This is a genomic window from Rhizobium sp. NPDC090279 (assembly GCF_044769665.1).
Classification (GTDB): domain Bacteria; phylum Pseudomonadota; class Alphaproteobacteria; order Rhizobiales; family Rhizobiaceae; genus Rhizobium.
On the sequence record NZ_JBIVYI010000014.1, the window covers coordinates 115122 to 170863 of the forward strand.

Genomic DNA, 55742 nt, shown 5'->3' on the forward strand with positions numbered 1-55742 from the left:
GCGATCTCAAACGGCATGGCGACGTCGGCGTTTCCGACGCCGAGCTTCATGCCATACCCGACCAGCAACCGTCTCCCGAAATGACCACGGTCTACCGCTGCGAGCTGCGCCGGGTTCTCCAGGTGGTCGCCTCGCTTCCACCGAAAAGGCGGGAGGCCTTTATCCTCAATAAATTCGAAGGCATGAGCTATGACGAGATCGCGGCGCGCCTTGGCATTTCGCGCAACACCGTCATTTCGCACATCGTTATTGCGCTGGCCGATCTCGATCGGAAGATCGGCAGCAATTAATCTGGCCTTTGGTTCATTAGATCGCGCTGTAAAAGTGTCATGACGATTAGGAGCAATGGCACGTCGAGCGGAGAACCTCTCGACTTTGGAGCGACATGAGCGAAGACGCGACTGATCCGATCGTCATGGAGGCCCTGGAATGGTTCGTGCGCATGCGCGACGACAAGGTCACGGCCGCCGATCGGCAAGCCTTCGAAGCCTGGCTCGCGGCCGATGACGCTCATGCCGCCGCCTGGAAGCACGCAGCCGCCCTCTGGGACCGCTTCGATATCATGCAGCCGGAATTCGACCGGCTGCGTCGTGGCCGGTCACTGCTGTCGCGGCGCAACGTCATGCTGGGCGCGCTCGCACTCATCGGCGGATCGGGCAGCTTCTACGCCCTCAGCCAACCGGGTCTTTTTGCGGAATATACGACCGATATCGGTGAACGCCGAACGATCCGCCTGCAGGACGGCAGTTCCGTCGAGCTTGGCAGCTATTCGGCGCTTTCCACCTTCTTCACCGAGAGCGAACGACGCATCGAGCTTTATCGCGGCGAAGGATTCTTCGATGTTTCACCCGATCCCGCGCGCGCGTTTTTCGTACACGCAGGCGGTGGGACGACGCGGGCGCTGGGAACGAAATTCGATCTGAAATTCGTCGACGACATCGTCACCGTCGCAGTTAATGAGCATGCCGTGCAGGTACAGACGGGGGACCTTTCCACTCTGCGGCTGGAGGCGGGATGGCAGGTCAGCTACGGCGGCGGCAGGCTCGGCCAGCCGACAAAGGCGAGCCTCGATACCGTGGAAGCATGGCGCAGCGACCGCATCATCTTCCAGGACGTCCCCTTGCGGCGCGTATTGGCCGAACTGGAGCGCTATCGGCGTGGCCGCATCATCCTGATGAGCGAGAGTATCGGCGATATACCCGTCACGGCGATCTTCGAAACGAAGCACACCGAAAGCGCCTTGCAGACGATCGCCGACACGCTTGGCGTTCGCCTTCTCAATGCCGCCAACTATGTCACCCTCGTCTATCGCCCCGCCTGAAATCGCAAAACATGAATTTTTTTCTCAACTCATTCATTAGCTCCTGACCTTCTGGTGTCTAAGGCTTCGAGGGTATCGATCAGCGGCCCTTTCCAACGGAAATCCCGCGATGGGCGGGGAACAGGATGCAGGTGGGGCGATGCGGTACGGCGTTAACGGAAATCAGGGATCACGGCGGAACGATACCAGCGGCAGCTTGCGGCAAGGCCGTTCCCTGGCAATGGCACTCCTGGTCACGACCGCGCTCGGCACCGTCGCTTTCGCACCTGCGCCGGCATTTGCCCAGGCTGCCGAAAAGACCGGCCGTATTTCCTACGACATCGCACCGCAGCCGCTGTCACAGGCCCTGGTCCAATTCTCGAAGGTGACGGGCGTCCAGCTGTTCTTCAACGCCGATCTGGCGCGGGGAATAAGCTCGAAGGGCGCCAGGGGATCGCTCACCAGAACGGAAGCATTGGCAAAGATCCTCGCCGGATCGGGTCTCTCATACCGCTTCACCAATGCCACGACGGTGACGATCTCCGGCTCGACAGGCGCCTCCACCGGTTCGGGGGCTGCCGACGGCGCGACCGCGCTTGCCCCCATCGTCGTACAGGCGGGCAAGCAGAACGGCTTCGTCTCGACCGACGGCAGCGTCGCCTCGAAGTCGGACATCCCGCTTCTGGAGACGCCGCAATCCGTGCAGGTCGTGACAAAGGCGCAGCTCGAGGTTCAAAAGCCGCAGACGGTGCGCCAGGCCATCGCCTACTCCGCCGGCGTCACCACACCTGACAGCCCGGATAACCGGTTGGACAACTTCCTGGTTCGCGGCTTCCAGGTCGATCAATACTACAACGGCCTCAAGCTGCAGCAGGGAACCTGGAGCGCGCCGAAGGTCGATCCGTTCTTCCTCGACAGCATCGAAGTCCTGCAAGGGCCAGCCTCGGTCCTCTACGGCCAGGGATCGCCAGGCGGTATCCTCAACCTGGTCGGAAAGAAGCCGACGGACGAACCGCTTCACGAAATCCAGCTGCAAAGCGGCAGCTACAACCGCGCCCAGGCCGCCTTCGACTTCAGCGGGCCGGTGAACGACGACGGCACGCTGCTGTACCGCCTGACCGGGCTCGGGCGCACGACGGGCACGCAGGTCGAAAACCAGCGCGAAGAGCGCGTCGAGATCGCGCCCGCCGTCACGATCAAGCCGGACGAAGACACCAAGCTTACGATCCTCGGTGACTACCTCAACGACCCGAAGGGCGGCTTCTGGAGCCGCCTCCCGACGACGGGAACACTCGTTCCGACGAGCCGCGGCACCTATTTCCCGACCGACCTGTTCACGGGAGACAAGGATTTCGACCATATGCGCCGCCAGCAGCAGAGCATCGGCTACGAGTTCGAACATCGTTTCGATGATGTCTGGACCATCAGGCAGAATCTGCGTTTCCAGCACATGAGCGTCGACTATGCGGAGCTGCAGCCTGCCTCGCTGGCTGCCAATGGTCACACGCTGAACCGGACGGCCTACACGGCGCAGGAGCAGCTGAATACGCTTGCGATCGACAACCAGGCCGAGGCGGATTTCGACACAGGCGCCGTTGCCCACAAGGCTCTGTTCGGTCTGGATTATCAGTATAAGAACTGGAACAACTTCACCCGCTATGGCGCCGGACCGTCGCTCGATCTCGACAATCCCGACTATACCCAGCCGGTCACGACGCCGCCCGTCTTCCAGAGCGCGAAACAGAGGCAGAGCCAGGTCGGTCTCTATGCACAGGATCAGCTGAAGTTCGATCAATGGGCGCTCTTGCTTTCGGCCCGCCAGGACTGGGCTTCGACCAATAGCGACAATTATCTGACCGGCGCCAGTACCAACCAGGATGACCATGCCTTTACCTGGCGTGCCGGCCTCACCTATCTCTTCGACAATGGCTTTGCGCCCTATGTGAGCTACGCCACCTCCTTCAGCCCGACGATCGGCGTCGGCCCGACTGGCGACCCCTTCAAGCCGACGACGGGCAAGCAATACGAAGTCGGCTTCAAATATCAGCCGACGGGTTTCGACAGCTTCATAACCGCGTCACTCTATGATTTGACCCAGCAGAACTATGTGACCTACACATTGACTGCGCCGGTCGTTCAGACGCAGGTGGGCGAGATCAGAAGCAGGGGTGCGCAGGTTTCCGCCGTCGCAAGCCTCACCGACGAGCTCAACGTCACGGCCTCCTACGCCTATCTCGACAACGAAATCCTGAAGGCGAGCGACGGAACGGCGGGCAACCGGGTTGCGAATTTGCCGGCCAACACCGCATCGCTGTGGGCCGATTATAAATTCCAGGATGGTGCCGCGGACGGCCTCGGCCTTGGGCTTGGCGCCCGCTACATCGGCAGCCGCTACACGACCAATGCCGATACCGCGAAGATACCGGACCATATAGTATTCGATGCCGCCTTGAACTACGATCTCGGAAAGCTCTCGAACGAGATGCGCGGAGCGACATTTGCCTTGAACGTATCCAACCTGTTCGACAAGCACTTCATCAGCGATTGCACCGCTGCGGGCTGCGTGTATGGCATGCGCCGCACCGTCTTTGCGACGCTCGGGTATAAGTGGTGACGGAACTCGCAGGCGTGCCCATGGCCGGTATCAGCCGCCGCGCGCTGCTGGCAGGCATTGCAACCTCTTGCATCGGCGGCTTTCCCCTGAAAGCCGCCGTCCTATCCGAGACACCAACCGGCACCGTCTCCCGGATCGCGGCATTGGATTGGGGGATTGCCGCAACGCTCGTCAGTCTCGGCGTCGCGCCGGTGGGCATACCGGCGCCTGCATGGTATGCCCGCTACGTCGTTGATCCCTCCCTGCCAAGCTCTGTCGTCGATGTCGGCCTCCTTTTTACGCCGAATTTCGAGCTGCTGCAGGCGCTCGCCCCGCAGCTCATCGTCGCGACACCCGTGCTGCAGCAGGCTGCGCCGATGCTTCAGCGCATCGCGCCCGTTTATGCCGACCTGCTGTTCCAGCCGACACCGGATGTTCTGGAAATCGCCGAACAAGGCACATTGGGGCTTGCCGACCGGATCGGTGCCCGAGAAGCCGGTGAGCGTCTGGTGGACGCGACGCGTCACGAATTGACGGTGAGGGCCGAGCGGCTATCCGGTCACGCGGGCAAGCCGCTGCTCGTCGCGAGCCCGCTGGACAATAGGCACGTCAGCCTCTTCGGCCCCGACAGCCTCTACGGCGGCGTGCTGCGGCGATGCGGCCTGACCAATGCCGAAATGACGATCCGGGGGGAATTCAACATCGTCGGGCTGGAGAAGCTCGGAGCCTATGGCGATGCCACCATGATCCTGCTCGATAGTCCCGTCGCACCGGGAATGGCGGCCCGCCTGACGGAAAATCGCTTGTGGCAGACCTTTTCCTTCGTTCGCGAAGGACGACTGCATGTCCTGCCCGCCGTGCTCGGCTCCGGCGGTCTTCCATCCGCATCCCGCTTCGCGCGTCTGCTGACCGCTGCCTTGGGCGGCAAAGGCGGAGATACGCCATGATCCAGACGCACAACAGGCTTCGCCTAGGTCCGACTTCCATTGTCATCCTCCTCTTCGCAGCCACCCTCGTTTCGGCGGCAGCACGGCTTTCCGACCTGCTGCCCGTCCGCGATTGGTGGCAGGTGCTCACCAGTCCCGATCTCGCCTCCTACACACAGGTACTCGTTCACGACAGCGTCCTGCCGCGGTTCGTCATCGCTCTCGTTGCAGGCGGCGTGCTCGGCTTGTCGGGCACGATCTTCCAGCAGGTGCTGCGCACGCCGCTCGCCGATCCTTCGACGCTCGGCGTCTCGGCCGGCGCATATCTTGCCCTGGCTGTGGCCGGCCTCTGGGTGCCAGCGCTCGCATCGTCAGCGCGCGAACTGATTGCCCTCGGCGGCGGCCTGACGGCTTTCGCACTCGTCTTCCTGATCGCCTGGCCGCATCGCCTCTCGCCGATAGCGCTGATCCTGGCCGGCCTCATCATCACCTTCGTCTGCGGCGCCATTTCAGCTGCGATCAGCCTCTCCTACAGCATGGGAATGAACGGGCTGTTCGTCTGGGCCAGCGGCTCATTGACCCAGAACGACTGGTCCGCTGTCTCGCGCCTCGCGCCTTACGCTGCGTTGGGTTGCCTCGGGGCGGCGCTTCTGACGCGGCCGCTTGGCGTGCTGTCGTTAAGTGACGAAGGAGCAAGGTCGCTCGGCCTGTCGCTTTCCTCCGTGCGGCTGCTGTCGATCCTGCTGGCCGTCATGCTTGCCGCCTTCACCGTCAGCGCTGTCGGCGTCATCGGCTTCGTTGGGTTTGCCGCTCCCTTTATCGCCCGCGCCAGCGGCGCCCGCAGGCTGCCGCAGCGCATGATCGCAGGCACCGTCATCGGCGCGGTCCTGTTGCTCGCCGCCGATGAGGGCCTGCAGCAGGCCGCGCGCTTCATGCGGGAAATCCCCGCCGGCGCTGCGACCGGGCTTCTCGGCGCACCCCTCATCGCCATCTTCCTGGGGCGGCTGCCCGTCGTGGAAACGCCCGCGCTTGCGGCGGCAGAGCACCGCAACCACCGCCCCCTCCTCTACCTTGCAGCGACCGCGGTCGTGCTGCTGGCATTGATCTGGATTTCGCTGTCGCTCGGCCCCTCGCTTGATGGATGGACCTTCGCTTCGCCTTCCCATTTGCAATCGCTGTTGATCTGGCGGCTGCCTCGCCTGGCTGCTGCGGCCGCCGCCGGCGTCCTCTTCGCCGTCTCGGGAACCATCATTCAGCGCATGACCGGCAATCCGATGGCAAGTCCCGAAATCATCGGCGTCAGCACCGGTGCCGCCCTCGGCATTCTCCTGCTTGTCTTGCTGGCACCGGCCTTCACCCCCCTGACACAGCTGGGGGCAGCCGCTGCCGGCGCCATCGTCAGCCTTGCCGCCGTGCTTTTGATGGGGCGGCGCAGCCGCTACAATCCGGACCATGTGCTTCTCTTCGGTATTGCGATCAACACGGCCTTCGCCGCGTTGATCGCGGTCCTGCTCGGCACGGGCCTGCCGAAAATCTTCGGCGTCTTGCAGTGGATGGCGGGCTCGACATACAGCACGACACCGATGCAGGCGATAATCGCCGTTGCGGTGGCAATCGTCGTGCTGATGGTCGCACCCTTCTTCAGCCGCTGGCTCGATCTGCTGCCGCTGGGTACATCATCTTCAAAAGCCCTCGGCCTCAACATATCGGTCAGCCGGGCCGCGCTTCTCCTTCTCTCAGCCATTGCCGCCGCCGCGGCAACCCTGCTGATCGGCCCTTTGAGCTTCGTCGGCCTCATGGCGCCGCATATCGCCAGAACACTCGGCTTCCAAAGGGCGCTCCCCCATATGCTCGCGGCTGCCATGGCGGGCGCCGCCCTTACGACGCTCGCCGACTTCATCGGGCGCGTTGCACTGTTTCCAAACCAATTGCCGGTCGGCATCGTCGCGACACTGATCGGCGGACCCTATTTTCTTTGGTTGATGCGAAAACAAGTGCATTGAACTCAAGAATTCATATAGCGATGAAGGCCCGTATATTGGTAGGACGGGAACGCAACCCCGACCAGCCGCCTGCCGACCGAACGGGATGAGAAGACGAAGGAATGCGAATGATGAAGATGACTGCCTCCGACGCACGCCCTGTACCCCCAGCCGGCGTTTCAGCAATGAGTGACGAGGCGCTCTTCCAGCTCGAAGCCGTCTCCTTTGCCATATCCGGGCGCACGCTGCTGCAGCCCCTGACGCTGACGCTCGCCCCGCGGCGCACCGTCGGGCTCATCGGGCACAATGGTTCCGGGAAGTCGACGCTGCTGAAACTGCTTGCCCGTCAGCAACCGCCGGCCGGCGGCACCATTCGCTTCGAAGGCAAGCCGCTGACGGAATGGGGCGACCGCGCCTTTGCCCGCAAGGTCGCCTATCTGCCGCAGTCGACACCGGCCGCCGCCGGCATGCTGGTGCGCGAGCTCGTGGCGCTCGGCCGCTATCCCTGGCATGGGGCGCTCGGCCGCTTCGGTCAAACAGATCGCGACAAGGTCGAAGAGGCCATGCAGCTTACCGACGTCAAGGGCATGGCCGATCGCCTCGTCGACACGCTTTCCGGCGGCGAGCGCCAGCGCGTCTGGCTTGCCATGCTGGTCGCGCAGGATGCCGAATGCCTATTGCTCGACGAGCCGATATCCGCCCTTGACGTCGCGCATCAGATCGAGGTGCTGTCGCTCGTCCAAAGCCTCAGCCATGCCAAGGGTCTTGGGGTCGTCGTCGTGTTGCACGACGTCAATATGGCCGCCCGCTTCTGCGATCACATCATCGCCCTGCATTCGGGCAGGATCATCGCCAACGGCCCGCCGGAGGATATCCTCACCTCCGAGGCACTGCGTGCTATCTATGGCCTCGACATGCACATCGTGCATCACCCCGCATCCGGGCACCCCGTCGCTATACCGCTTTGACGTGCCATGGGCCGCCGGGAGCCGACACGTTCATCTCCGTGGCAATTTCGCCCGCTCGCATGGCTGATGCTTCCTAGAAAATTTTGAAGGCGCGACCGCATTTCCAAGCCCGCGCGGTCATGGCTTTTCACCGGCGCGTCATCCTTAGATTGCCGCAGCTGCCCGTCTTCTTCATTACATCCTCATTAAGCTTTTCCTAAAAGTCTTTCTTGACAGCAATGCAACCCTTGCTTCTAATCGCGGCGCACGAGCGAAGACTTGGAAGACGGGGGAACAGATGGCGTTTCTAGGGTCTATTTTTCACCAAGCTCCTGAGATCGCACTGTTTCTTTCGCTGGCTATCGGGTACTGGATCGGCAAGTTCCAGTTCGGAAAATTCCAACTGGGCGGAGTGGCCGGCTCACTCCTGGTTGCCGTCGTGCTCAGCCAAATCGGTATCACCATCGACAACGGCATCAAGACGGTGCTGTTTGCGCTGTTCATCTATGCCGTCGGCTTCGAAAGCGGGCCGCAATTCTTCCGCTCGCTCGGCCGCCAGTCGATCCGCGAAATACTGATGGCGGCCGTGCTGGCGATCAGCGGCCTTCTGACCGTCATCGTGCTCTCCAAGACGTTCGGGCTCGACAAGGGGCTGGCTGCAGGCGTTGCCGCCGGCGGACTGACGCAATCGGCAATCATCGGCACGGCGAGTTCAGCCATCGGCAAGCTCGGCCTTGCTGCCGATGAGGCCCAGCGCTTGCAGGCAAATGTCGCCATCGGTTATGCCGTCACCTATATTTTCGGCTCCTTCGGCGCGATCATCGTCTGCGTCAACATCCTCCCCTGGTTCATGGGTCGCAGCATCCGCGACGACGCGATCAAGGCCGAAGCGGCGCTCCTGGCCGGCGCCAAGCTTTATGGGCCTGGTGAGGCCGCCGCGCTGCCCGATCTCGTCGGCCGCCTGTTTCAGGTTCGCCAGGCGGCGGGCCAGTCGATCGGGGAGGTCGAAGCTGGCGCGGGCGGTGCGACGATTGCCGTCGAAAGGGTAAAACGCGCCGGCACGATCATCGGCGTCGAACCGAACCTCAAGCTGCAAGCCGATGATATCGTGCTCATCGTCGGCCGGCGCGCCGGCGTGGTCGAAATGGCGGAATCCATAGGACCGGAGCTACAGTCTTCGGAGGGGATGGATATGGTTGTCACGACGCAGGACGTCGTGATCGCCAACAAGGATTTTGCCGGTCATACGGTCGCCGAAATCATCGAAGCCACCAAGGATCTGCGCCACGGCATCTTCGTGCTTCAGGTCAAGCGGGGTGGAAATCCGCTCAACCTGCTTGCAGATACCCGTATCGCCGCCGGCGACGTGGTGACGATCCACGGGCTTCGCGAGGATCTGCAGCGCATCGCAAAGCAGGTCGGCACCGTCATCGTTGCAAGCGACAAGACGGATTTCGTGTTCCACGGACTCGGGATCGTCGTCGGCCTGCTCGTCGGACTTCTGGTGCTGCGCATCGGCTCGATCCCGCTGACGCTCGGCAGCGGCGGCGGCGCGCTTTTGGCCGGCCTCGTCTTCGGTTGGTATCGCAGCCGCAACATGGCAATCGGCAACATGCCGACCGGCGCTTCCACGCTTCTGCGCGATCTTGGCCTTGCCGGCTTTGTCGCCGTCGTCGGGCTGCAATCCGGGCAGCAGGCGGTGCAGACGATCGCGCAAAGTGGAATTTCGCTATTCCTGATCGGCGTTGTCGTTACCATCCTGCCGCTCGTCATCACCATGCTCTTCGGCCGCTATGTGCTGCGGTATGACAACACGGCCGTCTTTGCCGGCGCGCTTTCCGGCTCGCGCAGCGCCAATCCGGCCTTTGGCGAAATCCTCGACAAGGCCGGCAACAGCGTTCCCACCACCCCCTTCGCCATAACCTACGCGCTGGCCAACGTCTTCCTGACGCTGCTTGGCCCCCTCGTCGTCGCCTTCGTCTGACATGCTCTACCGAGCAAGGAGAGAACCATGACCGACTACAGCAAGTTTGCGAAACTGAGCCCTTTCGAACTCAAGGACGAGCTCATCAAACTGGCCTCAGCCAGGGAAAACCGCACCATGCTGAATGCCGGCCGCGGCAATCCGAACTTCATGGCGACGCTGCCGCGCCGCGCCTTCTTCCGCCTCGGGCTCTTCGCCGCCGCCGAAGCCGAGCTTTCCTATTCCTACATGCAGAAATGGATCGGCGGCCTGCCCAATATCGACGGTATCGAGGCACGTTTCGAGCGCTTCACCAGCGAAAACCGCGATCAGGCGGGCGTCGCCTTCCTGCAACGAGCCTTGAGCTATGTCCGCGACCAGCTGGGCCTTTCCGGCTCGCAATTTCTGCATGAGATGGTCGAAGGCATCCTCGGCTGCAATTATCCGGTGCCACCGCGCATGCTGAAAATCAGCGAGCAGATCGTCCGGGAATATATCGTCAAGGAGATGATCGGCGGCTCGCTGACGGGCGACAGTATCGACCTCTTCGCGGTCGAGGGCGGCACAGCGGCCATGACCTATATCTTCAACACACTGAAGCAAAACGGCATCGTCAGTAAGGGCGACAAGGTGGCGATCGGCTTGCCGGTCTTCACTCCCTATATCGAAATCCCTGAACTCGACGAATACGGCCTTACGGAGGTCGCGATCAACGCTGATCCGAAGAACGGCTGGCAATATAGCGACGAGGAACTCGACAAGCTGAAGGACCCGGCGATCAAGATCTTCTTCTGCATCAATCCGAGCAACCCGCCGTCGGTGAAGCTAGACGATCGCAGCCTCAACAGGATCGCCGATATCGTGAGGAATCATCGGCCGGATCTGATTATCCTGACCGACGATGTCTACGGCACTTTTGCCGACGATTTCCGCTCGCTGTTTGCGACCTGCCCCAACAACACGATCCTCGTCTATTCCTTCTCGAAATATTTCGGCGCCACCGGCTGGCGTCTCGGCGTCATTGCCACGCATCAGAAGAACATTCTGGACGACAGGCTGCGCTCCTTGCCTAAGGCGACGAAGGCTGCGCTCGACCGACGCTATGGTTCGCTGCTCCCTGATGTCAGCAAGCTGAAGTTCATCGATCGTCTGGTCGCCGACAGCCGCACCGTCGCGCTCAATCACACCGCTGGCCTGTCGACGCCACAACAGGTTCAGCTGGTATTCTTCTCGCTGTTTGCGCTCATGGATGAAAACGACGTCTACAAATCGACCCTTAAAAAGGTCATTCGCAAGCGCGAGTCCACTCTTTATCGGGAACTCGGCATTCCCGTCACCGACAATCCGAACTCGGTCGACTATTACACGCTGCTCGATCTGGAGGACATCGCCCTCAAGCTCTACGGCGCCGACTTCGCCAAATGGGTGAAGAAGAAGTTTTCCGCCAACGAACTCCTGTTTCGTATCGCCGATGAGACCGGTATCGTGCTCTTGCCCGGCCGCGGCTTCGGCACCCAGCAGCCTTCCGGACGTGCTTCGCTCGCCAATCTCAACGAATACGAGTATGCCGCGATCGGCCGGTCGCTTCGCAAGATGGCGGACGAATATTACGAGGAATTCAAGAAGAAGCCGGCAAAGTGAGGCTTTGGAACGGACGGCCCCGCGCTCCGGACAGGATGCCGGATCGCTCGGGCACGCGCTTTTCACACGCGGCTTGATCGCGACAACGCGCTCAGGCTTCGCCGCCGAGAAATTGCTGCAGGCGCGGCACGACGAAATCGAGGAAGACGCGCACGCGTTGCGGCATGCGGGCGCCGCCCAGGAAGACCGCGTGAATCTGTTCCTCATCGGGTTCGACGACATCGGCAAGCACCTCGATGAGACGACCGGCCGCCAGATCGGCGCGCACGTGATAGTCGCCCATGCGCGCAAGCCCCACGCCTGCAAGGGTCATCCGCCGGACGGTTTCGCCGTTGTTGGCGAGCAGTGAACTCCTCATGGCCCGATCGACGATGCGGCCGCTCTCCCTGATCGGCCAGACTGGCGCAACGCGACGGAAATTGAACCCCAGGCAATTGTGCCGGGAGAGATCATCGACGGCCAGCGGTATTCCGTGGCGATCGAGATAGCCGGGCGAGGCCACGATCTTGCGGCGGGCAATGCCGATGCGCCGCGCTATCATGCCCGAATCGGGCAACGGCCCCACCCGGAAAGCAATGTCGGTGCGGTCGAGATAGAGGTCGACAATCTCATCCGATAGCGAAAGGTCGACCACGACATTGGGATAGATCCGCCAGAATTCCGGCAATAGCGGCTCAAGGCCAAGCACGCCAAGCGCAACGGAGATGTTGACGCGCACCGTGCCGCCCGTTGTCGTCGCGCCCTGCGTCAGTTCCTGCTCGACCTCGTCGAGATCATGCAACAGGGCCTGGCTGCGCTCATAATAGATCCGGCCCTCCAAGGTCAGCGACAGCCGCCGGGTGGAGCGCTCGACAAGCCGCACGCCGAGCCGGGCCTCGATCCTCGAGACCAGCTTGCTGACGGTCGATGGCGTCATGCGCAGCAGCCGCGCGGCTTCCGAGAAGCTGCCGGCTTCCACGACGCGAAGAAACACCTGCATCTCGCCCGCACGATTGTCCATGGCATATCCATCTTTGATTTTGTTTCACAAATAATGTGAAAACTCACCCAATTATCAAGTGTGAACGCGCCCTCTATTTCATAGACCGAAGATATTGCGCCCTCAAGCCCGGCGCTCGATCCGTTCAAGGCGGCTAAAGCCGCCAACACTTTTAGAAGGAGTTTTCGATGCTAACTGTTACCGCCCATGGCGCAACAATTCCCGCGCTCGGCTTCGGCGTCTTCCGCATGTCGGACGCAGAAGTGGAGCGCGTCATCCCCGCCGCATTGGAGGCCGGGTTCCGCCATTTCGACACCGCACAGATCTATCAGAACGAAGCAGCGCTCGGCCAGGCATTGCAGGCGGCCGGCGCGCGACGCGATGACCTGTTCCTGACCACCAAGGTCTGGGTCGACAACTACAGCCACGGCAAGTTCGCCGCTTCGGTCGATGAGAGCCTCGACAAGCTCAAGATCGACCGCGTCGATCTGCTTCTGCTGCACTGGCCGGCCGACAAGGTGTCTGTCGCAGACCAGATCGAGATGCTGAACGCGGTCAAAGCCGCCGGCAAGACCCGGTTCGTCGGCGTGAGCAACCAGAATATCGCACAGATGCGGGAGACGGTGAGGCTGTCCAGCACGCCGATCGTGACCAATCAGGTCGAGATCCATCCCTATCTGCCGCAGCCCGCGCTCATTGCCGCCGCCAAAGCAAACGGTCTTGCGATCACCGCCTATTACGGCATGGCCGATGGCGCGGTGCCGAAGGATCAAGTGCTCCAGCAGATCGGCGCCAAATACGGCAAGAGCGCCGCACAGGTCGGCTTACGCTGGCTGATCCAGCAAGGCCACATCGCCCTGTCCAAGACCGCCAACCCGGAGCGCGTCAAAGAGAACATTGCGATCTTCGACTTTGTCCTCGACGACGCAGACATGGCCGCCATTGCCAATCTCGCACGCCCGGATGGCCGGATCGTCAGCCCGCCCGGCCTTGCCCCGGCATGGGACGCCTAGAGCGGCTCAGCTTTTCACAGCATCTCTGAACCGCTCTATCTCTTTGTTTTCTCACAATTCCGGACGGAAAACGCTCCGCACTTTTCCTGGAATTGCTCTAAGGAGATTTCAACATGAACACCCAGATTTCGACGGCCGAAAAGGCCCAAACATCCTCCCACGCCCAATGGGCACTTCTCGCCCTTGCGATCGGCGCCTTCGGCATCGGCACGACGGAATTTTCACCGATGGGGCTGCTGCCTGTTATCGCCAAGGGGGTCGACGTCTCGATCCCGACGGCCGGCCTTCTCATCAGTGCCTACGCGATCGGCGTCATGGTCGGCGCCCCCTTCATGACGCTCGCTTTCAGCCGCTTCGGCAAGCGCACGGCACTGATGCTGCTGATGAGCATCTTCACGATCGGCAATCTCCTGTCGGCCATGGCGCCGGGCTACTTCACGCTGCTGCTGGCCCGGCTCGTCACCAGCCTCAATCACGGCGCCTTCTTCGGTCTCGGCGCGGTGGTGGCTGCAAGTGTTGTGCCGAAGGAAAAGCAGGCAAGTGCGGTTGCCGCCATGTTCATGGGGCTGACGATCGCCAATATCGGCGGCGTGCCGGCCGCGACATGGGTCGGCCAAGCAATCGGCTGGCGCATGGCTTTCGCGGGAACGGCACTGATCGGCATTGTCGCCATTGCGGCGCTATGGGTCGCCCTGCCGAAAGGCGAACGCGGGACGACGCCCAACGTCAGGCGTGAACTTGCCGTGCTTACCCATCCGACGGTGCTGCTTGCGATGGCGACCACCGTCATGGGGGCAGGCGCGATGTTTGCCCTCTATACCTATGTCGCTCCGGCACTCACCGAACTGACCGGCGCCTCCAACGGCTTCGTAACCCTCGGGCTGGTTTTGATCGGCGTCGGCTTCACGATCGGCAATTGGCTCGGCGGTCGACTGGCCGACTGGTCGCTTGACGGTGCCACCAAGATCTTCCTGGGCTTGCTTGCGGCTATCATGTTCGTGCTGCCGCTCGCCATGACCAGCCATGCGGGAGCCGCTATCGGGCTGCTTCTGTGGGGCGGCGCAGCCTTTGCCATCGTCCCGCCCGTGCAGATGCGCGTCATGGAAGCTGCGGCAGAGGCTCCGGGGCTTGCCTCCTCCATCAATGTCGGCGCCTTCAATCTCGGCAATGCCCTGGGTGCCGCGACCGGTGCGGCCGTGATCAGCCTCGGCTTCGGCTATGCGGCGGTCTCGATTGCCGGGGGCTTGCTGGCAGCCGCCGGCCTGGTGCTAGTGCTGATTGGCACGCGCAAATCGTCGTCGGTGACGGCAGATTGCAGCGCCTGATCACCACGGACGCCAATACAGGCATCAAAGTTTCCTGATGCTCTATCCACAAAGGTCGAGCCGCCTACGGTCTATTGCCGCAGGCGGCTCGATCTAGTTGAAACGGCAATGCTCAAGGCAACTTGATTTCGAGCGTGATCATATAGTTGCTGTAGTTGGGAGCTGCCGGCGGCGGGTTATGGTTGGTGGCCGAGAAGATTGAATAGTCGGTTATGCGCGGAGGCGTGGACGGTGGCTTCACGTCCGGCCTCCAGGACGCCTTGATAGTTATCTTGTCCGTGGCTCGGTAGGAAAGATTGAGCTCGCGGTTCCTGCTTGCACCATCCCGGAAATGCTTGCCCGCCAACGACCATTTTTCCCATGACGCTTCCACGCTCTCGGTTGTCTCCGTGCCCTTGCGCTCGTAGCTGCCGCTCAGCGAAGAATTTTTATCCTTGGCTGACAATTTATAGAGCTGATCCTGAACCTTGCCGTTGAAATCAGTGGTTATCGTGGTGCTGCCGTCGATATTGCCATCTGACGACCGCGCGTTGACGTCGAAAATGATCGTCTTGTTGCCGACATAGACGCCGACATTCGGATTGAGCCCATTTGTCTTGAAGACGATGTCGCTCTTGGCCCTTGAATCGAGCACGATGGGCCGTTCGGGCGACTGAAAATACTTTCCGAGCAAATCCTGCTGGGGTTTCGTCGGCGCGATGGGCTTGCCCGCCGGGTCGAACGCACCCATGACCGTGCAGCGGCGGCCGCTCACCCAGCTGTTAACGGCAAAGATCAGATGCCCGTCATCTCCGACCGCCGCAATGCCCTGATGCAGGCTGTTCCTCAGATTGTAGCGGCCGCAGCAGGACAGGGAATTATCGCTTGCCGCCTCGAACGATCGCCCGGAGAAAAGTACGCCGGATGGCAGCCCCGATGTCGTATCGCCCCCCAGAATGGGGCAGCTGGAAAGCGGTAAGCCGGTAGCGATCCAAATCCGTTTGCGACGTCTGGCCCGTTGGTCTGGTGAGCGGTGCTAATCCCATATCTGATCTGCCGTTTCTGATCCGTTGACGAAGGATGAAATTGGAATCTCGCAAATCGTCCTGTCGATGTAGGCGACAAGCGATGCCATTTCTGCGTGTCTGAACCGTGGAGTTAGGTCGGTAGGCTCATCTGTCCAGCCGGCAGGTTTTTGTTTCCGGCCGATTGTTCCGAGCTCATCCAATTGGCAGGCGCCCCAATTTGTCTGATGATTTAAGAGACCTCGTCTTGCCAGCGCTGGTTGCTTTCGGATAGACCCTTTTCATCTCACCAGTGGTCAGATTCTCCGGAGCATCAAAATGCGTCTTGAACCGCAGCAGCGAATTTATGTCTGCTTCTTTCTCTTTGCGGTATCGATCGGCGCATTACTGTCGCGCCTCCCGGACCTTCAAGATGCCTTGCAGATCGACAAGTCGGAACTCGGGCTGACGCTGATCGGCGCGGCTGTCGGCGCTCTGATATCGCTCACCTTCGCTTCCCCGCTCGTCGCACGCCTTGGCGCGCGCAAGACCGCGTTCATCACCGTGCTCGGAACGTCCGCATCCCTGGCGCTCGTGCCCTGGATGGGGGCCGCGCCTCTGGTCTTCGCCGTCCTGTTCTTCGAGGGACTGCTGGCCGGAGCGCTAGAAATCAATCTCAACGTCGAGATCGATCGCATCGAGGCGCAGCTCGGCCGCGGCGTGATGAGCCGCGCGCACGGTTTCTGGAGCCTCGGCTTCTTCGTGACAGCCCTCGTATCGTCCGTGATCCGGCAGGCGGGCGTGCCAATGCACCTGCATCTCGGCCTGACATTCGCCTTCGTCCTCATCGTCGGCTCGATAACCATTGCCGGCATGCGCAACGCGCCGGCGCGTCCGGCGCAGGATCACGCCGAGGCCCATCACATCGCATTGCCGACGCTTGGCCTGCTGCCGCTTTGCATCATCGGCATCGCGGCCTTCCTGGTCGAGGGCGCGGGCATCGACTGGTCAGCGATCTACATGCGCGACGTCTTCCACGTCGAGCCGTTCGTCGGCGGCCTCGGCCTGACGCTTTTTACCTTCTTCATGGCGCTGGCGAGACTGTTTGCCGACCGGTTCGTCGATCGCTACGGTTCCCGCTCCGTCGCACTTTCCCTGCTGTTACTGGCCACTGCCGGGCTTTGTGCCGTCTGGCTGGCACCGCATCCGAATGTAGCGCTCATCGGCTTCGCCTTCATGGGCGCCGGGTGCAGCGCCGTCTATCCACTCGTGGTCTCTGCGGCCGCGCAACGCACTGACCGCCCTGCGCATGTCAACGTCGCGGCCCTCGGGCAGATGTCCTTCGTTGTCTTCTTCCTGGCGCCGCCATTGCTTGGATTCATTGCCGAGCATGCCGGCATTCGCACCGCCTACCTCGTGTGCATCCCGGTCATCCTGGCTGGGCTCATGGGCATTGGATCGCTTTCGACGCGCCGCAGCGCTTTTGCGTAAGGATTTTCGCCGTCCGCCCCTCTCGTTCAGATCGTCTTTGACCACAATTGATGAGCCGGCTTCCAAAGGTCGATCCCGGAAGCACGAGCGTATAGGATGGAGCACGGACGCCGCAAAGCCCGTCGTCTCGCGCTTGGGGCGGACAATCCGCGCGGCTGTTGATGCAAGAATGGCGAACTCTCAAGCCAGATTTACGCAATATTAACCATGAATGCCGTTTCTGCAGATGATGCAACATCATGTTGTAGGACGCTTTTTCAATGCTGGCTGCTGCGCGCGCCACCTTGCGCATATCGACCTTCCTCGTCCCGGTTTCGGCCTGCCTCAGCCCGGTAGTTGCCGTCGCGGCGTCATTGTCGTGGACGGGTGCAGCAGATAGCAACTGGAACAATGCGAGCAACTGGTCGACGGCAGCCGTTCCGAGCTCCGTCAGCTCGGTAGTGATCGACGGCGGCAATTTTCCCGCCGAAATCCTGGCCGGCGGCTCCGCCGCAACCGGCGACCTCACCGTCGGGCTTGCCAGTAGTGGGACGTTGGCAGCTTTTGGATCGCTTCAGACCTCCTCCGCCTCCATCGGATCTCAAACAGGCGCGACCGGCTCGTTCGATCTGACGGGTGCTGCTGCAATCTGGCAGAACAGCGGAGCGCTTCTGGTCGGCGACCAGGGAACCGCGGCGTTTATAATAAACGCCGGCGCTCAATATGTGGGCAGCGGCGCCGTCTATATTGGTTCTGCCACCGGGAGCAACGGCGGCTTAGCCGTCAGCGGGCAATCGTCATTCACACTGTCCGGCAGTCAGCCTCTCTTCGTCGGCTATGAGGGGCAAGGCTCGTTCGAACTGACGGATGGCGCCGCGGCCAGCACCGGCGATGCGGTGCTTGGCTACGGTGCGGGAAGTTCGGGCTATGTATCAGTTTCCGGCGCGGGAACGAGCTGGCTGATCGACGGAGATCTGGTCATCGGCCGCGACGGCACCGGGACGATGGTCATGGCAACCGGCGCCACCGTTTCGAACGACAATGCGACGATCGGGCTTGGAAGCGGCGGCACCAGCTCAGCGACGGTTTCCGGGCTGGGCTCGCAATGGACCACCAGCGGAGTTTTAACGGTCGGCTCCAGCGGTTCTGGCGCGCTCTCCATCTATTCCGGCGCGACCGTGTCGAGCGGCTCGGCCATCATCGGCCGCTTCGCCGGCGGCTCCGTCACCGTCGGCGGGACCGGTTCGCTTTGGGACACCGGCGCGTTGCTGGTCGGTGGCGATCAAAATGATGCGGACAGTTCAGGCGCCGATGGCAAGCTCGACATCAGCACCGGCGGTGAAGTCACGAGCAGCTCGGCCACGATTGCCGATGGCAGGAATTCGATTGGCGCCGTGACCGTCGACGGCGCCGGCTCGTATTGGGATATCAATGCCGACCTGACCGTCGGCAATAAGGGCTCCGGCTCGCTCACAGTATCGGGATCGGCAAGCGCCAGCGCGGCAACGGCGACGCTCGGCAAGGAAATCTCGTCGAGCGGCGCGCTTGTCGTCGTCGGCAATGGCAGCCATTTCGACATGAGCGGCGAGTTGCAGGATGGTGCCGCCGGGAGCGGATCGGTACAGGTTTTAGCGGGAGCCGGCCTCTCGACGGGCAATGCTTCGCTTGGCACCAGCGCCGGCGGTTCCGGTCAGGCGCTTGTCAGCGGCGCCGGCAGCCACTGGAAGATCGACGGTGATCTCGATGTCGGCAGCGCAAGTGGAGGCTCGGGAAGCCTAGCGGTGTCATCGCAAGGCGCGCTGACGAGCCAGAACGCCAGCATCGGCACGGCCTCCGGCGCCACCGGTTCTGCGACCGTGACGGGCTCCGGCTCGACCTGGGACAATCAGGGCAACCTGACGGTCGGCGATGCCGGAACCGGCACATTGGACGTCATCCAGGGCGGCATGGTCAAGACGGCAAACGCCACCATTGGCAATGCAGCGGGCGGCAACGGCGCCGTGACGGTGACGGGAGACGGATCGAGCCTTTCGGTCGACCATGCTCTGACCGTCGGAAATGCGGGCGATGCCAGTCTCACCTTGAGCGGAGGCTCAACCCTTTCCGCATCGAGCCTGACGATTGCGGCTCAGGCCGGTTCAACGGCTTCGGTCAATATCGGCGCTGCCCTTGGGCAGACCGCGACGGGCGCCGCGACGCTCGATGTCGACACCATTCATTTCGGCAGCGGCAACGGCTCGCTCGTCTTCAATTTTGGCGGCACACCGCAGACGCTGGGCGCAACGATCGACGGCAGCGGCTCGATTTACGTCGCATCGGGCAACGTGACCTTGACCGGCAATTCCGGCGCCTTCAGCGGCGTGACTTCGATCTCGGGCGGTAGCCTCGTCGTTGACGGGACACTTGGCGGGTCGATCAATCTCAGCGGCTACGGCCTGCTGGGCGGAACAGGCACTATCGGCTCGACGGTGGTGGGTGCCGGCGCGACGCTATCTCCCGGCGATAACGGCATCGGCACGCTGACGGTCGACGGCAATCTGACCACGCAAAGCGGCTCCACCGTGCTCGTGGAAAGCAACGGCACATCGACCGATCGCATCGATGTAACCGGGACGGCCAGCCTGAATGGCGGAACGCTCTCGCTGGTTGGCAGCGGCCTGAAAGCCTTTGCGAACTACACAATTCTCTCCGCAACCGGCGGAGTCTCCGGCGGTTTCGACACTATTCAGTCGAACTACGCTTTCGTCACGCCTGTTCTCGACTACTCCGGCGGCACGCTCGATCTCACCCTGGAGCGCAACGGCACATCCTTCGCCGCTGCAGGCACGAATGCAAACCAGCGCGCAGCTGCGCGCGGCATCGAAAGCTTAGGCGCCTCGAACAGCCTTTACGATGCCGTCGTCGTCTTGAGCATGAATGAAGCATCCGGAGCGCTGCAGCAGCTTGCCGGCGGAGTTCACACCTCCGTTCTAGGGATATCCTTCGACAATAGCCGCTTCGTCCGCGACGCCGCCATCGATCGGCTCCGCAGACTGCAGAGTGGCGTAGCGGCCAGTGGCAAGCAGGCACGTGTGTCGGGCGATGTGGGCCTTGCCTATGCGGATGGCGATCAGCACCAAGCAACCGCGCCAGAAAAAGCCATCGACGGCATTCTCGCCGATCCAGCCAATGGCCTGCCGTCCTTCTGGAGCGCGCCTTATGGCGGATGGACATCGTCGGACAATGGCAGCAGCAGCACCGGCGGCGTCTTGTTCGGCTTCGATACCGCACTTAGCGACTCGGATTGGCGCATCGGTGCGCTTGCCGGTTACGGCCGCAGCCAGTTCTCGCAGTCCGACGTCTCCGCCCATGCCGATGCGGACAACTACGATGTCGGGCTTTATGCCGGCAAGAAATGGGGCGCACTGGCGCTGCGGCTCGGCGGCACCTACGGCCTGCAATCGATTTCCACTCTTCGCACCATCGATTTCTCCGGCTATGCCGATGCGCTGCGTGCCGACTACCATGCCTATACGGCACAGGTGTTCGGCGAATTGGCCTATGATATCTCGCTGGGCGATACCCAGCTTGAACCCTATGCGAATGTGACCTTTACAGATGTCCGAGCCAGTGCCTTTTCGGAGCGCGGGGGTGCGGCGGCTCTGAGCGGGAGCGCCGATCAATCGGCGGTGACCTTCGCAACATTTGGCGTTCGGGCCGAGCGGGACATCGGCCTGTCGGACATGCCCGCAAAACTCTATGGCGCGCTGGGCTGGCAACACGCATTCGGCGATCTGGATATCAGCTCGCGAATGGCCTTTGCCGGCGGGGACGTTTTCACCGAAGGCGGAACCGTCGTCGATCGGGACTCGCTGGTGGTCGACGCCGGGTTCGACATCGCGCTCAGCCAGCAGATTTCGCTTGCGCTGGATTATAACGGCAGCTTCGGCGCCGAAAACCGCGCGCATCTCTTTCGATTGCTCCTGCAGGCGCGGTACTGATTGCCGACCGCCGCCGCGGCGTGAAGCTCTCAGCATCCCGCCATGTCAGTGTACCGTCCCGAAAGCAGGAGCTTCATCCTTGTGTCCGCGGCACATCGCAAATCGGGTGGCCGGCATCCCGATTTGGAAGTTAGGGTTCAAGTTCTCACGGCATCCGCAGCGCGCAACGAATGGCAGCTGCGATCCGTACAACCGAGGACATGACATGAACACCCAGCCATCTACCTTTGCTCCTGCTCCCCTGGAAAGCGCCGTCGAAGCTCGAGTCGATGCCTATGATTGGAAATCGCTGGCCGGAGAGCTGGACGGCTTCGGCTGCGCCATTCTCCCGCGGCTTCTCGCACCCGAGGAGTGTGGTGCGATCTCTGGCCTTTACCCGCAGGAACGGCATTTCCGCAGTCATGTTGTCATGGCGCGTCACGGCTTCGGGAAGGGCGAATACCGCTATTTCAACTATCCGCTGCCAGCCCTTCTCGGTGGATTGCGCACCGCGCTCTATCCTCGTCTCGCCGGCATCGCGAACGGATGGAATGAGCGCATGGGCCTTGAGGAGCGCTATCCCGATGAGCACGTAGCCTTCCTGAAGCAATGCCACGACGCCGGTCAGAGGCGTCCGACGCCGCTGCTGCTGCAATATGTGCCGGGAGACTTCAATTGCCTGCATCAGGACCTCTATGGCGAGCTTGCCTTTCCGATCCAGGTGGCAATTCTACTTTCCGAGCCAGGTCGGGATTTCACCGGCGGCGAGTTTGTTTTGACGGAACAACGGCCGCGCATGCAAAGCCGTGCCGAGGTCGTACCGCTTCGACAGGGCGACGCCGTCGCCTTCGCGGTCCACAATCGGCCGGTGCGGGGGACGAAGGGGAATTACCGCGTCAATCTCCGGCACGGCGTCAGCCGGGTTCGCTCGGGCATGCGTCACACCGTCGGCATCATCTTTCACGATGCCCGATGATGGTTTCAGCATGGCCGGCACCGGCGCGACCCTCATAGGCGCATGACCCGATCCTCGGGTCCGTTTGCCGTTTAGAGCGCGCAAGCGCAAAGACAACTGCAAAACTTCAATGGTGACAGTCGATATTGAAGGGCCATGCGTTCCTGGTCATCCGCCAGCAGATCGAACTGACGATGCTGCCAGACATCCTTCGATTTGTCGGCGGCTGAGGAACCGGCGGCCACAGGGCGGCCTGTTGGCGTCGATCGGACTATCCGACGAAGCCGGCGTAATTTTCCCCGGTAATTCTGTGCATGATCGCCGAATAGGCTTCGTGATTATGATCGCCCGCCAGGACGCGCCCCAGCGACGGCTGTGCGAAAGCCGACATCGGCAGGAGCGCGAGTGGCGTCGAGACGGGTGTGAGGTGCGATCCCTGTCCGGCGCGCAATGTCGTCAGCAGACCGAACATCTCGCCGGTGATGCTGGGCCTCGACAAGATCGCCATGCGATACTGCCCGGAGGAGTTCGTCACCAGATAGATATGCCCCGACAGATGCGGCACCGACACCGAACCCTGTTGCGAAAACGAGGCGTCGCTGCGCTCGCGTTCCCGGAAACTCAGACAGGTGCGGTCCCCATCCCAGCCGATCTCGGTGCAATAGGCGAAGATCGCCTTCGGATCGCCAAAGGACGGACGAAGCGTCAGGTAGGTGCCCTCGAGCCAGGAAACCGAGGCGCGGGAATAGGCGCCAAGTTCCTCAGGAGCATGACCGGGCTTTTCGTTGATCGAAGGTGATTGCGTTCCGCCCGCTTCGCGCAGGACGACTCCCATTGCCTGTTCCAGCCGAATGAGGGTCGCAAGCGTGAAAGGGCGGTGGCCGGAAAGAGCCTTCTCCAATGTCGAAAGGCTGATGCGCGCATCATTGGCGAGACGCTGCCTGGAAATGCGCCGCCGGGCGATCTCTTCGCGAACCCGCGCCGCCACGGCGCTATTCTGACTGTCGGACAAATACGGGTCGCCCTGGACCATTCATTCGCTTCCTGATTGCGTAATTTCCTTCACAATTCCACACATGCCCGCCAGCGACAAGACCGTTTGCGGCAAGATGCGGACGAAACAGGGCAAAGCTTACGCTGGCGAGAAAATAGCCTTTGTTGACAATGGCTTCAGTCATTCAGCAGTCAACAAGGAGCCTGTCATGTTAGCCTCGCCAAGCATCTCGCGCCGCCAAAACCGGCAAAACGTCCTCATGAGAATCGGCCTGTTACTATGGTTCAGCAACGCCATCCTGCTGCCGGTGCTTGCCGTCATCTTCGCATTGCTTCACCCATTGGAATCGCATGCGCAGCCGGCCGCCTTCGTCACGCCGAACGAAATGGGTGCAGGCAGCCTTCTTCTTCAGACAAAGGAAGACGGCAAATATATCGAGGCGCCCCGCCTCGCGACCGATGTCGCTCTCGACGTCAATGGCCCGACGGCACGAGCGGTTCTGACCCAGGCCTTCGAGAACTCAACCGACAAATGGGTCGAAGCCCTCTACGTCTTCCCTCTTCCGGAGGACAGCGCCGTCTATTCCCTGAAGATGATCGTCGGCAACCGGGTCATCGTCGCCGACATCAAGGAAAAACAGGCTGCCCGCGCCCTCTACGAGCAGGCCCGCAGACAAGGGAAGAAGGCCACTCTCGTCGAGCAGCAGCGACCGAACGTCTTCACCAATGCGGTCGCAAACATAGGTCCGCATGAAAAGATCGTCGTCCAGATCGAATATCAGCAGGCGGTCCGCCTGACGGATGGCCGTTTTTCCCTGCGGGTTCCGCTGGTCGTCGCGCCTCGCTACACCCCTCAGGACGCATCGCCGATCACGCAGCACGCCGACCTGAAGGCGGGGTGGGGACAGACCCAAAACAGCCCATCGCGCAATGCCGGCGACAAGCCCGTCTCCGCGCCGCTGTTGGCGCCGGACAACGACCGCACCAATCCTGTCACGCTGACGGTCAATCTGAATGCCGGCTTTCCGCTCGACGACGTCAAAAGCCTCTATCACACGGTCAAGATCGACAAAATGAGCGATAGCGCGCGGCGGATCGTTCTGGACAGCGATGCGACGGCTGACCGTGACTTCGTGCTCGAATGGAATGCTGTTGCCAGCAATGTCCCGAGCGTCGGTCTCTTCCGCGAGCATGTCGGCAAGGACGACTACGTGCTTGCCTATGTCACGCCGCCCGCTGTGGCGACGCCGCAGAAGGCAGGCCGCGAAGTAGTCTTCGTCATCGACAATTCCGGCTCCATGGGCGGCACGTCGATCGAGCAGGCACGGGCAAGCCTCGATTATGCCCTGTCCCGGCTCGAACCGAATGACCGCTTCAACGTCATCCGCTTCGACGATACGATGACCAAGTTCTTCCCCGACTCGGTCATGGCAACGGCTGACAATATCGCTTCGGCCCGCCGTTTCGTCACCAGCCTGGAGGCTGCCGGCGGAACCGAAATGCTGCCGCCGCTTCATGCCGCCCTTGATGACAGCCATCAGGCGGATGGATTGCGTCAGGTCGTATTCCTGACCGACGGTGAGGTCAACAACGAGCGGCAGCTTCTCGATGCGATCGCTCAATCGCGCGGACGCTCGCGCATTTTCATGGTCGGCATCGGCTCCGCGCCGAACACCTACCTGATGAGCCGTGCCGCCGAGCTCGGTCGCGGCAGCTTCACCCATATCGGTTCGGTTGCCGAGGTGAACGACCGCATGCGCGCCCTCTTCGACAAGCTGGAGAACCCGGCCGTCACCGATGTCGCGGCGGTGTTTTCGGAAAAGAACGTCAACATCACGCCCAACCTCCTGCCCGATATCTATCACGGCGAGCCGCTGGTTCTGGCTGCCCGGATGGGGAAAGCAACAGGCACTCTGACTGTCAGCGGCAAAGTCGGCGATCGGCCCTGGACGATCTCGCTACCGCTCGATCAGGCCAGCAATGCCAAGGGCATATCGAAGATCTGGGCGCGTCGCCAGATCGACGACGCCGAAGTCAATCTCACGCTCGGCAAGATCTCGCAGACGGACGCAGACAAACGCGTCCTGCAACTGGCGCTGGATCATCATCTGGTCACGCGCCTGAGCAGCCTTGTCGCAGTCGATACCAAGCGGCTGCGCCCGGTAAATACGCCGCCGACCCAAGCCGACATTCCATTGCAGCTGCCCGCCGGCTGGGACTACGACAAGCTCTTCGGCATCGGCGCAACCCGGGATGCCAAGGCAGACATCAGGCATCAGCAGGCACTCGACAAGTCGCAGGGTGCGGACAGCGATGCGGAACTTGCGCCAATCTCCGCACCGGCTCCGGCAAGCGTCCCGCTGCCGCAGACGGCAACGCCCGGAACGCTTCTCATCCTTCAGGGGCTGTTTGCCCTGCTGCTTGGAGTGACCATGCTGATCTTCGCATCGCGAAGGAGCAGGGCATGATCGTCGCCACTCGCATCAAAACCATCGGGAGCGCGCCAGCGCGCTCCCTTCTGACTTTTGCGGCCGGCACCCTCATCGCAGCCGGGCTCTTCTTCGCGGCACAGGGCGGATGGATCTATGCCAAGGCGGCTTTGGCACAACTCCTCCTCGAGCGTGCCTTTGCCGAGAGCATGACATCGGGTGCGCCCGTCAAGCCCTGGAGCTGGGCCGATACCTGGCCGGTGGCGCGTATCGAGGTTCCGCGCCTTGGCGTTTCCGCCATAGCGCTGAATGGCGCGAGCGGTCAGGCGCTTGCTTTCGGCCCCGGCCATCTCGACAACACGCCGCAGGCGGGCGAAAAGGGCACGGCAGTCTATGCGGCGCACCGCGATACCCACTTTACCTTCCTGAGAAATATCAAGCAGAGCGACCGCATCCGCATCACGCGCCGCGATGGCCGGACCTTTACGTTCCGCGTGACCCATGTGGCCGTTGCCCGCTGGGACGAGGCGGAGATCGACCCGAATGCGCCCGGCGTCCATCTCGTGCTGGCAACATGCTTTCCTTTCGACGCCGTGACCTCGGGCCCGCTTCGCTATCTGGTCTATGGTGATCTCGACGAGACCGCCACGCATGACCGCTTCGGTAAAACGGCCCGGATCTCACGGAGCAACCGTATTGAAGACACACCACCGAGACAATCGGGTGGCGGCTAAAGTAGACCGCCGCGTCAGAGGCCCCAGACCGGATCGGCCTCCCCGCTATTTCGTGCGGGTTGGCGCTTCCGAGTAGCGTGCGTCCATGGGCGAGAGGCCATTGGCGTTGGGTTGCGTCAGGACGCCGTAAAGCTCCGGGCGGCGGCCTCTTATCCAGCGCTGGCCCGTGCATTTATCGAGCAGAGACAGATCGATTTCGGTGCTCACCCGCGCATCGGCGGCGGCCCAGGTCTCGACCAGAATGCGTCCATAGGGATCAAGGATCATGGCGTTGCCGGTGCGCACCTCGTCTTCATCCTGGCCGACACCATTGCTGAAGACCAGGAACATTCCATTGTCGTGGGCGCGTGACGGCAGCCAGCGCATGAACCACTCCCGGCCGTTCGGACCGCGAAACTCGGCTTCGATCGCCTCGGGACTTTCATGGCGGTTGATCCACTTTTCGACAGGTATCCTCTTCAGCCCGTGCGGGCTCACCGAATGGCCACCACCCGCCTGATGAGGGGCGATCAAAAGTTCCGCGCCGAGGAGCGCCGTTGCGCGCGCATTCTCGATCAGATTGTTGTCCCAGCAGATCAGGATGCCGGCGCGAATTCCCCAGGGCGTATCGAAGACCGTGAAGGCGTCGCCGCTGGAAATGAGGCGATGCTCCCAGGCATGCAGCTTGCGATGGCAATGGATGCGACCGTCCGGCATGCAGACCGCGTAGCTGTTGTAGAGTTTTCCATCCTCGCCCGCTTCCAGGAAGCCGGCGCCGATCGCGATGCCCTTCTCGCGCGCCAAGGCGGCGACAGAACTGATCGACGGACCCGAGAGCGGCTCGGCCAGCGCCTGTAAGGCCGGACCTTCGAGTTTGGGAACATGCCAGTATCCGCAGATGCACATCTCGGGAAATACGACTAGCTGGTTGCCCGCCTCAGCTGCTTCCTCCGTGAAATGCAATATGCGCGCGAGATTATAGGCCTTGTCGTTGGCCCGATGTTGAAACTGCACGGATGATATCTTGAGTGCCATTTCCATTGCTCCTTTTTTGCATTGGCGCAATTTGACCACGCAGCTTATCTTTCGTAAAATGACTTTATCGATTAAAATTATTCGTAGATAGAATGGAAATAAAACTCCTCCGCTCCTTCATTCAGCTGATCGACACCGGCCATTACGGCAAGGCGTCGGCAAAGCTGTTCGTCACCCAGTCGACCTTGACCAAGCAGATCCAGGCCCTGGAAACGGCAATGGGCGGACCACTGTTCGAACGTGGCCGCCATGGCGCGAAGCTGACGCCACTTGGAGAGCTCCTGCAGCGGGAAGCACGCCCACTTCTTCGACTGAACGACGATATCGACCGCAAGATGCATCGCGCCATCGCCGGCCTGACCGGATACCTCGATATTGGATTTGGGATATCGACCCTCGCCGTCGCGCCGCAATTGATCGCCAGTTTTCGCGCCGCGACGCCGGATTGCAGGATCACGCTCAACGACCTGCCATCACAGGAACAGCATCGGCGCCTGCTCGAGGGTCGGCTTGATATCGGCTTCTGCCGGGCGCCGGAGGAAGATAGCGAGCTGGCTTTCATGCCCGTCATCGAAGAGCATCTGGCCCTCGTGCTTCCGAGCGGGGCGACGATGCCGGCTCCAAACCGGTTGACTGAGCTGAACCGGCTCGGCTTTGTAGCGCTTTCGCCGCCGCGCGGACCGGGGCTGGACGAACAGATTAGACGCTGGTGCTCGCTGGCTGCTTTCGAGCCTCGGATCGTCCAGTATGCTGACGATATCCTGACCGTGCATTCCATCGTCTCCGCCGGCCTGGGCGCGGCATTCCTGCCCTGGCGCGGGGTGCAGGCATTGGAGGGTTCCAGCCACAAGCAGCCTCTTTCCGGACCGGAATCAACCTGGCCGGTTGGAATTTGCTGGCAACGGAAACAGACGAGCCCGCTGTTGGCCCGCTTTGTGGATCATGTGTCGGAGAACCTTGAATTCGACGAAGCCCTGCCGAGCCGTTCGGCCAAAAGCGGTCCAAGGGACAATCGAGAGAAAACCTGATCGCCTCGGCGTCCTGCGAGGCAAGGCGATGGTTCTCGTTGCCGACAATGGGATTGTGCATTTCAACCCCATTGTCCGAGCGATGCTGAACGTCAGCCGGCGCAATGGCACCGACCGAACGGCTCATGGCAGCCTGATGGTCAAAACGAACCATGCAGCCAAAGCATTGTCGGCGTGCCCAGAACCGCCACCGCAATCATCACCGAAACTGCCATCTTGATCGCTTTGATACGCCGTGTTCTGGCGCCGCTCCAATCATAATTCAAAATCACTAACCCTCACAAATCATTAATGATTCGCAAACTAGAGCTGACCCGCCCTTCGGCAAGGGAAGGCACCGATTCGTCCACAGCCGATATTGTCAATGTGTTGCGACATGGGCCTCGCCGATGCCCGAAGGCCCGCCGAAGGTAGCAAAAGAGCGATGAGGCTTGGTCGACTCAATGCTTCCCAGACACCGAATCGGACCGCTCTCATACTATGTGTTGCGGCTGCGATGGTTCGGGGAAAGAGCCCGGGATTTTGACCGAGATTATCCGCGCTGGCACCGACTCACATGGTCCGATGCCGCGATTCTCGCTACGCAACCGTCGACAATCTTAGCCGGATAGACGTCGAGCGCTCGATGACAACAGCTCCCTACAATCAAAAGTGTGAGTCATCGCTGCGGCTACTTTCGGCCACCTCCTACAGAAAATCCAGGAAAAGCAGTGTATTAAGTACTGCAGTGGAGAGTCTTGGCTGTCACACGTTAACCGGTCATTAACCGTTAATCTCTGGACGACCTGACAGAATCGTGTTCTATCTTCTGGCGGGCAAAGGTCGGCAAACCGGCGATAAGCCGCCAAGAGGGACAGATGGCGATAGCAAACCGCACGGAGACGATAGCTCCTTTAAAGGAAAATGCAGCGAGCAAAATTGCGCGCCATGCAACTGTGCTGTCGGGCCAGCTCCAGCAGCTCCGGACGCGGATGTACCCGCCGAAATCCGAGAAGATGCTGCGCCAGTTCCTGACCAACGAAGTGTCCAAGCTGACCTCGATCCCGGATTCGACCCTGAAGCTGATGTCGAGCGAAGGGCGCGGCCCCGCTCCCAGCCGGTTGGAGAACAATCACCGGGTCTACACGCTTGCCCAGATCAACGAATTGCGGGAACTGTTTGCCAAGCAGAAGCCGTCCGAAGCGCTTCGCTTCCTGCCGCGGCGCCGGCCGGGCGAACACCTGCAGGTGATGGCCATCTCCAACTTCAAGGGTGGTAGCGCCAAGACGACCACCTGCGTCCATCTCGCGCATTATCTCGCGCTGCATGGCTATCGCGTGCTCGCCCTCGATCTCGATCCGCAGGCATCGCTTTCGGCCATGTTCGGCGCCCAGCCGGAAATCGACGTCGGCGCCAATGAAACCATCTATGCGGCGCTCAGATATGACGCGGCCGAGAGGCGCTCGATCCGCGAGATCATCCGCAAAACCTATTTTGACGGCATTGATCTCATTCCGGGCAACCTGGAAGTCATGGAGTACGAGCACGAAACGCCGCGCGTTCTGGCCCAGAAGTCCGGCTCCGGCGTCATCTTTTTCGAACGCCTCAAGCTGGCGCTTGCCGAGGTCGAAGACGATTACGATATCGTCATCCTGGATACGCCCCCCTCGCTCGGATTTCTGACCCTCAGCGCCATTTACGCCGCCACGAGCATGATCATCACGGTGCATCCCGCCATGCTTGACGTGGCATCGATGAGCCAGTTTTTGCTGATGATGGGCGATCTGATCAGCGTGCTCAACGAAAGCGGCGCGCAGCTCGATCAGGACTTCATCCGCTATCTGATCACGCGCCACGATCCGAACGATGCGCCGCAGTCGCAGGTCGTTGCGATGCTGCGCCATCTCTTCGGCACCGATGTCCTGTTGCCGACGGCGATAGAAAGCACCGCGGTCGAGGCTGCGGGGCTTGCCAAGCGCTCGCTCTACGAACTCGAAATGGGGCAGATCGGCCGGGACACGCACAAGCGTGCCCGGGAGGCCGTAGACGCCGTCAACGAGGCGATCGTGCATCTCGTCAATACAAGTTGGGGGCGTGGATGAGCAAAAGCCCGAGAAAATCCATCGTCGCCAGTTTCGGCCTGCTTTCGGCCGAATTGGAAAACAGCGAAGCGACAGCAGATCCATCGCCGCCCGCCCCTGCCCCCGCGCAGTCGGGTCGTGTCGGCGCTGGTGTCATCGGCGCCGCGCATCGCGCAATCGGTGACATACGCGCGGAGCGCGACCGGCTGCGCGCGATCGTCGAATCCGGCGAAGGCTGGATTCAGGATCTTGATCCTCTTGCTATCGATTCGTCTCCATATCCGGATCGACTACCGGACGACGATCCCCATGATTTCGAGAGATTCAAGCGCTCCATCGAGGAAGAAGGCCAGAAAGTTCCGATCCAGGTTCGACGGCACCCTTCTTCGAGCGATCGATATCAGGTCGTCTATGGTCATCGCAGATGGCGGGCCGCTCGCGAGCTTGGCCGGACCGTTCGCGCCATAGAAGTCGAGATTTCCGATCTCGATCTCGTTCTGGCGCAAGGCATCGAGAATGCCAGCAGGCAGGACCTGACATGGATCGAGCGCGCCTTGTTTGCCTCGCGCATGGATGATGCGGGCATCAAGGCGCGCCATATCTATGCGGCTCTCTCGATCGAGGATGCCGAGCTTGCGCGAATGCGGAGTGTGTATCGGGCAATACCGGCAGATGTCATCGAAACCATCGGCAGGGCTCCGAAGATTGGCCGGCCCCGATGGCTGGATCTGGCTAAAACAATATCCACGGCGCCGAATGCGCTACAGATGGTGCGCGCTGCGCTGTCGGGCACGCATGAGATCAATGACACCTCGGATCATAGGTTTCAGGTGGCATTGAAAGCGGTGAAGCCGAACTCCGGTCCCCGCAATGCACCAATCCCGATTTCCGATCTATCCGGAACCAGGCTGGCGGCGTTCATCATATCGCCCCGCGAAGTTCGAATCGCAGCCGAGGGTAAAGAGGGAACGGAATTCATAAAATTTATCGAGGAAGAGCTGCCTGACCTGGTCGAGCGCTTCACTCGTTCGAGAAACAACCACAACTCCTGACAGCTGTCAGGGTTTTCTGATTGGAAAGGAAAACCAGCAAAAGAAAAAAGGCCCCCAAACGTTGCCGTCGTGGAAGCCTTCTCTTCAATGTAGCAACTGAAGAATCGCATTTCCTCGAATCCCAGTCAAGAGTCTTTGGCACCGTTTTTGGTGATCGTGTTTCTTTTGCCTCTTGAAGGTGAGGAAAATGCAGAATGGAAGTATAACGACGCCTTTTGGGCGGCGGCCGATGACGCTTGCCTTGATACAATGGCAGATCGCTACAGCCGCGATCGAACCAAGCAAGACGGTCGATAAATGGAAGGTTTTTCGAGACGCATCCGAGGCTAGGGAAAAGCTCGGATTGCAGGATCGTAGCCTTGCTGTGCTCGACGCACTGCTGAGTTTTTATCCCGATAACGAGCTCCGCAGAGACGCGCAGCTTATTGTCTTCCCCTCCAATGCGCAGCTGACCTTGCGTGCTCATGGTATTGCAGGCGCTACGCTTCGCAGGCACCTGGCACTTCTCGTCGATGCCGGCCTGATCGTTCGAAAGGATAGCGCCAATGGCAAGCGTTATGCGAGAAAGGGACGAGCGGGCGAAATCGAAAATGCATTCGGCTTCGATATTTCACCGCTTCTGCTGCGTGCCGAAGAGCTTGCCATCTTGGCGCAGCAGGTGGCCGCGGACCGGATTGCCTTCCGACGTGCCAAAGAAGGATTGACCATCTGCCGGCGCGACGTGCGCAAGCTGATTACAGCAGCGATCGTGGAAGGTGCCAGCGGCGATTGGGCTTTGATCGAAGAAAGCTATAGCGCCCTCGTCGCGCGCATTCCCCGCTCTCCAACCATGTCCGACGTCACCTCGATCCTGGAGGAAATGGAGCTTCTTCGCAGCGAGATCATCAACCGTCTGGAAACGCAGGAAAAAGTTGAAAATTGTAGCACCAATGATGCCCATAATGAGCGGCACATACAGAGTTCGAATCCAGAATCCTTTAATGAACTTGAACCAGGCTCTCGAACCGAGCTGAAGGCAATATCCGAGGAAAAGAACAGTCCACACGAAGGACCGATGCGTATCTTCCCGCTCGCCCTGGTCTTGAAGGCCTGCCCGGAAATACGCGCCTACGGGCCATCGGCTGTCATCGATAGCTGGCGGGACCTGATGTCCGCAGCCATTGTGGTTCGATCCATGCTGGGCGTCAGCCCATCGGCCTATCAGCTGGCCTGCGAGGTCATGGGACCTGAAAATGCCGCCGCAACGATGGCCTGCATTCTGGAGCGGTCCGGACATATCAACTCCGCCGGTGCTTACCTGCGAGATCTCACAGCCAAGGCCGAACGCGGTGAATTTTCACTCGGTCCGGCTCTTATGGCGCTGCTTCGGGCGAACGGTGGAGGCGGCCACGTCGCATCGAGGGTTTCGTGACCCTTCGGATCGTTTATCCGGAGCGCTTGGATTTCCAAAGGATAGGAAGAGATGCCATCGAGGCAAGTCTTCGGATAGTCCATTGCGTAAGCAGACAGTCTGGCCTCTCGTTGCCATGAATTGCCACGGCCACAGCCGATCCTTCAGCTATGGCCGTCCATTGACCGTCGAACCTTGCCGACGGCACACATGCACGTCTCGGATTAACGGCAGACGCGTTCCTTGCGGACGACCCAATGGCCATGAATCTTATGCTTCACGGTCTTCACGGCGCAATCATGGTGATGGCGGTGAAACGGAGCTGCCTGCGACGGAGCGCTGACGGCGACAACCGATGCCAGGGCGATAGCGGAAGAAAGAATCAGGTTTTTCATGTTAACCTCGTAAGCATTGGGGGTTGATGCTGCGTGTTTACGCATGACTTTGATGGCCCATTCCGACTTAACCGAAAATGAATAGCACCCTTACAATTTTGTAATGCAATCTTGGACGCGCGGCTCGTCCGGTGGGCGAATTCGTAAAGGGCTGCGTGACGCGGATGGTTAGTTTCGCATCGGGCAGACTTCGCCTGGCTCCGTTTTTGCCGCGAGTGTGCCTCACGCGATCACCCCGGCCCATAACGAACCATAGGCGCCACGATATCAGCGAATGGCCGGCAATCCCGCCGAGGATCTATCCGTTCTGGATTTCTCGCGATTGCCATATCCGGGCGGAAAACTGACCCCAAAAAGTTGGGTGAATCGCGCCTCAACGGCTGCTTTTCGCTGGTTCTGGAGGCAAAGTCGCCGTTTATGCCTACGTGCCTCCTTAGCCATTCGAAGCCTCAAAACAGGCTGTATGGCTGGTGGAAGCTAATGGCGAGATAGCTTCACAATCAAATATTTTTCTTGGAAAATCTGATATTTAGACAGCTGCGAATCTGAGCATGAAGAGCGAAGCATTTCGTCTGTCTTAGGGAGTATAGCACGCCAGCCCGCCCGATTAGTCAAGAAAATTGTCGATCGACAACGTCTTTCAGATGACCACTGAAAAGGGTCGGGATGCACGAAGGGATGAGCTTAGAAGAAATATTCGGTGCAACCATTCCATTCCTTTGCACCTCTCCCCGGTTGGAGGATCGTCCGCGATCGCGCCCGGTCTCGGAACGGCTCGCAGCCGCTTGATCCGGCGCGACGATAGGTCTTGGGGTACCGCAATGATCTGCCCGCCTGGTTGTTTTCGGGCATGGTGATCCCGGCGATGGGCAGCCCGATTTCGGACATTTCTTCCAGGTCGAAGGAAAGAGCGATTTGGGACGTTTCGTGAAGTGAACAGTCGCGCCGCGATCCATGTCAGCGACATGCGGGAAAGCCGGCTCGTTGATTGTTTCGAAGGTTGCCGACGGATGCCTGAGCGACCTCTCAGGCATCGGAAGATGGTAGTCCGACCATCGGCGGGCGGAGACGCAGCGATTTGCGGAGCAGCTCGATGACCTCGGGGACGGCAGGCCCCTCGATCGGTGGCGGCTGCACACGTTCGCAGAATTCGCGCCAGACGAACAGCGTCAGTTCGGCGCCATCCGTTTCTGTCTCCCCCTCCCCTTCGGCAAATTGACCTAGGACCCGATAGCGGACGTCTTGCCAGAACAACGCCTCGACCCAATCGTAGATGGGGATGATATGGAAGTGGAAGGCAAGTCCGGCGACATGGCCGTACCGGCCAATATAGACGCGTCGAGCGCACAGCTCCCGCTTGAGGGCTGCTTGAGCCGATGCCAATAGCGGGCCGATTTCGCGCAAGGCATCGTCGGCTAGATCCGAGAGATTGTCGGCGGCTCTCTTGGAGGCAATGATGAGGTAGCCGGGAAGCGCGGAATTTGCGCGGTGACTGACATGCCACTCATCGGTCTCGGCTATGAGAAACTGCGATGCGATCTTCATTCTCAACCCCAGTGCTCGCTATTATTCGTCGGCTACCCTTGGCTCTCACCCGGATGATAGACGTGCCGGCCATGATCGCGTGAAGCTGAAATCGGGCTCGCCTTTCGAAGACCTTTTCCGAAGGGCAAGCGGCAGGGTTGCCCATTCGGTCACGATGTGCGTCTGACCCCGGCGAGGGCGGCCGCAGCGGCAAAATACATCGCGCCGGTAAGGCGATTGCGGATTGTCCCCCGTGCCGCCAGCACGTACCGAAGTTTGTCGGCGAGTAAGGCCCAGCAGCTATCAAGCGTTGCGGCAACGACAAGAAAGGTCAACGAAAGCATGATGAGCTGGAGCATGATGTTTCCTTGCGCCGTAACGAATTGCGGAAAGAATGCACCATAGAACAGGAGAGTTTTCGGATTGGAGACGGAGACGAGGAAGCCGCGCAGGAAGGTGGATCGCACCGATCTAGGCTCAGCTCTGATTTTCGTCAGATCCACGGCTGGCGCAAACCATGTCTGGAGGCCGAGATAGGCCAGATAGGCAACCCCTGCCCAGCGTATCCATTCAAAGAACTGCCCGGCTGAGGCGAGGGCACCATTCATCCCGAGCACAGTCAGCACCAATTGCGGAATCATTGCTGCGCTTGTTCCAAGCACTGTGATCAGTCCGAACTTGCGGCCGTAAGCAATGGAATTCGCGGTAATCAGAGCGGCGTTCGGACCCGGCAGGATCACGAGCGCAGCGGTTGCCGCGATGAAAGCTGCGTACAATTCCAGTGACATGCCGGAGCTCCTTGCCGTCGACGGTAGCGATATCGGCGCGATGTGCAAGTGGAGATCCTTTGTGCGTCGAGGGCGGGGTGCAATTTGCGTGCATCAGCGGTGTTGCTCCTTGGGGCTTGGCACGAGCCACGACGGGGACAGGGCTACTCGAGCAGAAGGGGGTTGTGCGGGCGGACGGGGATCGGCGGTGTTTAGGCGTAGCGAGAGAGGAGAAGTTGCGTTCTGATCCCAAGCGCGGGCAGGCTGGTGGACACGGCTGATTTCGATCGACCTGGCTTGCTTCCAGTGCTCGCCTTGAAAACCCTGACAGCTGTCAGGGTTTCGACTAAGCGGCCGAGCGACCGATCCGGATGCTATTCCTAGCTCGGTTGCTGGTGAACGAAAGATAAAGGTGCTGCGCTCTTTCTCGATAGGGGATCAAGCCAAACCCTGACAGCTGTCAGGGTTTTAGAATAGCAAGCTCTGTTGCAACAGAGCAGTCGCGGAGCGCTTCGATTGCGACGGCGGGCAGTGCGTCGGGGGGAGTCTCTGGTCATTGAGCCGACAATTTGGCGCCCGTGGCCGATACGGGCGCCGACAATGGTGGGGCCAAACCTTCCTTCGCGGCCGGAACCTCCATCAGAAGGGAGGCTCCGGCCTGCAATGTCGATCAATGCCCCATGGAAGCCTTCTTGCCGAGCGTCACGTTGCGCAACGTCAGGGCGAGGGGGATGGCGGCGAGCGAAATCAGCATCAGGACCCAGAAAGCATCGACGTAGGAGAGAAGCGAGGCCTGGCTCTGTACTTGCTGGTTGATCCAGGCAAGCGCCTGCTGCTGGGCCGTCAGGAGCGAGCTTCCCTGGGCCATGAAGTAGCTGGTCACTTGGTTGTAGGTATCCTGATAGGCAACGCCCGAGGGGATGACGTTCTCGACCAGCCGGCTCTGGTGAAACTGCTCACGATGGGTGATGATGTTCGATATCAGCGATACGCCGATCGATCCGCCCGTGTTGCGAGCGGCATTGAGCAGGGCCGATGCCTGGTCCGTCTTGCTTGATGGAATGCCGTCATAGGAAGCCGACGTAATCGGCAGGAAGATGAAGGGCAGCCCGATACCCTGCAACATGCGAGCCTCGGCCAAATACCAGAATCCGATGCCACTATAGACGCTGGTCACCTGGTACATGGAGAAGGCGACGAAGCCGGCGCCGATCGCGATCAGGTATTTCGGCTGCACTTTGGATGACAGGAAGCCGACCACGAACATCATGACCAGCGTTACCATGCCACCGGGTGACAGCATCAGGCCGGCCCAGGTTGCGGTGTAGCCGAGATTCTGCTGAACCAGTTGCGGTAGATACTGCGTCGTGGCGAGCAGCAACGCGCCGGTCGCCATCATCACCAGGAAGCAGGTGCCGAATTGGCGGCTGACCAGCATTCTGATGTCGACGGCCGGGTTCTTGTGCTTCAATTCCCAGGGGATCATCAACAGGAAGGCAAGTGCGCAGATCACGGCCGCCATGATGATGAAATTGGAGCCGAACCAGTCATCCTCCAGGCCTCGGTCGAGCATGAGCTCCAGCATTCCGAGAAAGGTGGCAACGAGCCCGAAGCCGATCCAGTCGAAACCGGGATCTTGTTTACGCTTCTGGGCGCGCTCCTGCGCAGTGCCGGCTGGCTCCTTGATCAGTATGGCAACGGCTGCAAGCGCCAGGAGACCAACCGGCCCATTGATCAGGAAGCACCAGTGCCATGAGAAATTGTCGGAAAGCCATCCGCCCAACGTCGGACCCACGACAGGAGCGACCACAACCGCCACGCCGAACAGGGCAAAGCCCTGCCCGCGCTTTTCAGGCGGAAAGCTGTCGGCCAGAATGGACTGCGCGACCGGCACCATGCCGCCGCCGCCGATGCCCTGCAGTATCCGCGCAAGAAGCAGGAATTGTAGGTTGGGCGCAAAGCCGCACATGACGGAACTGATGGTAAAGAGCGCCAGGCAGCCGAGAAAGAAAGTCCGGCGTCCCATAATGCGCACGAGATAGCTCGTTGCCGTCACGATCACGGCATTGGAGACGAGATAAGTGGTGACCACCCAGGACGCCTCGTCCTGGCTGACGCCGAGGCCGCCGGAGATATAATTCAGGGCGACGTTGGCGATCGTGGTATCGAGTACTTCCATGAAACTGGCAAGCGCGACGACGATCGCGATGATCCAAGGGTTTACCGCCGGTCTGGCGGCAGCGGTCGTGCTCACAACACGTTCCTCAAGCTTTCCCACAGGGAGGGGCTGGCATCGGTCCGCACCGTCGGGACGACGGACATGCCCGGCCCCAGCGCCACGTTGCTCGGCACGTCGTCAAGGTCGATCTTGACAGGCACGCGCTGGACGATCTTCACGTAGTTGCCGGTCGCATTTTCCGCTGGAAGCAGCGAGAATGCCGTTCCGGAGCCCGGCTGCACGCTGGCGACATGACCATAGATGGTGCGCCCGCCATAGGCGTCGATCGAGAGCGTTACCGGCTGGCCGGGACGCATATGGTCAAGCTGCGTTTCCTTGAAGTTGGCGGTCACCCAAAGCTTGTCCGGCACGAACATCGCCAGGTTTGCGCCCGTCTGTACATATTCGCCGTTGCCGGCCGACAACTGCACGACGCGACCGGGCTCTGCCGCGGTCATCGTCGTATAGGAAAGATTGAGCTTGGCCTGGTCGAGCTGGGCTTGATCCTGCTTGAGAGTGGCCTGGACGTTGGCGATCTGGAAATCATAGGCGTCAAGCTGACGCTGGGCGGCTACCAGAGAGGCCTGGTCGGTGTTCAGGGTCGCTTGCTGCTGATGCAGCTGCGACGTATATTGCTGGGCGTCCTGAAGGCTGCCGGAGCCGCCCTTCACCAGCGCCTGATAGCGGTCGTTCTGTTGCTGGGCGAAGACGAGATTAGCCTCAGCTTGTGCGACCTGGGCCTTTGCTTCATCGACATTTGCTTCCTGAACCCGCTTTTGCGCTTCTGTGTTCTGGATATTGGCGTTTGCGGCAGCAACCTGGGCCTGGGCCTGCTCTAAAGCTGTTTGATAGTCGCGGTCGTCGATCCGGGCGATTACGTCGCCGGCAACGACATGCTGGTTGTCGGTGACGGGAACGGAGGAGATATAACCGGCAACTCGCGAGGTGATCGCATATTGTCGTGCGGCGATGAATGCGTCGTCGGTGCTCTCGTAGTGCGAGGCGTTGTCCCAGTAGACGTAGGTAGCCACCGCGGCAACTGCGAGCGCGCTCCCGCCGATCAGCAGCATCCTCAGGCGTCGGGATGAGCCGTCTGTCGCGTCCTTCTGGTCCAGATCGTCCGGGGTCTCGATTCTTTCTTCATGTATCCGGGTTTGTTCGCCCGTCTGTGGCGCTTCTGCCCGGTCCTGCCTGGCCGCGGGGTCATGTTGCTTGTCATTTGCCTTCGCGCTGCCGGTCTTCGGCTCCAGCACGATCAGCTTTCCGAGAGTCTCATCCTGAGGCACGCTCATGTTCTTCTACCTCTTCTGTCATCGAAATTAAATGAAACGAAACGTTCAATTTAAATATTGACCTAGATCCGATCGAGGTGTTAGTCAAGAGGTGCAGAGGGTGTGGACCGGCACCCAAGCCAATCAAAAAACAGTGAGGCCCGTCATGGCGCGCGAAATGGTAAAACCCGAAATTTCAATGCCGAAGGCCGGCACAACGCGACGTGGTCGCCCGCCGAGAGAGCGGGCAGGCGAGGTGGAAGACCGAATCCTGCAGGCAGCCCTCCAGGTCTTCATTGCCCGTGGTTACGAGGGCGCCAGCATTGATGAGATCGCGGAGGTGGCCAAAGCCGGAAAGCCGAGCATCTATGCGCGCTTCACCAACAAGGAGACCTTGTTCAGGGAGGTGGTCTTACGCTGGGCGCAGAGATCAGGCGAAATGACAGGCTCCACCACATCGGGCAGCATTCTCGAGCGCTTCCAATCCGCCGGCATCCTGATCGTCCAGCGCGCGATCAGGGGTGAGACCATCGGGCTCCTCCGCAGCGTGATCGGTGAAGCGACGCGCCATCCGGATTTGGCGACCACGATCCACTACGCCATGCGTGCATATGGAACAACAACCGTAATGACGCTGATGGCAGAGCTGGCGGAAGCCGAGGAAGTCAGATCTCTTCCCGCCTTTGCGCCGGCTAATCTTGAAGCCACGGCGCGATACTTCATCGATCTGATCTTGCTGCCGATGCTGATGTCCTCGCTGTTCCACGCCGATCTGGCGCCGATCAAGGCGCAGATGGAGGATCATGCACGCGAGGCCGCCTCCTTTTTCCTGCGCGGTTGCGGTTACAGCCCCGTTTGATGGTCGCTGCCGCTGCGTTCGCGGCTCTGCCAGAGCGAGCCCAACCCTCAATATGAGGCGAGCAAGCTCGATCCAAAGTCGGGCTCGACGCCGAGCAGCGGCGCGGCGCGGCTGATGATGTCGTGGACCATGGGTGCCGCCGTTTCGGCAGCGAGGTTCAGGTGGTTCACGCCCGTCAGCGGCTGGTCGATGAAGGCCAGCACGACGTATTTCGGGTCATCCATAGGAAAGGCGGCCAGGAACGAATTGAAGCTGAGCTTGTGCGAGTAAACGCCGTGAATGACCTTGTTTGCGGTGCCCGTCTTTCCGCCAACATGAAAGCCGGGGACGTCGGCGGACCTACCGGTACCTTGCTCGCCGTTCAGCTTGAACAGATATCTGATGGTGTCGCTGGTGCTCTTCTTGACGATCATCGTTTCCGTTTTTTCCGCCTCTTCCTGCGTGCGCGGAAGGAAGGTAGGCTCGATCAGCTTGCCTCCATCGATGAGGGCTGCGCCGGCGACGGCGGTTTGCATCGGCGTGGTGGCGACGCCGTGGCCGAACGCGATGGTTATGGAGTTGAGCTTCTTCCAAACCCTTGGCTGACTCGGCGCTTTCACCTCAGGCAGTTCCGTCTGCATCTTCGACAACAGTCCGAAGCGGGTCAGATAGGCTTTCTGGTTGGCCATGCCCACCTTGTCCATCATCTTGGCCGTGCCGATGTTGGACGAATAGCGAAAGATTTCCGGGATCGACAGGACACGCCGTGGCACGTCGCGGTCGTCATGGATGGTGAAGCCGCCGTAATGCAGAGGAGCGCTGGCGTCGAAGGTGTCCGACAGCTTGACCGTACCCGTGTCGATGGCCAGCGCGATCGAGAAGGTCTTGAAGACCGAGCCCATCTCGTCGGTGCCGTTCGACATGCGGTTCAGCCAACCCTTGTCGCCGTCCGCCTGCGGATCGTTGGGATCGAAATCGGGGGCCGAGGCCATGGCCAGCACTTCGCCGGTGTGTATGTCGAGGATGACGGCGCCGGCCGCCTGGCTCTGGTAGCGACCGATCGCATCCGAGACCACGTCATGGACGATGTTCTGGACGCGCAGGTCGATCGAAAGCCGTACCGGCTCCAGCGTATCGCGGCTCGTCAGACCGGTGGAGGCGAGATCCGACAGGCCTTGCGTATCCAGATATTTTTCCATGCCGGCGACGCCGTGATTGTCGATATCGACATAGCCGAGAATGTGGGCAGCCGTGCGCCCGCCCGGATAGAAGCGCTTGACCTCCGGCCGAAATCCGATCGCCGGAATGCCGAGCGCCAGGATCTCGCTCTGCTCCTTCGGCGTCAATTGCCGGCGCAGCCAGGCAAAATGCGAACGGTGGTCCGCGAGCTTCTTATACAGAGACTTGCGATCGATATCGGGGAAGATCGAAGCGATTTTCTCCACCGCCTCGTCCGGATCGACCACGCGGTTGGGCTCGGCAAACATAGAGACCGTGCGGATGTCGGTCGCAAGCAGTTCGCCGTTTCTATCGACGATGTCAGGGCGTGCGGCGCTTACATGGTCCGGCGGGATCGCGGAGGTATCGGTCCTCGGCTCCAGATCGAAATAGGTAAGCCTGACGAAGATCGCCGCGTAGCAGACGACGAGTCCGCCCGCGAGCATCATGATCCGGGCTTTTGCAAGCTTGGCCTGACCTGAGGCCCGCACCGGCGGGCGCTCGCGCCACCCTGGGCCGAAGGTGATCCTGATGAGGCGACCGCTATTTGCGCTGAGGGCGTGGATGATCGACATGAACGATTTATTCGCAAAACTGGGAAGGCGGATTTGCCTCTCGATTAACAATCTTTAAACGCAAGATGGTTAACAGGAGTCTAATCATAAGCCGTTCTTACTAACGTTGCGTTCAAATGCGTGGCTCGTGTCAGGCGTGCTGCCCGCGATACGTCGAGCGCGGCGCGTCGGCTGCGAATTGCTGATGGTTGCGGGGAAAAAACCTAGCTGTCGCCCTGCGTCATCGAAGGGATCGCGGCAAACTCGACCGTGACCCCCACGTTTGAAACGTGACCTCGCTTTTGAAACCCGACAATCTTTCTAGAACAGGCCGGGACCCCTAGATCAAAACTCCTCCCAGGATGCCGACGTTGCCGCGGTCGCTCCGGAGCCGGCGAACACGCCAGCGATTTTGGATCGGAGCGCGCGTGCCGGCGACGCTGCCGGGCTGGACCGTTCCGTTGCTGCGACCGGTCGCGTTTGGCCGCGAGCGTTTTGCAGATTGAATTGTCCCAGGAGGTCGTTCAGGGTCGTCGCTTCCTTGGCAAGACTATAGCTAGCAGCGGTGGATTCTTCGACCATGGCAGCATTCTGTTGGGTGCCCTGGTCGATACTGTTGACGGCTGTGTTGATCTCCTGCAGGCCGGTTGCCTGCTCTCGGGCGGCTTCGACGATTGCTCGTACGTTGCGGTCGATCTCCTCGACTTCCTTGACAATTTGCTGGAGCGATTGCCCGGTTCTCGTGACGAGATGGACACCGCCGTCGACCTGCTGACTGGACGTCGAAATCAGTGCCTTGATCTCCTTGGCGGCGGTGGCGGATCGTTGCGCCAACTCGCGCACTTCCTGGGCGACGACGGCAAAGCCCTTGCCGGCGTCGCCCGCCCGCGCAGCCTCAACGCCCGCATTGAGGGCAAGCAGGTTCGTCTGGAAGGCTATGTCGTCGATGACGCCGATGATGTTGGAAATTTCGCCCGATGATTTCGAGATTGCCGCCATCGCAGCGATCGCCTCCTGCATGACCTCGCCGGATTTCTCCGCGCCGATGCGAGCGCGGCCAACCAACGAGCTTGCCTCTTCCGCACGTCGGGTGGCATCCTTGACGGTGGTGGTGATTTCCTCGAGGGCGGCCGCCGTTTCCTCGACGGAAGCCGCCTGCTGCTCGGTACGCTTGGAGAGATCATCAGCTGCGGAACGGATCTGGTTGGAGCCGGCGGCGATAGCCTGACCGCCCTGACCAACCGAACGCAGCGTTTCCTCCAGCTTTGCCATGGAGGCGTTGAAATCTGCCCTCAGGCGATCAAGATGAGCGACAAAGGGCTGCTCGATGCGATAGACCAGATTGCCGTTTGAAAGCTCGGACAAACCGCTTGCGAGACCATCGACGGCAAATTGCGTGTCCGCCGCATCCTTGGCCTTCTGCGCTTCGCGTTCCAGCCTTTCCCTTTCAGAGAGGCTGCGATTGGCACTAGCTTCCTGCTCCAGCCGTATGCGTTCGATGGCATTGTCGCGGAAAATGGAGACAGCACCAGCCATCTGACCGACTTCATCCTTGCGTGCAATCCCTGAAATCACCTCGTCGGTATTTCCCTCGGCCAGCGATACCATGCGGGCCCTCAAGCGCTCGATGGGGGCGGCAATGCCGCGCGCAGAAACAAGAACGGCAATCCCGATTGCAGCGGTGAAAAGAACACCGAGTGCGATCAGGGCATTCATAATCGTGCTGCTGGCATGCTCATCCAGCATGTCGCTCTTGTCATTGATGTTCTTGTTGAACGCATCGATCCATTGGCGGACTGCGACGACTTCGTCATTGATGAGCGGGTCTGCCTGCTTCAGGAGTTTGGCGGCCGTGTCGTTGTCATCGACCAGCCCAGCTTTTACGGCCTGGTCCGTAAGAGCGAGGATATCGTCGGCCTTTGCTGCGAGCTTGTTGACTGCGTCCGTTTCAGAAGGGATCAGCTGCCTCACCGTCGAGAAGCGTTCGAGAAGCACCTTCTTGTTCTCCTCATATTGCTTAGAGAACGTCGCCATTTCCGGGTCCTTCGTGCTGTAGATAAGGATCTGGTAGGCGTTGTAGCTCAATGCGGTCACGCGTTGGCTGGCCCTGGCCATTTCCACCGCCGCCGTCTCATCCTTCGCAATAAAGTTCGAATAGGTCGCAACCGTGTCCCTATACTGGCTCGACACGACAAGGACACTTACGATCCCGATCAGGCAGATCGGTATGATGATGGAGAGCACCTTCGTGCGGATCTTGGCGTTCTGAAGAAATGACATAGCGGTTCGCTCTCTAAAGGAGCTGGCGACTGCCTGCGCGAGGAAGATCGATACAAGTCGGCCATTGCCTGCTCTGAAGACCGGAAACATTGCAGGCGGGGAGCATTCTGCTCGTCGCATTTGGCGCTGCAATCGTAACGAAGCCAGACACGTCTGACAAAACGATTAACAATCTCGAACATTACACAAATTTAATCAAATAATTCAATCTGTTAAATGCAAATCAAGGATTGCAAATTCGAAATGATATTACAAATTAAAATAGGCGCAGGCTCCGGAAGAGATTAGCAGATCCGATGAAATTGCCGGAGCGGGCGATCACAGTTCGCATGGAGGGACGTGATGCGACCAACGCCGCGGAGCGAAGAGGGGTTCGTTCGCTAGAGCAGGCAAACAGATGAGTTCCGTGGGGCGCGGAAGCAACCTGCGCGACAATGTGATGGCCCAAAGCCGCATCGAGAGGCTGAAGGTCGAAGCCGTATATCCAACGACGACAATCAGTGTTGCTCAGCACTCTGGGACAGGGTTTCGAGTTCCTCATAGAGTGATTCCGCGAAGCTGCGCAGCACGGTCAATTCGAAATCCTCCATACCTGTGCGCGTGAGCTGCACCGAGATATGACCGAAAAGCGTCATGGCGCTGCCTCCTACCGGGAAACTCGATGGATGCAGATCGACGGCCGTGCCCTTGTTGAGCATCCGGGTCGCACTCGCGCCCGAAACGCGGATACGGATGCGACCGTGGCTTTGGTCGCAGATGAAGGCGCGCCCCGTAAGGGCGTCGGCAACGGACCGTATGTGCGTATCGGAGAGGCGATCATTGCCGGCAATGAACCATTGCCGGTATCCAGCCGGCCGCACGGAGCTTTCCCCGAGGCCGACTGCCTGAAGATGGGTCGCAATCTCCTCGCTCGTGGTCGCGCCCATCACATGCAGGAGGTGGCCTTCGGGCAGTGCTTCCAGGCAGATGGTCTCGCCTCGCAAGCTGGCCTTGCCGGCAAGAACGGGCTTCGATGTCGGCAAATCAGGCATGGAGTTTCTCGTTCTGAGGGTCGATGAAGACGGGGCTGCAGAGCACCGCATCCGTGAATTCGTCTCTAAGGCCATTCCAGACGATGACCTTCTCGCCGATGCGCTCCGGTCCGTTCTTGATGAGGGCGAGCCCGATCGTGTGGCCGAGGCTCGGCGAGAAGGCGCTCGATGTGACATAGCCCTGGTCGTTTTCGAGCGTCGCGGCCGCACCATCCGCCAGGATGTGGGCGCCCGTGCGGAAGCTGGTCGCAGGATTCACCGGTTTGACACCGACGAGGCGAGGCCGGTCGGCCGCCTGCAGACCTTCGCGCTGAAGCATCGCCTTGCCGATGAAATCGGGCTTCGTCGTCGAAACCATGCGGGCAAAGCCAAGATCATCAGGTGTTACCGTGCCATTGATCTCCGCATGGGTGACGTGGCCCTTCTCGATGCGCAGCACGCCAAGCGCCTCCGCGCCATAGGCGCAGATCTCATGCGTCTCACCCGCCTGCATGATGGCGTCGGCGATGGATTCGCCATAGGCTGCAGGCACACCAAGCTCATAGGCGAGTTCGCCGGAAAAGGAGATGCGAAAGAGCCGGCCGTTGAGCTTGCCGCCGAACAGGGAGACTGTGCGCGCGCTCATGAACGGGAAGGCCGCATCGGAAATGTCGTCATCGACAATCGTCGCGAGGATTTCCCGCGATTTCGGGCCTGCCACCGCCATCTGCGCCCATTGGTCGGTTGAGGACGCAAAATGGACCTCCAGCTCGGGCCACAGCGTCTGGGCACAGAATTCCAGATGCGTCAGCACGCCGGCTGCAAGCGCCGTCGTCGTGGTCATAAAGAAGTGGTCTTCGGCGAGCCGGCTGGTGGTGCCGTCGTCGTAGATCATGCCGTCTTCGCGCAGCATGATGCCGTAGCGCGCCTTGCCGACGGGCAGCTTGGCAAAGCCGTTGCAATAGATGCGGTCGAGGAAGGTGGCGGCGTCCTTGCCGAAAATCTCGATCTTGCCGAGCGTGGAAACGTCGCAGATGCCGGCATTCTTTCGAATGTTCAGGACTTCGCGATCCACACTTTCGCGCCAGCTCCTTTCGCCCTGACGCGGGAACCAGGAGGAACGATACCAGAGGCCGGTCTCCACGAAGATCGCGCCGTTTCTCTTCGCCCATTCATGCAAGGGGGATTTGCGCGCCGGCTGGAAATGCTTAGCCCGCGAAGTACCTGTCAGCGCGCCGAAGGAAACTGGGGTATAAAAGGGCCTGAACGTCGTGGTTCCGACTTCTGCCGGCGAGATTCCACGGGCCTCGGCAAGGATGCCGATGGCGTTGATATTGGAAAGCTTGCCCTGGTCGGTTGCCATGCCGTTCGTCGTATAGCGTTTGGCGAGCTCGACATGGCCATAGCCCTCATGCACGGCAAGACCGAGGTCTTTCAGATGCACGTCGTTCTGATAATCGACGAAGGCCTTGCCCTTGCTGCCCTTGATTTGCCAGAGCGGCGTGGCAGCGGCCGATACTTCCTCCGTTGACGCAAAGGCGGGATCAACCCTTCCAAAGCCGATGGCTTCCAGCGCCTCGACGGCTTTCATCGCCCCGTCGCCGAGACAGGCAACCGTTGAAACAAGGCCGGTCGCAGACCCCGCGATCGACAATCCCTCCTGCCTTTCAGGCGCCAGGAAGGCTGCGTGCCGATCGGACCAGACCGGCTTGGCGCCACGATGGCAGGCAAGGTGGATGATCGGGCTCCAGCCGCCGGACATGGCAAGCGCATCGGCATCGATGTCGCGCGGGCCGGAGGAGGTCGCGATCGTCACGCGGCGCAATTGCCTGCCGCCATAGGCGTCGATGATCCGGGCGCCGGACAATATCGGCGCTTTACCATTCCAGTGCTCGCCGCCATCGGTGCCGCTATCGACGATGGCGGCGACATCGATGCCGGCTGCTTCGAGGTCGGCGGCTGTCTGGTAGCCGGAGCGGCTCGTCGTGAAGACCACCGTGCGCTTGCCGGGAGCGACGGACTGCCGGTTCAGGTAGCTGCGCATGGCGCTCGCCATCATGACCCCGGGGATATCGTTGCCGCCAAACACCAGCGGCCGTTCCTCCGCTCCGGTGGCAAGGATCGCCTGCTTGGCGATGATGCGCCAGAAGCGTTCGACGGGTTGGCGCGGGTCGGGCGTTGCCACATGCTTCTGGACGCGCTCGACCGCGCCGAAGACATTGTCGTCGTACCAGCCGGTGACGGTGGTGCGCGGCAGGCATTGCACGTTCGAAAGGCTGTCGAGCTCGTCCAGCATGGGCTTTAGCGGCGAGCTTAGTTCCGACAGCAAACCGCCGCCAAGCTCGAAGCCTTCATCCGCGAGAAGAACGCGCGCCCCGGCGCGTCCTGCTGTCAGTGCCGCAGAAAGGCCTGCCGGCCCGGCACCAATGACGAGCAAATCGCAATGCGTCCAGCACTTTTCATAGGAATCGGGATCGGCCTCATAGGATGCCTTGCCGAGACCGGCTGCCTTGCGGATCAGCGGTTCATAAACCTTCTCCCAGAAGGCGGCCGGCCACATGAAGGTCTTGTAGTAGAAGCCGGCGCTCAGGAAGGGGGAGAGCAGACCGTTGACGGCGCCGATGTCGAAATCGAGCGAGGGCCAGCGGTTCTGGCTGCGGGCGATCAGCCTGTCATGGAGCTCGATCATCGTGGCGCGGCTGTTGGCCTCGGTACGCCCGCCCGTGCCGGTCGTCACGAGTGCGTTGGGTTCGGCGGCACCCGCTGTCAGGATGCCGCGCGGCCTATGGTATTTGAAGCTGCGCCCGACGAGCTGGATGCCGTTGGCGAGCAGGGCAGAGGCGAGTGTGTCGCCGGGATGCCCGGTCAATTCCCGCCCGTCGAAGCTGAAGCGGATGGTCCGCGAGCGGTTGATGCGGCCGCCGGAGGAAAGACGATAGCTGCTCATGCGCCGCCTCCCAGCTTGGCAAGGGCTGCATCGCTGACCTCATGGACCTTGTGCGTGACGGTGTCGCGCTCGACGATCAGCCAGCGCCGGCAACCCGAGGAATGGTGCCAATATTCCTTATGTCGCCCCTTCGGGTTGTCGCGCAGATAGACGTAGCCATACCAGTCTTCCGCACCGGCATCCGCTGCCGGGCGGCCAAGGCCCGCATCGCCCTTGATGGTGAACTCCTCCTTGGGTCGCGCACCGCAGTGGGGGCAGGAAATCAGGCTTGCCATGTCGTCATGTCCTCAATGCAGGTTCGGTTGGGCGCCGACGCCCTTTTCATCGATCTGATAGCCGCGCTGGAACCGGTCGAGGCGCAATTGTGTTGCCGTCTCATGCGGCTCGTTGCGGGCGATCAGATGCGCGTAGCAGTAGCCCGATGCCGGCGTCGCCTTGAAGCCGCCGTAGCACCAGCCGGCATTCAGGTAGAGATTGTCGATATGCGTGCGGTCGATGATCGGAGAGCCATCCATGCTCATGTCCATGACGCCGCCCCAGCTGCGCAGGTAGCGCACCCGCGTCAGCGCCGGGATCATCGCAACGCCCGCCTCGGCGACATGCTCGACGGTCGCAAGATTGCCGCGCTGGGCATAGGAATTGTAGCCGTCGATATCACCCCCGAAGACGAGGCCGCCCTTGTCGGATTGCGAGACGTAGAAATGCCCAGCGCCGAAGGTGACGACGCAGTCGATGAACGGCTTCAAGCCCTCGGAGACGAAGGCCTGCAGCACATGGCTTTCGATCGGCAGGCGAAGGCCCGCCATATCGGCGACAACAGTGGAGTTGCCGGCCGCCGCGAGAGCCAGCTTGCCGCAGCCGATGAGGCCTTTCGTGGTTTCGACGCCCGTCACACGGCCGTTTTCCGTGCGGATGCCTGTGACTTCGCAGCCGGTGATGATATCGACGCCGCGGCTGTCGGCGCCGCGGGCATAGCCCCAGGCGACTGCATCGTGACGCACCGTGCCGCCGCGCTGTTGCAACAGGCCGCCCATGATCGGGAAGCGCGCGTTTTCGAAATCGAGGAACGGCAATTTTTTGCGGACGGCTTCGCGGTCGAGCAGTTCGGCATCGACGCCGTGCAGGCGCATGGCATTGCCGCGGCGGGTATAGGCGTCGCGTTGCGCATCCGAGTGGAAGAGATTGAGCACGCCGCGCTGCGAGACCATGGCGTTGAAGTTGAAATCCTGCTCCAGCCCTTCCCAGAGCTTCATCGAGAGCTCGTAAAAGGGGTTGTTGCCGGGCAGCAGATAGTTAGAACGGATGATCGTGGTGTTGCGGCCGATATTGCCCGAGCCGAGATAGCTCTTCTCCAGGACGGCAACATTGGTGATGCCGAAGGTCTTGGCGAGATAGTAGGCTGTTGCCAGCCCATGGCCGCCGCCACCGACGATAATGACGTCATAATGCGGCTTCGGTTGCGGCTGGCGCCAGGCGGGGGCCCAGCCGGTATTGCCGCGAAGACCATTGAGGAAAACAGAGAAAGCCGAATAGCGCATGGTTCGATCCGCTTTGAATTGCGTCCATGATGACAGAGTGGAAAATGCAGACTTGCCCAATTGGGACCTATTTCGATAGAAAAGGGACATGGCCTCAATCGACGCAAGAAATATCCAGACTATCGGCTTCATCCTGATCCCGGGATTCGCGCTGATGTCGTTCGCATCAGCAAGCGAGCCGTTGCGTGCCGCCAATCTGCTGGCCGGGCGCGAAATCTATCGATTGTCGATTTTCTCGCCGGATGGCACCCCGGCAGTGTCGTCGGGCGGCGTGCCGGCGCCGGCCGAGCCGCTTCCGGGTCGCGGGTCCGGTCTCGGCACGGTTTTCGTCTGCGCCGGTGGGTCGCCGCGAGACTGGCACTATCCTTCGGTTCTTGCCTGCCTTCGCCAGCTCGCACGCGAGGGCGTGCGCATCGGCGGCATCTCCGGCGGTCCCTATCTGCTCGCCGCTGCCGGGCTTCTGGCCGAGCGCGATTTCACCATTCATTGGGAGCATGCCCCGGCCCTGCTCGAAGCCTTTCCGACGCTGTCGCCGCGCCAGGCGCGCTTCGTCATCGACGGCAACCGCATCACCTGCGGCGGCGGCATTGCGCCGCTCGACATGATGCATGTCCTGATTACCGAACGCATGGGCGCCGATTTCGCCCGGCGCGTCAGCGACTGGTATCTGCACACCGAAGTTGGCGAGCCCGCCGCTCCGCAACGCGGCTCGCTCGCCGAGCGTTATGGCGTCCACCATCCGGGCTTGCTGAGCGTGCTCGAGAGAATGGAGGAGACGATCGAGATGCCGCTCGATCGCGCCGCCATGGCCCGGATTGCCGGCGTCACGCCGCGTCACCTCGACCGGCTGTTCGCCGCTCATCTCGGCTCGACCTTCCTCGAGCAATATCGGCGCATAAGGCTGCAGCATGCCCGGCGGCTTCTGGAGCAGAGCCCACTTTCGATTTCCGAAATTGCCATTGCCACCGGCTTCTCCAGCGGCGCGCATTTCTCCCGGGCCTATCGCTCTCTTTACGGGATCGCACCCGGCGATACCCGCCGCACCTAATTTTCGTCGCAGTTGAGAAAATTTCACTGGGAGGATAGAGTCGCTCCCAGCAAGCCCCTGCCGACAAAAGGATACCGAATGAAAACCAAGGCAGACAAAATATCGACCGACGAGCAATCTCACGGCGGACGGCCGGCTTTCTCGCAAAACCCGCATGCGGTGCGGGAGCCCAAGGAAAACAATCTTGAAATGGCGATCGGCCACGAGGTTCGCGCCTATCGCAAGAAGCTCGGCATCACGGTGACCGATCTTGCCGCTGCGACGGGTATCTCGCTCGGCATGCTGTCGAAGATCGAGAACGGCAATATCTCGCCGTCGCTGACGACGCTGCAATCGCTGTCGCGGGCGCTCGGCGTGCCGCTGACCGCCTTCTTTCGTCGTTACGAAGAGCCGCGCAACGCGGTTTTCGTCAAGGCCGGCCAGGGTGTCGAACTGGAACGGCGCGGTACGCGTGCCGGTCACCAATATAATCTGCTCGGTCATATCGACAACAATTCGAGTGGTGTCATCGTCGAGCCCTATCTCATCACGCTGACCGCCGATTCCGACGTCTTCCCGACATTTCAGCATGAGGGCATGGAGTTTCTCTATATGCTCGAAGGCGAGGTCATGTACCGCCACGGAGATCAGCTTTACCCTATGCAGCCGGGCGACAGTCTCTTCTTCGATGCCGATGCGCGGCACGGCCCGGAAGTTCTTGTGAAACTGCCGGCCAAGTATCTGTCGATCATCAGCTACCCGCAGCGAGGCAAGACCGACTGACTTGCCTCAAAAGAAAAATTTATTCTTTTGAGTTGAAAAACCGCAATGGACCTGATAGCCATTTTTGCAGATGCGAAAACGGAGGGCTTGGGCATGTGCGGAATTGTGGGTCTCTTCTTGAAGGACAAGGCGCTTGAGCCGAAACTCGGCGCGCTTCTGTCCTCCATGCTTGTCACGATGACCGATCGCGGACCCGATAGCGCGGGCATTGCGATCTATGGCAACGATAACGGCAATACGGCGAAGATAACCGTTCAGTCGGCCGATCCGGCCAAGGATTTCGAAGGGCTGGAATATGAACTGAGACGGGCGCTCGACGTGCCTGTGTCAGTGGCGGTCAAGAGCACGCATGCGGTCATCACCCTTGCAAAGGACAAGCTGGACGAGGGCAGGGTTGCCGTGACGGCATTGCGTCCGAACATCCGCGTCATGAGCAGCGGTGATACCGTCGAGATCTACAAGGAAGTCGGCCTGCCGAAAGATGTGATCTCGCGCTTTGGCGTGACCGGCATGTCCGGCACGCACGGCATCGGGCACACACGCATGGCGACGGAATCGGCAGTTACCACGCTCGGCGCGCATCCCTTCTCCACCGGTTCGGACCAGTGCCTGGTTCACAATGGTTCGTTGTCGAACCACAACAATCTGCGTCGCGAGCTGAAGCGCGAGGGCATGGTCTTCGAAACGGAAAACGATACCGAAGTCGCCGCCGCCTATCTCACGGCCGAAATGGCGAAGGGCAAGGATCTCGGGGCGGCGCTGGAAAGCGCGGTCGACGATCTCGACGGCTTCTTCACCTTCGTCGTCGGCACCAAGTCGGGCTTCGGCGTCGTTCGCGATCCCATCGCCTGCAAGCCGGCGGTCATGGCGGAAACCGATCAATATGTCGCCTTCGGTTCCGAATATCGGGCGCTCGTCAATCTCCCGGGCATCGAGAATGCCCGTATCTGGGAGCCGGAGCCGGCGACCGTCTATTTCTGGGATCACGAAAAGGCTGCCTGATCAGAAGCGCCGCAATCGAGAGAGATCTTATATGCCAGTTTTCGACCTATCCGTCACGCCGCTGCGCGAACTCAACAGCGCCCTTCACGGCCTTCCCGCAGGCGCTAACGATCTAGCCTTCGAAGTCGTCAACCCGCGCGGCCATCATGCAGTGGCCGCCGGTATCGACGCACCCGTCACCGTCGATATCAGAGGTTCCGTCGGCTATTATTGCGCTGGCATGAACGATGGCGGCAACGTCACGGTGCATGGCTCCGCGGGGCCTGGCGTTGCCGAAAACATGATGTCCGGCAGCGTCGTCATCGAAGGCGATGCCAGCCAGTATGCCGGCGCGACCGGGCAGGGCGGCCTGCTCGTCATCAAGGGCAATGCCGCCTCGCGCTGCGGTATCTCGATGAAGGGCATCGACATCGTCGTTCATGGCAATATCGGCCATATGTCCGCCTTCATGGGGCAGTCGGGCCATCTGGTTGTGCTCGGCGATGCCGGCGATGCCTTGGGCGACAGCCTTTACGAGGCAAAGCTTTTCGTCCGCGGCTCGGTGCAAAGCCTCGGTTCCGATTGCATCGAAAAGGAGATGCGTCCGGAGCATATCGCCAAGCTCTCCGAACTTCTTGAGAAGGCAGGCGTCAAGGATGTAAGGCCGGAAGAGTTCAAGCGCTACGGATCGGCGCGCAAGCTCTATAATTTCAACATCGACAATGCCGACGCGTACTGAGGCAAAAGGGACAACATGAGCTATCACAACCCGCTGACGCCGCCGCGCAAGTCCGCCACCTTCGACGATCATACGCTGGCTGAAATCCGCCGGGCGGCGGCAACCGGCATCTACGATATTCGCGGCGCCGGCACGAAGCGCAAGGTGCCGCATTTCGACGATCTGCTCTTCCTCGGCGCGTCGATCTCGCGCTATCCGCTTGAAGGCTATCGCGAGAAGTGCGATACGACTGTCGTTCTCGGCAGCCGTTTCGCCAAGAAACCGATTACGCTCAAGACGCCGATCACCATTGCCGGCATGAGCTTCGGCGCGCTCTCGGGCAATGCCAAGGAAGCACTCGGTCGCGGTGCCACGATTGCGGGCACGTCGACGACAACAGGCGACGGCGGCATGACAGATGAGGAACGCGGTCACTCGCAGACGCTGGTCTATCAGTATCTCCCCTCGCGCTATGGCATGAACCCGAAAGACCTCCGTCGCGCCGATGCGATCGAAGTCGTCGTGGGGCAGGGCGCCAAGCCCGGCGGCGGCGGCATGCTACTCGGTCAGAAGATCTCCGATCGTGTCGCCCATATGCGCAACCTGCCGAAAGGCATCGACCAGCGCTCCGCCTGCCGTCATCCGGACTGGACCGGTCCGGATGATCTCGAAATCAAGATCATGGAGTTGCGCGAGATAACCGATTGGGAAAAGCCGATCTACGTGAAGGTCGGCGGTGCGCGCCCCTATTACGATACGGCGCTTGCCGTCAAGGCCGGTGCCGACGTCGTCGTGCTTGACGGCATGCAGGGCGGCACGGCCGCGACCCAGGACGTCTTCATCGAAAATGTCGGCATGCCGACGCTCGCCTGCATCCGTCCTGCCGTCCAGGCCCTGCAGGATCTCGGCATGCACCGCAAGGTGCAGCTGATCATCTCCGGCGGCATTCGTTCCGGCGCCGACGTTGCAAAAGCGCTGGCGCTCGGCGCTGATGCGGTTGCCATCGGCACGGCGGCATTGGTTGCGCTTGGCGACAATGATCCACGCTGGGAAGAAGAGTACCAGAAGCTCGGCACGACGGCCGGCGCCTATGACGACTGGCACGAGGGCAAGGACCCAGCCGGCATCACGACGCAGGACCCGGAACTTGCCGCGCGGCTCGATCCCGTTGCGGCTGGCCGACGTCTTGCCAATTATCTCAAGGTCATGACGCTGGAAGCACAGACGATTGCGCGTGCTTGTGGCAAGAATCACCTGCACAACCTGGAACCGGAGGATCTGTGCGCGCTGACGATGGAAGCTGCCGCCATGGCGCAGATCCCGCTCGCCGGCACCAACTGGTATCCGGGCAAGGGAGGCTTTTGACATTCCGGCCGGGCCGACAGGCCCGGCCGTATCACGCATCATCGAAGTGTCTCGAAGAAATCCAAAGGGGAACGAGAATGACACTGGATCTTGCTGCTTTTGCGAAAGACAAAGGCATCAAATATTTCATGATCAGCTACACCGATCTTTTTTCCGGTCAGCGCGCCAAGCTGGTGCCTGCCCAGGCGATTGCCGGGATGCAGGAGGATGGCGCGGGCTTTGCCGGTTTTGCGACCTGGCTCGACATGACGCCTGCCCATCCCGACCTCTTTGCCGTGCCGGACCCATCCTCTGTCATCCAGCTCCCATGGAAGAAAGAGGTTGCCTGGGTCGCCGCCGATTTGATGATGGATGGCGAGATCGTCGCCCAGGCGCCGCGCAACGTGCTGAAGAAGCTGGTCAAGCAGGCCGAAGCTGAAGGCAAGCGGGTCAAGACCGGCGTCGAAGCCGAGTTTTTCCTGATCACCGCCGATGGCGCGAAGATCTCGGATGAATACGATACGGCGGAAAAGCCCTGCTACGACCAGCAGGCCGTGATGCGCCGTTACGATGTCATCGCCGAGATCTGCGATTACATGCTGGAACTCGGCTGGGGTGCCTATCAGAACGACCACGAGGATGCGAACGGCCAGTTCGAAATGAACTGGGAGTTCGACGACGCCCTGCAGACGGCGGACAAGCACTCGTTCTTCAAGTTCATGGTCAAGTCTATCGCCGAAAAGCATGGCTTGCGCGCAACTTTCATGCCGAAGCCCTTCAAGGGCCTCACTGGCAATGGCTGCCATTGCCACATCTCCGTCTGGAGCAACGACGGCAGGACCAACGTGTTTGCCGACCGGGAAGCGGAATTCGGCCTTTCGGCCGAGGGCAGGCACTTTCTCGGCGGCATCATGAAGCACGCCTCGTCGCTGGCGGCGATCACCAATCCCACCGTCAACTCCTACAAGCGCATCAACGCGCCGCGCACGACGTCCGGCGCCACCTGGTCGCCGAATACAGTCACCTGGACCGGCAATAACCGCACTCACATGGTGCGCGTCCCCGGTCCGGGCCGCTTCGAGCTGCGTCTCCCCGACGGTGCGGTCAACCCCTATCTGCTTCAGGCCATCATTATCGCCGCCGGCCTCGACGGCTTGCGCAACAAGGCCGATCCCGGCCCGCATCATGATATCGACATGTATGCGCAGGGTCATTTGGTGAAGAACGCGCCGCGACTGCCGCTCAATCTGCTTGATGCGCTTCGGGCCTATGACGAGGATGAGGGCTTGAAGGAAGCCATCGGCTCGGAATTCTCCGCCGCCTATCTGAAGCTCAAGCATCAGGAGTGGAATGCCTACTGCTCGCACTTCACGCAGTGGGAGCGCGACAGCACGCTCGATATCTGAGCGCGGAGCGGACGATTGCCCGGATAAGCGCGTGCCGGTGTATCACTCATCGGCACGCTCGGCTTTGGCCTGATACGGCGGAGGAAGATCATCATGAAGAACTATGTACTGACCGTTGCGTGCCAGTCGACGCGCGGGATTGTTGCGGCGATATCGAACTATCTGGCCGGACAGGGCTGTAACATCG

General features: G+C 60.8%; 41 protein-coding genes and 1 pseudogene (1 of these 42 only partly in view). 27 read left to right on the forward strand and 15 right to left on the reverse strand.

Translation table 11 applies throughout. The features are described 5' to 3' along the window. The 8 genes from ACIQWP_RS28310 to ACIQWP_RS28345 form a co-directional block, all read left to right on the forward strand. Positions 1-290, forward strand: partial view of an RNA polymerase sigma factor gene (locus tag ACIQWP_RS28310; protein ID WP_402794811.1) — the 3' portion only. 217 nt of this gene lie to the left of the window's left edge; 290 of the gene's 507 nt are visible here — the last part of the coding sequence; its start codon lies beyond the left edge, outside the window; it ends in the stop codon at positions 288-290. A gap of 95 nt (positions 291-385) precedes the next feature. Then, positions 386-1321, forward strand: coding sequence for a FecR family protein (locus ACIQWP_RS28315; RefSeq protein WP_402794813.1), 936 nt, complete (start codon positions 386-388; stop codon positions 1319-1321). Positions 1322-1541: 220 nt separating this feature from the next. Beyond that, positions 1542-3914 (forward strand): TonB-dependent siderophore receptor, encoded by a 2373-nt coding sequence (locus tag ACIQWP_RS28320; protein WP_402794815.1) that lies wholly within the window; start codon positions 1542-1544, stop codon positions 3912-3914. After that, a complete protein-coding gene (locus tag ACIQWP_RS28325; RefSeq protein WP_402794817.1) occupies positions 3911-4840 on the forward strand; it encodes an ABC transporter substrate-binding protein in 930 nt (309 codons plus the stop codon). The genes ACIQWP_RS28320 and ACIQWP_RS28325 overlap by 4 nt, the downstream gene beginning before the upstream one ends. Further along, positions 4837-6822 (forward strand): Fe(3+)-hydroxamate ABC transporter permease FhuB, encoded by a 1986-nt coding sequence (gene fhuB / locus ACIQWP_RS28330; RefSeq protein ID WP_402794819.1) that lies wholly within the window; start codon positions 4837-4839, stop codon positions 6820-6822. Before ACIQWP_RS28325 ends, fhuB begins: the two co-directional genes overlap by 4 nt. Before the next feature lie 164 nt (positions 6823-6986). Next, positions 6987-7769 (forward strand): ATP-binding cassette domain-containing protein, encoded by a 783-nt coding sequence (locus ACIQWP_RS28335; RefSeq protein ID WP_402794929.1) that lies wholly within the window; start codon positions 6987-6989, stop codon positions 7767-7769. Between the two features lie 277 nt (positions 7770-8046). Continuing rightward, positions 8047-9732: an aspartate-alanine antiporter gene (aspT, locus tag ACIQWP_RS28340; protein WP_402794821.1), complete on the forward strand. Its 1686-nt coding sequence runs from the start codon at positions 8047-8049 to the stop codon at positions 9730-9732. Between the two features lie 27 nt (positions 9733-9759). Beyond that, complete coding sequence (locus tag ACIQWP_RS28345) at positions 9760-11352, forward strand: bifunctional aspartate transaminase/aspartate 4-decarboxylase (RefSeq protein WP_402794823.1); 1593 nt, start codon at positions 9760-9762, stop codon at positions 11350-11352. 91 nt (positions 11353-11443) lie between these two features. Here ACIQWP_RS28345 and ACIQWP_RS28350 read toward each other — a convergent pair whose 3' ends face one another. Next, positions 11444-12352: a LysR family transcriptional regulator gene (locus ACIQWP_RS28350; RefSeq protein ID WP_402794825.1), complete on the reverse strand. Its 909-nt coding sequence runs from the start codon at positions 12350-12352 to the stop codon at positions 11444-11446. 167 nt (positions 12353-12519) lie between these two features. Here ACIQWP_RS28350 and ACIQWP_RS28355 point away from each other — a divergent pair, with 167 nt between their 5' ends. Next, positions 12520-13344, forward strand: coding sequence for an aldo/keto reductase (locus ACIQWP_RS28355; protein ID WP_402794827.1), 825 nt, complete (start codon positions 12520-12522; stop codon positions 13342-13344). Between the two features lie 113 nt (positions 13345-13457). Continuing rightward, positions 13458-14669, forward strand: a complete 1212-nt coding sequence (locus ACIQWP_RS28360; RefSeq protein WP_402794829.1) for an MFS transporter — start codon at positions 13458-13460, stop codon at positions 14667-14669. A 112-nt stretch (positions 14670-14781) separates the two neighbouring features. On the opposite strand, the gene ACIQWP_RS28365 is transcribed toward ACIQWP_RS28360, so the two are convergent. After that, complete coding sequence (locus ACIQWP_RS28365; protein ID WP_402794831.1) at positions 14782-15423, reverse strand: hypothetical protein; 642 nt, start codon at positions 15421-15423, stop codon at positions 14782-14784. 568 nt (positions 15424-15991) lie between these two features. Between ACIQWP_RS28365 and ACIQWP_RS28370 the strand changes: the two genes are divergently transcribed. From ACIQWP_RS28370 to ACIQWP_RS28380, 3 genes are all read left to right on the forward strand, one after another. Then, positions 15992-17143: an MFS transporter gene (locus ACIQWP_RS28370; RefSeq protein WP_402794833.1), complete on the forward strand. Its 1152-nt coding sequence runs from the start codon at positions 15992-15994 to the stop codon at positions 17141-17143. Positions 17144-17403: 260 nt separating this feature from the next. Beyond that, positions 17404-21102 carry an autotransporter domain-containing protein gene (locus tag ACIQWP_RS28375; RefSeq protein WP_402794837.1) on the forward strand — a complete coding sequence of 1233 codons (3699 nt, stop codon included), beginning with the start codon at positions 17404-17406 and terminating at the stop codon, positions 21100-21102. A gap of 205 nt (positions 21103-21307) precedes the next feature. Further along, complete coding sequence (locus tag ACIQWP_RS28380; protein ID WP_402794840.1) at positions 21308-22057, forward strand: 2OG-Fe(II) oxygenase; 750 nt, start codon at positions 21308-21310, stop codon at positions 22055-22057. A 250-nt stretch (positions 22058-22307) separates the two neighbouring features. On the opposite strand, the gene ACIQWP_RS28385 is transcribed toward ACIQWP_RS28380, so the two are convergent. Beyond that, positions 22308-23069, reverse strand: a complete 762-nt coding sequence (locus ACIQWP_RS28385) for a multiprotein-bridging factor 1 family protein (RefSeq protein ID WP_402794842.1) — start codon at positions 23067-23069, stop codon at positions 22308-22310. Between the two features lie 169 nt (positions 23070-23238). On the opposite strand from ACIQWP_RS28385, the gene ACIQWP_RS28390 reads away from it, so the two are divergent. Then, positions 23239-25497: a marine proteobacterial sortase target protein gene (locus tag ACIQWP_RS28390; RefSeq protein ID WP_402794844.1), complete on the forward strand. Its 2259-nt coding sequence runs from the start codon at positions 23239-23241 to the stop codon at positions 25495-25497. Next, entirely contained in the window at positions 25494-26192 is a 699-nt protein-coding gene (locus tag ACIQWP_RS28395; RefSeq protein WP_402794847.1) for a class GN sortase, read from the forward strand. The genes ACIQWP_RS28390 and ACIQWP_RS28395 overlap by 4 nt, the downstream gene beginning before the upstream one ends. 45 nt (positions 26193-26237) lie before the next feature. On the opposite strand, the gene ACIQWP_RS28400 is transcribed toward ACIQWP_RS28395, so the two are convergent. Then, entirely contained in the window at positions 26238-27206 is a 969-nt protein-coding gene (locus ACIQWP_RS28400) for a nitrilase family protein (RefSeq protein ID WP_402794850.1), read from the reverse strand. Between the two features lie 92 nt (positions 27207-27298). Between ACIQWP_RS28400 and ACIQWP_RS28405 the strand changes: the two genes are divergently transcribed. The 4 genes from ACIQWP_RS28405 (at position 27299) to repC (ending at position 32757) form a co-directional block, all read left to right on the forward strand. Beyond that, positions 27299-28234, forward strand: coding sequence for a LysR family transcriptional regulator (locus ACIQWP_RS28405; protein WP_402794853.1), 936 nt, complete (start codon positions 27299-27301; stop codon positions 28232-28234). Between the two features lie 857 nt (positions 28235-29091). Next, positions 29092-30315: a plasmid partitioning protein RepA gene (repA, locus tag ACIQWP_RS28410; protein WP_402794856.1), complete on the forward strand. Its 1224-nt coding sequence runs from the start codon at positions 29092-29094 to the stop codon at positions 30313-30315. Then, the gene (repB, locus tag ACIQWP_RS28415; RefSeq protein WP_402794858.1) at positions 30312-31346 is read left to right on the forward strand and encodes a plasmid partitioning protein RepB; all 1035 of its coding nucleotides are present in this window, start codon (positions 30312-30314) and stop codon (positions 31344-31346) included. Before repA ends, repB begins: the two co-directional genes overlap by 4 nt. A gap of 187 nt (positions 31347-31533) precedes the next feature. Then, positions 31534-32757, forward strand: coding sequence for a plasmid replication protein RepC (gene repC, locus ACIQWP_RS28420; protein WP_402794861.1), 1224 nt, complete (start codon positions 31534-31536; stop codon positions 32755-32757). Between the two features lie 203 nt (positions 32758-32960). Here the strand turns inward: repC and ACIQWP_RS28425 are convergent, their stop codons facing one another. From ACIQWP_RS28425 to ACIQWP_RS28445, 5 genes are all read right to left on the reverse strand, one after another. Beyond that, positions 32961-33131 carry a hypothetical protein gene (locus ACIQWP_RS28425; protein WP_402794864.1) on the reverse strand — a complete coding sequence of 57 codons (171 nt, stop codon included), beginning with the start codon at positions 33129-33131 and terminating at the stop codon, positions 32961-32963. Between the two features lie 1026 nt (positions 33132-34157). Beyond that, positions 34158-34676, reverse strand: a complete 519-nt coding sequence (locus ACIQWP_RS28430) for an HIT family protein (protein WP_402794866.1) — start codon at positions 34674-34676, stop codon at positions 34158-34160. Between the two features lie 149 nt (positions 34677-34825). Further along, positions 34826-35443: a LysE family translocator gene (locus ACIQWP_RS28435; protein WP_402794869.1), complete on the reverse strand. Its 618-nt coding sequence runs from the start codon at positions 35441-35443 to the stop codon at positions 34826-34828. Positions 35444-36092: 649 nt separating this feature from the next. Continuing rightward, positions 36093-37676, reverse strand: a complete 1584-nt coding sequence (locus ACIQWP_RS28440) for a DHA2 family efflux MFS transporter permease subunit (RefSeq protein WP_402794872.1) — start codon at positions 37674-37676, stop codon at positions 36093-36095. Then, positions 37673-38932 (reverse strand): HlyD family secretion protein, encoded by a 1260-nt coding sequence (locus ACIQWP_RS28445; protein WP_402794875.1) that lies wholly within the window; start codon positions 38930-38932, stop codon positions 37673-37675. Before ACIQWP_RS28445 ends, ACIQWP_RS28440 begins: the two co-directional genes overlap by 4 nt. Before the next feature lie 157 nt (positions 38933-39089). Between ACIQWP_RS28445 and ACIQWP_RS28450 the strand changes: the two genes are divergently transcribed. Continuing rightward, positions 39090-39770 (forward strand): TetR/AcrR family transcriptional regulator, encoded by a 681-nt coding sequence (locus tag ACIQWP_RS28450; protein ID WP_402794878.1) that lies wholly within the window; start codon positions 39090-39092, stop codon positions 39768-39770. A 47-nt stretch (positions 39771-39817) separates the two neighbouring features. Here the strand turns inward: ACIQWP_RS28450 and ACIQWP_RS28455 are convergent, their stop codons facing one another. The 6 genes from ACIQWP_RS28455 to ACIQWP_RS28480 all read right to left on the reverse strand — a co-directional run bounded on the left by ACIQWP_RS28455 (position 39818) and on the right by ACIQWP_RS28480 (position 49296). Next, positions 39818-41542 carry a peptidoglycan D,D-transpeptidase FtsI family protein gene (locus ACIQWP_RS28455; RefSeq protein ID WP_402794881.1) on the reverse strand — a complete coding sequence of 575 codons (1725 nt, stop codon included), beginning with the start codon at positions 41540-41542 and terminating at the stop codon, positions 39818-39820. 324 nt (positions 41543-41866) lie between these two features. Further along, the gene (locus tag ACIQWP_RS28460; RefSeq protein ID WP_402794884.1) at positions 41867-43801 is read right to left on the reverse strand and encodes a methyl-accepting chemotaxis protein; all 1935 of its coding nucleotides are present in this window, start codon (positions 43799-43801) and stop codon (positions 41867-41869) included. A 497-nt stretch (positions 43802-44298) separates the two neighbouring features. Beyond that, complete coding sequence (locus tag ACIQWP_RS28465; RefSeq protein ID WP_402794888.1) at positions 44299-44832, reverse strand: sarcosine oxidase subunit gamma family protein; 534 nt, start codon at positions 44830-44832, stop codon at positions 44299-44301. Further along, the gene (locus ACIQWP_RS28470) at positions 44825-47758 is read right to left on the reverse strand and encodes a sarcosine oxidase subunit alpha family protein (protein ID WP_402794891.1); all 2934 of its coding nucleotides are present in this window, start codon (positions 47756-47758) and stop codon (positions 44825-44827) included. Before ACIQWP_RS28470 ends, ACIQWP_RS28465 begins: the two co-directional genes overlap by 8 nt. Continuing rightward, the gene (locus ACIQWP_RS28475) at positions 47755-48033 is read right to left on the reverse strand and encodes a sarcosine oxidase subunit delta (RefSeq protein ID WP_402794893.1); all 279 of its coding nucleotides are present in this window, start codon (positions 48031-48033) and stop codon (positions 47755-47757) included. The genes ACIQWP_RS28470 and ACIQWP_RS28475 overlap by 4 nt, the downstream gene beginning before the upstream one ends. A gap of 12 nt (positions 48034-48045) precedes the next feature. Then, complete coding sequence (locus tag ACIQWP_RS28480) at positions 48046-49296, reverse strand: sarcosine oxidase subunit beta family protein (protein WP_402794896.1); 1251 nt, start codon at positions 49294-49296, stop codon at positions 48046-48048. A gap of 88 nt (positions 49297-49384) precedes the next feature. Between ACIQWP_RS28480 and ACIQWP_RS28485 the strand changes: the two genes are divergently transcribed. The 7 genes and pseudogenes from ACIQWP_RS28485 to purU form a co-directional block, all read left to right on the forward strand. After that, positions 49385-50344 carry a GlxA family transcriptional regulator gene (locus ACIQWP_RS28485; RefSeq protein WP_402794899.1) on the forward strand — a complete coding sequence of 320 codons (960 nt, stop codon included), beginning with the start codon at positions 49385-49387 and terminating at the stop codon, positions 50342-50344. Positions 50345-50422: 78 nt separating this feature from the next. After that, on the forward strand, positions 50423-51106 hold the full coding sequence (locus ACIQWP_RS28490) for a helix-turn-helix domain-containing protein (protein WP_402794902.1): 684 nt from the start codon (positions 50423-50425) through the stop codon (positions 51104-51106). A 93-nt stretch (positions 51107-51199) separates the two neighbouring features. Next, positions 51200-52108, forward strand: a complete 909-nt coding sequence (locus ACIQWP_RS28495) for a glutamine amidotransferase family protein (protein WP_402794905.1) — start codon at positions 51200-51202, stop codon at positions 52106-52108. Between the two features lie 31 nt (positions 52109-52139). Next, positions 52140-52826: a protein GlxC gene (locus ACIQWP_RS28500; protein WP_402794907.1), complete on the forward strand. Its 687-nt coding sequence runs from the start codon at positions 52140-52142 to the stop codon at positions 52824-52826. A gap of 15 nt (positions 52827-52841) precedes the next feature. Then, a complete protein-coding gene (locus ACIQWP_RS28505; protein WP_402794910.1) occupies positions 52842-54170 on the forward strand; it encodes an FMN-binding glutamate synthase family protein in 1329 nt (442 codons plus the stop codon). A gap of 77 nt (positions 54171-54247) precedes the next feature. Next, on the forward strand, positions 54248-55555 hold the full coding sequence (gene glnT / locus ACIQWP_RS28510; RefSeq protein ID WP_120670512.1) for a type III glutamate--ammonia ligase: 1308 nt from the start codon (positions 54248-54250) through the stop codon (positions 55553-55555). A gap of 93 nt (positions 55556-55648) precedes the next feature. Beyond that, positions 55649-55742, forward strand: a pseudogene (gene purU / locus ACIQWP_RS28515) (formyltetrahydrofolate deformylase); the annotation flags it as partial.

Bases quoted from the DNA above. Each gene is read 5' to 3' on its own strand.
- glnT (WP_120670512.1), top strand. From the start codon at position 54,248: ATGACACTGGATCTTGCTGCTTTTGCGAAAGACAAAGGCATCAAATAT.
- aspT (WP_402794821.1), top strand. From the start codon at position 8,047: ATGGCGTTTCTAGGGTCTATTTTTCACCAAGCTCCTGAGATCGCACTG.
- ACIQWP_RS28370 (WP_402794833.1), top strand. From the start codon at position 15,992: ATGCGTCTTGAACCGCAGCAGCGAATTTATGTCTGCTTCTTTCTCTTT.
- ACIQWP_RS28375 (WP_402794837.1), top strand. From the start codon at position 17,404: ATGCTGGCTGCTGCGCGCGCCACCTTGCGCATATCGACCTTCCTCGTC.
- ACIQWP_RS28405 (WP_402794853.1), top strand. From the start codon at position 27,299: ATGGAAATAAAACTCCTCCGCTCCTTCATTCAGCTGATCGACACCGGC.
- ACIQWP_RS28435 (WP_402794869.1), bottom strand. From the start codon at position 35,443: ATGTCACTGGAATTGTACGCAGCTTTCATCGCGGCAACCGCTGCGCTC.
- ACIQWP_RS28460 (WP_402794884.1), bottom strand. From the start codon at position 43,801: ATGTCATTTCTTCAGAACGCCAAGATCCGCACGAAGGTGCTCTCCATC.
- ACIQWP_RS28380 (WP_402794840.1), top strand. From the start codon at position 21,308: ATGAACACCCAGCCATCTACCTTTGCTCCTGCTCCCCTGGAAAGCGCC.
- ACIQWP_RS28320 (WP_402794815.1), top strand. From the start codon at position 1,542: ATGGCACTCCTGGTCACGACCGCGCTCGGCACCGTCGCTTTCGCACCT.
- ACIQWP_RS28490 (WP_402794902.1), top strand. From the start codon at position 50,423: ATGAAAACCAAGGCAGACAAAATATCGACCGACGAGCAATCTCACGGC.
- repB (WP_402794858.1), top strand. From the start codon at position 30,312: ATGAGCAAAAGCCCGAGAAAATCCATCGTCGCCAGTTTCGGCCTGCTT.
- ACIQWP_RS28495 (WP_402794905.1), top strand. From the start codon at position 51,200: ATGTGCGGAATTGTGGGTCTCTTCTTGAAGGACAAGGCGCTTGAGCCG.
- fhuB (WP_402794819.1), top strand. From the start codon at position 4,837: ATGATCCAGACGCACAACAGGCTTCGCCTAGGTCCGACTTCCATTGTC.
- ACIQWP_RS28445 (WP_402794875.1), bottom strand. From the start codon at position 38,932: ATGAGCGTGCCTCAGGATGAGACTCTCGGAAAGCTGATCGTGCTGGAG.
- ACIQWP_RS28355 (WP_402794827.1), top strand. From the start codon at position 12,520: ATGCTAACTGTTACCGCCCATGGCGCAACAATTCCCGCGCTCGGCTTC.
- ACIQWP_RS28465 (WP_402794888.1), bottom strand. From the start codon at position 44,832: ATGCCTGATTTGCCGACATCGAAGCCCGTTCTTGCCGGCAAGGCCAGC.
- ACIQWP_RS28505 (WP_402794910.1), top strand. From the start codon at position 52,842: ATGAGCTATCACAACCCGCTGACGCCGCCGCGCAAGTCCGCCACCTTC.
- ACIQWP_RS28400 (WP_402794850.1), bottom strand. From the start codon at position 27,206: ATGGCACTCAAGATATCATCCGTGCAGTTTCAACATCGGGCCAACGAC.
- ACIQWP_RS28315 (WP_402794813.1), top strand. From the start codon at position 386: ATGAGCGAAGACGCGACTGATCCGATCGTCATGGAGGCCCTGGAATGG.
- repC (WP_402794861.1), top strand. From the start codon at position 31,534: ATGCAGAATGGAAGTATAACGACGCCTTTTGGGCGGCGGCCGATGACG.
- ACIQWP_RS28345 (WP_402794823.1), top strand. From the start codon at position 9,760: ATGACCGACTACAGCAAGTTTGCGAAACTGAGCCCTTTCGAACTCAAG.
- ACIQWP_RS28360 (WP_402794829.1), top strand. From the start codon at position 13,458: ATGAACACCCAGATTTCGACGGCCGAAAAGGCCCAAACATCCTCCCAC.
- ACIQWP_RS28350 (WP_402794825.1), bottom strand. From the start codon at position 12,352: ATGGACAATCGTGCGGGCGAGATGCAGGTGTTTCTTCGCGTCGTGGAA.
- ACIQWP_RS28485 (WP_402794899.1), top strand. From the start codon at position 49,385: ATGGCCTCAATCGACGCAAGAAATATCCAGACTATCGGCTTCATCCTG.
- ACIQWP_RS28475 (WP_402794893.1), bottom strand. From the start codon at position 48,033: ATGGCAAGCCTGATTTCCTGCCCCCACTGCGGTGCGCGACCCAAGGAG.
- ACIQWP_RS28335 (WP_402794929.1), top strand. From the start codon at position 6,987: ATGAGTGACGAGGCGCTCTTCCAGCTCGAAGCCGTCTCCTTTGCCATA.
- ACIQWP_RS28395 (WP_402794847.1), top strand. From the start codon at position 25,494: ATGATCGTCGCCACTCGCATCAAAACCATCGGGAGCGCGCCAGCGCGC.
- ACIQWP_RS28470 (WP_402794891.1), bottom strand. From the start codon at position 47,758: ATGAGCAGCTATCGTCTTTCCTCCGGCGGCCGCATCAACCGCTCGCGG.
- ACIQWP_RS28480 (WP_402794896.1), bottom strand. From the start codon at position 49,296: ATGCGCTATTCGGCTTTCTCTGTTTTCCTCAATGGTCTTCGCGGCAAT.
- ACIQWP_RS28390 (WP_402794844.1), top strand. From the start codon at position 23,239: ATGTTAGCCTCGCCAAGCATCTCGCGCCGCCAAAACCGGCAAAACGTC.
- ACIQWP_RS28450 (WP_402794878.1), top strand. From the start codon at position 39,090: ATGGTAAAACCCGAAATTTCAATGCCGAAGGCCGGCACAACGCGACGT.
- repA (WP_402794856.1), top strand. From the start codon at position 29,092: ATGGCGATAGCAAACCGCACGGAGACGATAGCTCCTTTAAAGGAAAAT.
- ACIQWP_RS28430 (WP_402794866.1), bottom strand. From the start codon at position 34,676: ATGAAGATCGCATCGCAGTTTCTCATAGCCGAGACCGATGAGTGGCAT.
- ACIQWP_RS28425 (WP_402794864.1), bottom strand. From the start codon at position 33,131: ATGAAAAACCTGATTCTTTCTTCCGCTATCGCCCTGGCATCGGTTGTC.
- ACIQWP_RS28385 (WP_402794842.1), bottom strand. From the start codon at position 23,069: ATGGTCCAGGGCGACCCGTATTTGTCCGACAGTCAGAATAGCGCCGTG.
- ACIQWP_RS28500 (WP_402794907.1), top strand. From the start codon at position 52,140: ATGCCAGTTTTCGACCTATCCGTCACGCCGCTGCGCGAACTCAACAGC.
- ACIQWP_RS28455 (WP_402794881.1), bottom strand. From the start codon at position 41,542: ATGTCGATCATCCACGCCCTCAGCGCAAATAGCGGTCGCCTCATCAGG.